This window comes from Glutamicibacter sp., from assembly GCF_032154645.1.
GTDB lineage: Bacteria > Actinomycetota > Actinomycetes > Actinomycetales > Micrococcaceae > Glutamicibacter.
Window position 1 is genome coordinate 1 of the sequence record NZ_JALDXV010000004.1, and the last position, 57,671, is coordinate 57,671.

General features: G+C 60.1%; 49 protein-coding genes, 3 pseudogenes and 1 riboswitch (1 of these 53 running past the window's edge). Of the genes and pseudogenes, 25 read left to right on the forward strand and 27 right to left on the reverse strand.

Going from position 1 to position 57,671, the window contains the following annotated elements; translation table 11 throughout:
• The 3 genes and pseudogenes from RUH64_RS05145 to RUH64_RS05155 all read right to left on the reverse strand — a co-directional run.
• Window positions 1–182 (reverse strand): annotated as a pseudogene (locus RUH64_RS05145) (exodeoxyribonuclease III); the annotation flags it as partial.
• A 205-nt stretch (window positions 183–387) separates the two neighbouring features.
• Complete coding sequence (locus RUH64_RS05150; RefSeq protein WP_313811833.1) at window positions 388–804, reverse strand: NUDIX domain-containing protein; 417 nt, start codon at window positions 802–804, stop codon at window positions 388–390.
• 68 nt (window positions 805–872) lie between these two features.
• Window positions 873–1,370, reverse strand: coding sequence for a hypothetical protein (locus RUH64_RS05155; protein WP_313811835.1), 498 nt, complete (start codon window positions 1,368–1,370; stop codon window positions 873–875).
• 131 nt (window positions 1,371–1,501) lie between these two features.
• On the opposite strand from RUH64_RS05155, the pseudogene RUH64_RS05160 reads away from it, so the two are divergent.
• Window positions 1,502–1,588 (forward strand): annotated as a pseudogene (locus RUH64_RS05160) (LuxR C-terminal-related transcriptional regulator); the annotation flags it as partial.
• Between the two features lie 15 nt (window positions 1,589–1,603).
• Here RUH64_RS05160 and RUH64_RS05165 read toward each other — a convergent pair.
• The 5 genes from RUH64_RS05165 to RUH64_RS05185 form a co-directional block, all read right to left on the reverse strand.
• Window positions 1,604–1,960 (reverse strand): VOC family protein, encoded by a 357-nt coding sequence (locus tag RUH64_RS05165; RefSeq protein WP_313811836.1) that lies wholly within the window; start codon window positions 1,958–1,960, stop codon window positions 1,604–1,606.
• A gap of 64 nt (window positions 1,961–2,024) precedes the next feature.
• Complete coding sequence (locus RUH64_RS05170; protein ID WP_313811838.1) at window positions 2,025–2,273, reverse strand: SHOCT domain-containing protein; 249 nt, start codon at window positions 2,271–2,273, stop codon at window positions 2,025–2,027.
• A 104-nt stretch (window positions 2,274–2,377) separates the two neighbouring features.
• On the reverse strand, window positions 2,378–3,055 hold the full coding sequence (locus tag RUH64_RS05175) for a response regulator transcription factor (protein ID WP_313811840.1): 678 nt from the start codon (window positions 3,053–3,055) through the stop codon (window positions 2,378–2,380).
• A complete protein-coding gene (locus RUH64_RS05180; RefSeq protein WP_313811842.1) occupies window positions 3,042–4,154 on the reverse strand; it encodes a histidine kinase in 1,113 nt (370 codons plus the stop codon). The genes RUH64_RS05175 and RUH64_RS05180 overlap by 14 nt, the downstream gene beginning before the upstream one ends.
• Window positions 4,155–4,255: 101 nt before the next feature.
• Complete coding sequence (locus RUH64_RS05185) at window positions 4,256–5,158, reverse strand: LysR substrate-binding domain-containing protein (RefSeq protein WP_313811843.1); 903 nt, start codon at window positions 5,156–5,158, stop codon at window positions 4,256–4,258.
• Between the two features lie 112 nt (window positions 5,159–5,270).
• Between RUH64_RS05185 and RUH64_RS05190 the strand changes: the two genes are divergently transcribed.
• From RUH64_RS05190 to RUH64_RS05205, 4 genes are read left to right on the forward strand one after another with little or no spacing between them, the layout of a single operon-like run.
• Entirely contained in the window at window positions 5,271–6,527 is a 1,257-nt protein-coding gene (locus RUH64_RS05190; protein WP_313811845.1) for a cytochrome P450, read from the forward strand.
• Between the two features lie 21 nt (window positions 6,528–6,548).
• Window positions 6,549–6,872, forward strand: coding sequence for a 2Fe-2S iron-sulfur cluster-binding protein (locus RUH64_RS05195; RefSeq protein ID WP_313811846.1), 324 nt, complete (start codon window positions 6,549–6,551; stop codon window positions 6,870–6,872).
• 2 nt (window positions 6,873–6,874) lie between these two features.
• Entirely contained in the window at window positions 6,875–8,098 is a 1,224-nt protein-coding gene (locus RUH64_RS05200) for an FAD-dependent oxidoreductase (protein ID WP_313811848.1), read from the forward strand.
• Between the two features lie 25 nt (window positions 8,099–8,123).
• Window positions 8,124–9,515, forward strand: a complete 1,392-nt coding sequence (locus RUH64_RS05205; protein ID WP_313811850.1) for an MFS transporter — start codon at window positions 8,124–8,126, stop codon at window positions 9,513–9,515.
• 65 nt (window positions 9,516–9,580) lie between these two features.
• Here RUH64_RS05205 and RUH64_RS05210 read toward each other — a convergent pair whose 3' ends face one another.
• Window positions 9,581–10,444, reverse strand: a complete 864-nt coding sequence (locus RUH64_RS05210; protein ID WP_313811852.1) for a bifunctional methylenetetrahydrofolate dehydrogenase/methenyltetrahydrofolate cyclohydrolase — start codon at window positions 10,442–10,444, stop codon at window positions 9,581–9,583.
• 166 nt (window positions 10,445–10,610) lie between these two features.
• Here RUH64_RS05210 and RUH64_RS05215 point away from each other — a divergent pair, with 166 nt between their 5' ends.
• Genes RUH64_RS05215 through RUH64_RS05225 form a run of 3 tightly spaced genes read left to right on the forward strand, consistent with a single transcriptional unit; the run spans window position 10,611 to window position 13,112 of the window.
• Window positions 10,611–11,651, forward strand: a complete 1,041-nt coding sequence (locus tag RUH64_RS05215; protein WP_313811854.1) for an FAD-dependent oxidoreductase — start codon at window positions 10,611–10,613, stop codon at window positions 11,649–11,651.
• A gap of 50 nt (window positions 11,652–11,701) precedes the next feature.
• Window positions 11,702–12,541 (forward strand): formyltetrahydrofolate deformylase, encoded by an 840-nt coding sequence (purU, locus tag RUH64_RS05220; RefSeq protein WP_313811856.1) that lies wholly within the window; start codon window positions 11,702–11,704, stop codon window positions 12,539–12,541.
• A gap of 52 nt (window positions 12,542–12,593) precedes the next feature.
• Window positions 12,594–13,112, forward strand: a complete 519-nt coding sequence (locus RUH64_RS05225) for a gamma carbonic anhydrase family protein (protein ID WP_313811857.1) — start codon at window positions 12,594–12,596, stop codon at window positions 13,110–13,112.
• Window positions 13,113–13,188: 76 nt separating this feature from the next.
• Here the strand turns inward: RUH64_RS05225 and RUH64_RS05230 are convergent, their stop codons facing one another.
• The 4 genes from RUH64_RS05230 to RUH64_RS05245 all read right to left on the reverse strand — a co-directional run bounded on the left by RUH64_RS05230 (window position 13,189) and on the right by RUH64_RS05245 (window position 18,717).
• Window positions 13,189–14,796 (reverse strand): HNH endonuclease signature motif containing protein, encoded by a 1,608-nt coding sequence (locus tag RUH64_RS05230; RefSeq protein ID WP_313811859.1) that lies wholly within the window; start codon window positions 14,794–14,796, stop codon window positions 13,189–13,191.
• A 69-nt stretch (window positions 14,797–14,865) separates the two neighbouring features.
• On the reverse strand, window positions 14,866–16,050 hold the full coding sequence (locus tag RUH64_RS05235) for a cystathionine gamma-synthase (protein ID WP_313811861.1): 1,185 nt from the start codon (window positions 16,048–16,050) through the stop codon (window positions 14,866–14,868).
• Complete coding sequence (locus RUH64_RS05240) at window positions 16,047–17,453, reverse strand: aminotransferase class I/II-fold pyridoxal phosphate-dependent enzyme (RefSeq protein ID WP_313811862.1); 1,407 nt, start codon at window positions 17,451–17,453, stop codon at window positions 16,047–16,049. Before RUH64_RS05240 ends, RUH64_RS05235 begins: the two co-directional genes overlap by 4 nt.
• Window positions 17,454–17,483: 30 nt before the next feature.
• A riboswitch (SAM riboswitch) is annotated at window positions 17,484–17,574 on the reverse strand.
• 201 nt (window positions 17,575–17,775) lie between these two features.
• Window positions 17,776–18,717, reverse strand: a complete 942-nt coding sequence (locus RUH64_RS05245) for a LysR family transcriptional regulator (RefSeq protein ID WP_313811863.1) — start codon at window positions 18,715–18,717, stop codon at window positions 17,776–17,778.
• Window positions 18,718–18,835: 118 nt separating this feature from the next.
• On the opposite strand from RUH64_RS05245, the gene RUH64_RS05250 reads away from it, so the two are divergent.
• Genes RUH64_RS05250 through RUH64_RS05260 form a run of 3 tightly spaced genes read left to right on the forward strand, consistent with a single transcriptional unit; the run spans window position 18,836 to window position 21,467 of the window.
• Complete coding sequence (locus RUH64_RS05250) at window positions 18,836–19,828, forward strand: putative oxygenase MesX (RefSeq protein WP_313811864.1); 993 nt, start codon at window positions 18,836–18,838, stop codon at window positions 19,826–19,828.
• A gap of 51 nt (window positions 19,829–19,879) precedes the next feature.
• Complete coding sequence (locus tag RUH64_RS05255; RefSeq protein ID WP_313811866.1) at window positions 19,880–20,920, forward strand: methionine synthase; 1,041 nt, start codon at window positions 19,880–19,882, stop codon at window positions 20,918–20,920.
• Entirely contained in the window at window positions 20,907–21,467 is a 561-nt protein-coding gene (locus tag RUH64_RS05260; RefSeq protein WP_313811867.1) for a flavin reductase family protein, read from the forward strand. Before RUH64_RS05255 ends, RUH64_RS05260 begins: the two co-directional genes overlap by 14 nt.
• Before the next feature lie 11 nt (window positions 21,468–21,478).
• Here RUH64_RS05260 and RUH64_RS05265 read toward each other — a convergent pair whose 3' ends face one another.
• From RUH64_RS05265 to RUH64_RS05295, 7 genes are all read right to left on the reverse strand, one after another.
• On the reverse strand, window positions 21,479–23,155 hold the full coding sequence (locus RUH64_RS05265) for a hypothetical protein (protein WP_313811869.1): 1,677 nt from the start codon (window positions 23,153–23,155) through the stop codon (window positions 21,479–21,481).
• Between the two features lie 154 nt (window positions 23,156–23,309).
• Window positions 23,310–25,238, reverse strand: coding sequence for an AAA family ATPase (locus RUH64_RS05270; protein WP_313811871.1), 1,929 nt, complete (start codon window positions 25,236–25,238; stop codon window positions 23,310–23,312).
• A gap of 348 nt (window positions 25,239–25,586) precedes the next feature.
• Window positions 25,587–27,974: an AAA family ATPase gene (locus RUH64_RS05275; protein ID WP_313811873.1), complete on the reverse strand. Its 2,388-nt coding sequence runs from the start codon at window positions 27,972–27,974 to the stop codon at window positions 25,587–25,589.
• Between the two features lie 11 nt (window positions 27,975–27,985).
• The gene (locus RUH64_RS05280; protein WP_313811874.1) at window positions 27,986–31,018 is read right to left on the reverse strand and encodes a type I restriction endonuclease subunit R; all 3,033 of its coding nucleotides are present in this window, start codon (window positions 31,016–31,018) and stop codon (window positions 27,986–27,988) included.
• On the reverse strand, window positions 31,015–31,857 hold the full coding sequence (locus RUH64_RS05285; RefSeq protein WP_313811876.1) for a GIY-YIG nuclease family protein: 843 nt from the start codon (window positions 31,855–31,857) through the stop codon (window positions 31,015–31,017). Before RUH64_RS05285 ends, RUH64_RS05280 begins: the two co-directional genes overlap by 4 nt.
• Window positions 31,854–33,095, reverse strand: a complete 1,242-nt coding sequence (locus RUH64_RS05290) for a restriction endonuclease subunit S (protein WP_313811877.1) — start codon at window positions 33,093–33,095, stop codon at window positions 31,854–31,856. The genes RUH64_RS05285 and RUH64_RS05290 overlap by 4 nt, the downstream gene beginning before the upstream one ends.
• Complete coding sequence (locus RUH64_RS05295) at window positions 33,092–34,648, reverse strand: type I restriction-modification system subunit M (protein WP_313811878.1); 1,557 nt, start codon at window positions 34,646–34,648, stop codon at window positions 33,092–33,094. Before RUH64_RS05295 ends, RUH64_RS05290 begins: the two co-directional genes overlap by 4 nt.
• A gap of 301 nt (window positions 34,649–34,949) precedes the next feature.
• Between RUH64_RS05295 and RUH64_RS05300 the strand changes: the two genes are divergently transcribed.
• The 7 genes and pseudogenes from RUH64_RS05300 (at window position 34,950) to RUH64_RS05330 (ending at window position 40,894) form a co-directional block, all read left to right on the forward strand.
• Window positions 34,950–35,345, forward strand: a complete 396-nt coding sequence (locus RUH64_RS05300) for a hypothetical protein (protein WP_313811880.1) — start codon at window positions 34,950–34,952, stop codon at window positions 35,343–35,345.
• A gap of 12 nt (window positions 35,346–35,357) precedes the next feature.
• A pseudogene (locus RUH64_RS05305) lies at window positions 35,358–35,525 on the forward strand (YdeI/OmpD-associated family protein); the annotation flags it as partial.
• A 114-nt stretch (window positions 35,526–35,639) separates the two neighbouring features.
• Entirely contained in the window at window positions 35,640–36,014 is a 375-nt protein-coding gene (locus RUH64_RS05310; RefSeq protein ID WP_313811881.1) for a hypothetical protein, read from the forward strand.
• Window positions 36,004–37,530, forward strand: a complete 1,527-nt coding sequence (locus tag RUH64_RS05315; RefSeq protein WP_313811882.1) for an ATP-binding protein — start codon at window positions 36,004–36,006, stop codon at window positions 37,528–37,530. The genes RUH64_RS05310 and RUH64_RS05315 overlap by 11 nt, the downstream gene beginning before the upstream one ends.
• A gap of 2 nt (window positions 37,531–37,532) precedes the next feature.
• The gene (locus tag RUH64_RS05320) at window positions 37,533–38,195 is read left to right on the forward strand and encodes a response regulator transcription factor (RefSeq protein ID WP_313811884.1); all 663 of its coding nucleotides are present in this window, start codon (window positions 37,533–37,535) and stop codon (window positions 38,193–38,195) included.
• Window positions 38,192–39,670 (forward strand): SLC13 family permease, encoded by a 1,479-nt coding sequence (locus tag RUH64_RS05325; protein ID WP_313811886.1) that lies wholly within the window; start codon window positions 38,192–38,194, stop codon window positions 39,668–39,670. The genes RUH64_RS05320 and RUH64_RS05325 overlap by 4 nt, the downstream gene beginning before the upstream one ends.
• A gap of 12 nt (window positions 39,671–39,682) precedes the next feature.
• Window positions 39,683–40,894: a glycerate kinase gene (locus RUH64_RS05330; RefSeq protein ID WP_313811887.1), complete on the forward strand. Its 1,212-nt coding sequence runs from the start codon at window positions 39,683–39,685 to the stop codon at window positions 40,892–40,894.
• Window positions 40,895–41,243: 349 nt separating this feature from the next.
• Here RUH64_RS05330 and RUH64_RS05335 read toward each other — a convergent pair whose 3' ends face one another.
• Both RUH64_RS05335 and RUH64_RS05340 read right to left on the reverse strand, forming a co-directional pair.
• Entirely contained in the window at window positions 41,244–41,471 is a 228-nt protein-coding gene (locus RUH64_RS05335; protein ID WP_313811888.1) for a type II toxin-antitoxin system prevent-host-death family antitoxin, read from the reverse strand.
• A 544-nt stretch (window positions 41,472–42,015) separates the two neighbouring features.
• Window positions 42,016–43,200, reverse strand: coding sequence for a Fic family protein (locus tag RUH64_RS05340; protein WP_313811890.1), 1,185 nt, complete (start codon window positions 43,198–43,200; stop codon window positions 42,016–42,018).
• A gap of 202 nt (window positions 43,201–43,402) precedes the next feature.
• On the opposite strand from RUH64_RS05340, the gene RUH64_RS05345 reads away from it, so the two are divergent.
• Complete coding sequence (locus tag RUH64_RS05345; protein ID WP_313811891.1) at window positions 43,403–44,323, forward strand: 2-hydroxyacid dehydrogenase; 921 nt, start codon at window positions 43,403–43,405, stop codon at window positions 44,321–44,323.
• 40 nt (window positions 44,324–44,363) lie between these two features.
• Window positions 44,364–45,896 carry a dGTP triphosphohydrolase gene (locus tag RUH64_RS05350; protein WP_313811893.1) on the forward strand — a complete coding sequence of 511 codons (1,533 nt, stop codon included), beginning with the start codon at window positions 44,364–44,366 and terminating at the stop codon, window positions 45,894–45,896.
• On the opposite strand, the gene RUH64_RS05355 is transcribed toward RUH64_RS05350, so the two are convergent.
• From RUH64_RS05355 to RUH64_RS05370, 4 genes are all read right to left on the reverse strand, one after another.
• Window positions 45,893–46,372, reverse strand: a complete 480-nt coding sequence (locus RUH64_RS05355) for a GtrA family protein (protein WP_313811894.1) — start codon at window positions 46,370–46,372, stop codon at window positions 45,893–45,895. The two genes, RUH64_RS05350 and RUH64_RS05355, sit on opposite strands and share 4 nt — an antisense overlap.
• A gap of 1,038 nt (window positions 46,373–47,410) precedes the next feature.
• Window positions 47,411–47,788, reverse strand: coding sequence for a hypothetical protein (locus tag RUH64_RS05360; RefSeq protein ID WP_313811895.1), 378 nt, complete (start codon window positions 47,786–47,788; stop codon window positions 47,411–47,413).
• A gap of 135 nt (window positions 47,789–47,923) precedes the next feature.
• The gene (locus tag RUH64_RS05365; protein WP_313811896.1) at window positions 47,924–50,146 is read right to left on the reverse strand and encodes an NADP-dependent isocitrate dehydrogenase; all 2,223 of its coding nucleotides are present in this window, start codon (window positions 50,144–50,146) and stop codon (window positions 47,924–47,926) included.
• Between the two features lie 213 nt (window positions 50,147–50,359).
• Window positions 50,360–50,983 carry a TetR family transcriptional regulator gene (locus RUH64_RS05370; RefSeq protein WP_313811898.1) on the reverse strand — a complete coding sequence of 208 codons (624 nt, stop codon included), beginning with the start codon at window positions 50,981–50,983 and terminating at the stop codon, window positions 50,360–50,362.
• 118 nt (window positions 50,984–51,101) lie between these two features.
• Between RUH64_RS05370 and RUH64_RS05375 the strand changes: the two genes are divergently transcribed.
• Both RUH64_RS05375 and RUH64_RS05380 read left to right on the forward strand, forming a co-directional pair.
• Entirely contained in the window at window positions 51,102–52,535 is a 1,434-nt protein-coding gene (locus tag RUH64_RS05375; protein ID WP_313811900.1) for an MDR family MFS transporter, read from the forward strand.
• Between the two features lie 111 nt (window positions 52,536–52,646).
• Window positions 52,647–52,799 (forward strand): hypothetical protein, encoded by a 153-nt coding sequence (locus RUH64_RS05380; protein ID WP_313811902.1) that lies wholly within the window; start codon window positions 52,647–52,649, stop codon window positions 52,797–52,799.
• Window positions 52,800–52,864: 65 nt separating this feature from the next.
• On the opposite strand, the gene RUH64_RS05385 is transcribed toward RUH64_RS05380, so the two are convergent.
• Window positions 52,865–54,961, reverse strand: a complete 2,097-nt coding sequence (locus RUH64_RS05385) for a catalase (protein WP_313811904.1) — start codon at window positions 54,959–54,961, stop codon at window positions 52,865–52,867.
• A 237-nt stretch (window positions 54,962–55,198) separates the two neighbouring features.
• Between RUH64_RS05385 and RUH64_RS05390 the strand changes: the two genes are divergently transcribed.
• The 3 genes in view from RUH64_RS05390 to RUH64_RS05400 are tightly spaced (each overlapping or abutting the next) and all read left to right on the forward strand, a layout consistent with a single transcriptional unit that may run on beyond the window.
• Entirely contained in the window at window positions 55,199–55,957 is a 759-nt protein-coding gene (locus tag RUH64_RS05390) for a 5-oxoprolinase subunit PxpA (RefSeq protein ID WP_313811906.1), read from the forward strand.
• Window positions 55,954–57,546, forward strand: a complete 1,593-nt coding sequence (locus tag RUH64_RS05395; RefSeq protein WP_313811908.1) for a carboxyltransferase domain-containing protein — start codon at window positions 55,954–55,956, stop codon at window positions 57,544–57,546. Before RUH64_RS05390 ends, RUH64_RS05395 begins: the two co-directional genes overlap by 4 nt.
• On the forward strand, window positions 57,543–57,671 hold the beginning of the coding sequence (locus RUH64_RS05400) for a biotin carboxylase N-terminal domain-containing protein (RefSeq protein ID WP_313811910.1). 1,611 nt of this gene lie beyond the right edge of the window; 129 of the gene's 1,740 nt are visible here — the first part of the coding sequence; its start codon is at window positions 57,543–57,545; its stop codon lies beyond the right edge, outside the window. The genes RUH64_RS05395 and RUH64_RS05400 overlap by 4 nt, the downstream gene beginning before the upstream one ends.

The window sequence follows — 57,671 nt, forward strand, 5'->3', positions numbered from 1 at the left end:
TCGCGCAGCACCTTGTCCGGTGCGCGCACCTCCTGCAGGCACAGGATGTCGACGTCGCGGGCCTCAACCCACTGCGCCATGTCCTTGCGGTAGGCGGCGCGAATGCCGTTGACGTTGACCGAGGCGACGCGCAGGGCGCCGGCGTTCTTGCTCAGAATTTCCACGCTGGTTGGTATCACCATTCCACCTTACAAAATTCGGGCGCTGATTACGCGCTCAAATGCTCGCGCCGGGCAGAAACACGGTACTTTACGACAAGACAACGGCGTTCCCGCCCGATGAGGGCCGCAGGCGGTGGAATCGGCACAATTCACGCGCCGCCCCTTGCGCGGTCAAACACCGTGCGCTAGTAGTAGGCGTCAAAAACGCCTACTACAGCTGCGCGGCTCAGAAGTCCCCCAGCGAAATCACGCCGGGCAGGTCCCCGTCCAGCCGCTGAAAAACATACAGCTCATGCGGAACCATGGGCGTGGGCAGTTCGTCCACCGGGAACCAGCGCAACGCCGCCGCCTTGTCAGGCTCCATCAGCCTCGGCTGACCGGACCATGAGGTGCACCGGAAGAAGAAGTCGACGCGGTCCGGCGCCCGGTGCAGCACCGTAAGCGAGGCGAGGTCCCCGGGCTGCAGTTCGACGCCGAGCTCTTCAAATGCTTCACGGCAGGCGGCCTGGTGCACCGACTCCCCCGCCTCGACGTGCCCCGCGGCCCCGGTGGCCCAGTACCCGTCGAGAAAACCGGTGCCCGCGCGCTGCTGCAGTAGGACTCGGTCCCCGCGCTGGAAAACCACATAGGCTACCGCGATCATGAGACTCCCTATAGATTTCGGGGCTTAAAGACTTCAGGGCGGCCGCAGCCGCCCTGAAATGTAAAAACCTAGTCGATGATTTCGCCGTCGATCGGCGTGGCCGGCTTGATCATGTCGCGGGCGTTGGCGGCCGTCATTTGGATGGTCTCCAGCGCGCGGTCGATCATCTCCTCGGAGTCGGGCCCCTTGGCCTCGCGCTGCTCGGAGATCACACGGGCCTGCACCTGAACGATCTTGAACGAGTGGTCAAGCTTCATATCGCGCTGGCTGGTCGCCTCGTCGACGACGACGGAGCCGGATTGAGCCCGCGGTGTGGCTGCGGCACTTGCCTCGCGTAGCGAATTGTTGATCTTTTCGGCGCCCCGCTTCAGGCCGAAGATCATGATCGCTGCCAGCAGCAACCAGCCTGCGGAGATGACGACGACGAACCAGCCGACGATCGCATTGGAGTTGGCGGCGAAGATCACTGCCACCAGAAGGATGATGACCATGACCGCCATGGCCAGGGTCGATGCGTTGAGGGTGACTTTCCTGCCCTGCGTCGCGTTGCTGCCTAGAGGTTCCATAGCGTTAATTCTCGCATCATCCCCGACGGCAAGCCAATCGCGGCGGTGTCCTTTCGCCCACAGCTGGAACACCGCAGGCAGCAGCTCCCCCAGATCCAGCCCATTAATGCAGGCGCGCGATTGGCGACGGGCTGAACAACCCTCAGCTGGCCGAGCGCCTGGGCATCGGAGAGAGCACCGTCAAAACCCATGTTTCGGCGGTGCTCTCCAAGCTCGGCGTTGCTACCCGGCGCCTACCAGCTGACCAAGCAGAACGGGTGCTGCTGCGGGTCAAGGTAGACGCGGAAGGTGGCGGTCCCCTCGCCGGTGGCGGTGGCGCCCAGGGCGAGCACCTGTTCCTCGCCCAGATCCAGGTCCTTGACCTTCACATCCAGGTGCATCTGCTGCGGGTGGATGTGCCCCGGCCATTCTGGGGCCACATAGGGGCTGACCGCTTGGAAGGCGACCGCCGGCCGGTCGGCGGCGTCGCCGATGCTCACCCAGTCGGGTTCATTGTCGATGCGGATCATTCCCAGCAGCTGCTCGTAGAACCCCGCCAGCGCATCCGGGTCCTCACAGTCGATCACTACTGCCTGCCATGTGCCAATCATGATGCCTCCTTGGGCCCATTATGCGGCAGGGCATCGTGCTTGGGTAGGGGCTTACAGCCAACGCCTATTTCATCTTGGTGCGCAGTACCTCAAGCCGCTGGCGGTACTCGCCCTCGTCGATCTCGCCGCGGGCATAGCGTTCACGCAGCACGCCTTCGGCGCCGAGGCTCTGGTTCGTCCACCTGCGGCGGCGGGCGAACCCTGCGATACAGAAAATGATCAGCAGCATCCAGAAAATGGGGATGATGATGAACCATCCGGGGCCGTGCCACCCGTAGTCCGGCAGTGCGTTCATCAGGTTCAGTGCGAACATGTCATTCCTCCTTGGTTCGTGTGGGCTTTAACCCTCCCGCGCCGCAGGCCCTGTGCGCATCGGCCCCGGGAAGACACTTTCGCATCCCCGTGTACTCCCTCCGGCTACCTGCCGGCCTCCCCCTGTGCTCCCGGGGTGATCAGCCCGGATTCGTAGGCGAGGACCACCAGCGAGGTGCGGTCGCGCACCGCCAGCTTCCCGATGATGCGCGAGACATGGGTCTTGGCTGTCAGCGGGGTGATGTACAGGGCCGCGGCGATCTCCGCGTTGGTTTTCCCGGCGCCGATCTGCGCCAGCACCTCCCGTTCGCGCACCGTCAGCTCCTTGAGCATTCGATCATCGGGTCGTTCGCGCTTCGGGGTGGCGGCGATTTGGGACAGCAGCTTGCGGGTCACCGACGGGGAGAGCAGCGAGTCTCCGCCGGCCACCACGCGCACCGCGTCGATCAACGCAGCAGGCTCGGTGTCCTTGACCAAGAATCCGCTGGCCCCGGCCCTGATCGAGTCGAGGATGTATTCGTCGAGTTCGAAGGTGGTCAGCATGATCACCCGGGTCTCCAGTTCCCCGGTGATCTGCGCCGCCGCGCTGATGCCGTCGCCGTCGGGCATGCGGATGTCCATCAGCACGATCTGCGGCTTGTCCCTGCGCGCCAACGCCACGGCTTCGGTGCCGCTGGCCGCCGTGCCGATGACCCGCATGTCCTCTTCCGCGGACAGCAGCGCGCTGAACCCTGCGCGGATCAGCGATTGGTCGTCGACGATCAGCACGTCAATGGGTTTCATTATTCCCCCTGTTCGGAATGCTGGCGGTGATGGTGGTGCCGGGCCCGGTTCCACCGCCCGGCGCGCCGGGGCCGATCTGCACGCTGCCGCCCAGCTGCTGCACCCGCTCGCGCATGCCGCGCAGGCCGTTGCCCTCATCCGCGGCGCCGAGGCCGACGCCGTCGTCGCACACCCGCACCAGCGCCTGCCGCTCGTCGAACTGCAGGCTGATCTCCACCCGCGTGGCCGAGGCATGCCGCACGATGTTCGTCAGCGCCTCCTGCACGATGCGGTAGACCGCGGTCTGCACCGGTTCGTCGACCCACCCGGGGATGGCCGGCGGCGTGTAGTGGACCGCCAGCTGCGCGGAGGCGACGCGGGCCACCAGGTCCGGCAGCTGTGCAAGGCGCTGGCCCGGCAGCCGCGGGGCGTCCTGGCGCAGCACCGACAGCACCTCGCGCACCTCCGCCAGGGACTGTGCGGAACTGGTCTTGATGTTGCCCAGCGCCTCGGTCAGCTTGTCCACGTCGGGGTCTTTGGCTGCAAGGTGCAGGGCCACCGAGGCCTGCACGTTGATCATCGACAGTGAGTGGGCGACGACGTCGTGGATATCCCGGGCCAGCACCAGCCGCTGTTCGTCGGCCTGATGCCGGCGGCGTGCTTCTGCGGCCCGCCGCCGCTCGGCGCCGCGCTCCCGACCTGCCCGGGCCAGCTCGCCCGCCAGCAGCACGACGACCAGCCAGGCCAACAGCAACGGACTGCTCCGTGGGTGCTGGGCTGAGAGCAGCCAGCCGACGGCGCCAAAGCCAGCAGCCGCACCCCAGGCCCACCAGCGCGCCCCTGCGGCCACCGCCAGCACGAGGGCCGCGGCGAAGCTGAGCAGGAAGGGTCCGAAGGGGAAGCCGAGGGCCAGGTAGCCCAGCGCCACCGCGGCGCCGAGCACCGCCATGACGCCCGGATAGCGGCGCAGCAGGAGCACCGCCGGGCCGGCCAGAAGCAGCAGCACCGCCGCTGGCGGCAGCGCTGCGCCCATGCGGGCGGCGGCGAAGTGCGTGCCCACCAGCTGAATCACGGCGATGGCCACGGGCAGGATCACCAGCGGGGCGCGTCGGGTGCTCATAGTGCGAGGATACTCCCGCCCCGTGGCTCAGGCATCCGGCGCACGGCGCATCGGCCCTACTCCCGGTGGAGTACGCTGGCGCCCCGGCGAGCGCGCGGTCTTCAGCGCCGGGGGTGCAGTTCCAGGGCTAGGTCGAACATCGCGGCCGCCGCCTTGGAAGGACGGACCGACTGCGCGCGGACCACGGTGATGCGCACCCGTCGGGTGACCGGGTGGATCGACCTGACCGCCAGTTCAAGTCCTTCGTAGGACACATCTGCCGCGGGACGCTGCACCAGCACCGCGTAGCCCAGCCCCCGGGCAACCATCGAGCGGGTCACCTCGAAGTCCGCGGTGCGGTAACGGATCCAGGGGCTCACCCCGGCGGCCTCGAAGAGCGCCTCGGTGTGCTCCCGGCTCGGGGGCACATCGAGCAGGATCATCGGCTCCTCGGCCAGCTGCGCCAGCGAGACCTTGGCCGATCGCGCCAGCGGGTGATCCGGTGGAAGCAGGACATTTGGTTCGGTCATATAGAGGGTGGTGCGTTCGACGTCTTCGGGCAGCCCGAAGTCATAGACGAAGGCCAGGTCGAGGGTTCCATTGGCGAGCCGCTGGAAGATCTCCTGCTGAGTTCCGGCAAAGAAGTCCACTTCCACCTGGCTGTATCGGGAACTGTAGGCCGCGAGGAGCTCTGGGAGCACCGTGGGCGCCAGCGACGAGTAGCAGCCCACGCGTACCCGTCCCGCCAGCAGGGTTCCTGCGGCATGTGCCATCTGCTGCAGATCTTGGGATGCCTGCAGGATTCCCTGAGCCTCCTGGAGCACGTATCTTCCCGAAGGGGTCAAACTCACGCCATGCGCCTTGCGGCGAATGGTCAGCTGGGTATTCAGGACGCGTTCCAGTTCGTTCAACGCACCGGTGATCGCGGAGGCCGACAGGTTCAGGGCCGCGGCGGCGGCCGCGATGGAGCCCTCCTGTCCCACGGTGGCGAGGCATTCAAGCTGCCTGAGGGTGAACTGCGGCATCAAACCTCGCTAAAACCATTGATATTCATCGAATATAACCATTTTACCTGCGGATATGCCGCACATCACACTGGGAAGCAGGTCAGAACAACGAGCCAGGAGGCACCCCACCATGAGCCAAACACCCACTACCTGCCCGTTCACCGGGGCGTTAGCGGTGCCATCCGCCGTAAGCTCACCGTCGACGCTACCGGTTCGTGAAGCGCCGACCGCCGACTGGGTGAAAATCAAGGACCTCTACGAGAATCCCTTCCCCATCTACCAGCGCATGCGCGAGGAATCCCCGGTGCATTGGGTGCCGGACGTCAATCGCTACATGGTGACCTCCTACAGCGCCTGCCACGAGATCGAGCAGGACGAGGCAAGATTCTCCGCCGATGAGCGCAATTCGTTGATGAAACGGTCCATGGGCCATTCCATGCTGCGCAAAGACAACCCGGAGCACCAGGTGGATAGGGATTCCTACGGAGCAACCCTGCGGCCGGCAACCATCAAGAAGCACTGGAACGAAATCTTCGCAGCCAATCACCGGAAGTATCTGGACCAGTTAATTGCGCGGGGACCCGGTGCGGATTTCGTCTGGGACTACGCGGCCCCCTATACCGCCGAGAACCTGCGCTTGATTTGTGGATTCCATAATTCAACCCAACAGGACCTGCAGCGCTGGAGCCAGACCCTGATTGACGGCACCGGCAACTACGCGGACGACCCGGAGGTCTGGGCCCGAGCCGAGGCCTCCTCCGCGGAAGTCGATGCCGCCATCGACGAGATGATCCCCTATCTAGCTGCCCACCCCGATTATTCGCTGCTCTCCAACCTGGCCTCGATGCCGATCCCCCTGGAGGCCATCCGCGCGAACCTGAAAATGACCATCGGCGGCGGACTGAACGAACCGCGCGACGTCCTGGCCACGACCGTGTGGGCGTTGCTGTCCAACCCAGCGCAGCGCGACGCGGTCCTGCGAGACCCCAGCCTGTTCGCCAGGGCTTTTGAGGAATCGGTGCGCTGGGTGGCACCCATCGGCATGTACCCGCGCGAGACCACACAGGAACTGGTGTTGGAAGGAGTGCGTTTGCCTGCGGGGGCGCGGCTCGGCGTGGTGCTCGGCGCGGCAAACCGCGACCCTCAAGTCTTCTCCGACCCGGAGGAGTTCAACATCTTCAGGGAAAAGAAGCCGCACCTGGCCTTCGGCGGCGGCGTGCACTTCTGCGCAGGCACCTGGATTGCCCGGGCCCAGGTCGCCCAGATTGCCCTGCCCGAGCTCTTCCGCTGCCTTCCACACCTCAAACTCGATCCGCAGTCCCCCAGCACCGACGCAGGCTGGGTGTTCCGCGGCATGACCAAAATGCCAGTCGTCTGGGACAACTAACCACTATTGAAGGAGCTTGTTATGCCTACCATCATTTTTGAACAGCCCGATGGGGCGGTGACCGAGGTCGAGGTCGACGAGGGCAGCAACGTCATGCGCGCCGCCGTCTCCCACGGCGTTGCCGGCATCATCGGAGAATGCGGCGGCCAGGCCATGTGCGCCACCTGCCACGTCTACGTTGATCCGCAGGCGGCGTCCGACCTGCCAAGCGTCGCCGAAGACGAAGACGAGATGCTCGACTGCGCCGCCGCCGAACGCACCGAATTCAGCCGGCTGGGCTGCCAGGTCAAGCTCGGCGGGGCCCTGCAGCGGCTGCGCGTGAACGTCCCCAGCGATCAGGTGTAGCCATGGATGATCGGGTTGTCATTCTCGGGGCCGGTCACGCCGGCGTGCAGCTGGCGGCGTCGCTACGCGAAGCGGGCCATCGCGGGCCGCTCACCCTGGTATCGCAGGAATCTGCGCTCCCCTACCAGCGCCCGCCGCTGTCCAAGGACTTGGCAGGCGCCGGCACAGAACCGCTGGCGCTGCGCCCCTCGGACTTTTATGCGGAACGCGACATCGTCCTGGCATCGGGGGGTCGAGCGGTATCCGTGGACCGCGACGCCCGTACCGTCGGGCTCAGCGACGGCACGGTCCTGGCCTATGACCGGCTGGTCTTCGCCACCGGCGCCCGCAACCGGCCGCTTCCCTGCGAGGGCGGCGAGCTCCCGGGGGTGCACCCGCTGCGGGCCCTTGAAGATGCGCTGTCGCTGCGGCGGGAACTCGATGCTGCACGCAGGGTGGTAGTCATCGGCGCCGGATTTATCGGTCTTGAATTCGCCGCGGCGGCCCGAGAGCGCGGGCTGGAGGTCACGGTGCTTGAATACGCCGAGCGTCCACTGGGCCGGGCCGCCTCCGCACCACTGTCCTCCTGGTTCCTGCAGGCGCACCGAGCCAACGGCATCGATCTACGCTGCAATGAGGGCGTACGGCGCATCCGCCGCAGCGAGGGTGGCCTTGAGGTCGACTCGGATGCAAGAAGCTACCGGGCGGACCTGGTGGTCTACGGGATCGGCGTGCAGCCCAATAGCGAGCTCGCCGAGGACGCCGGTCTGGCCTGCGAGAACGGGATCCTGGTCGATGAAAGGCTGCAGACCTGCGACCCGCGGATCTTCGCCATCGGCGACTGCGCCAACTTCCCGCTGGCGACGAGCCCGCAGCGGGTTCGGCTCGAATCGGTGCAGAACGCCAACGACCAGGCCCGAACCCTGGCGCACACCTTGACCGGGACGCCGCAGGCCTACGCCGAGCTGCCCTGGTTCTGGAGCATTCAGGGGGCACACCGTTTGCAGATTGCGGGGCTGTCGGCGCCGGAGGACGAGCCGGTGCTGCTCGGTGCCCCGGACAGCGGCAAATTCTCCGTTGCGCTGTTCCGCGAGGGCCTGCTGGTGGCCGTGGAATCGGTCAACAAGCCGGCCGACCACATCGCGGCCCGCAAGCTGTTGGCCTCCGGCGCACCCGTCACCGCCGCCATGGTGCAGGCTTCGGCCTCACTCAAAGACCTCCTGCGCAACGCCCCGATCCCCGTATGACTCCCACAGAACCCGAGGTAACACCGTGAGTACCGCAATTCCAGAAGGCCGCACCGCCAGCCAGCGGCGCATCGCCTTCGCCACCATCATCGGCACCACCATCGAATGGTACGACTTCTTCATCTACGCCACCGCGGCGGGGCTGGTCTTCGCCCACTTGTTCTTCGAGCCTGCAGGTTCACAGATCGGGCTGCTGCTCTCCTTCGCCAGCGTCGGCATCTCCTTCTTGTTCCGCCCGCTGGGCGCCTTCCTCGCCGGGCATTTCGGCGACAAGATCGGCCGCCGCGCCATGCTGGTGCTCACCTTGACGCTCATGGGTGCCTCCACCACCCTGATCGGCGTCCTGCCGACCTACGACACCGCTGGAATCATCGCACCGATCATGTTGCTGCTGCTGCGCATTACCCAGGGCATCTCCGCCGGCGGTGAATGGGGCGGTGCGGTGCTGATGGCCGTGGAGCATGCGCCGACGCAGCGCCGCGGGCGGGCCGGGGCCTACCCGCAGCTCGGCGTCCCGCTGGGAATGCTGCTTGCCTCGGCGATGATGGCGCTGATGACCGGCGTGATCTCCCCCGGCGAAGAATTCGTCGCCTGGGGCTGGCGTGTGCCGTTCCTGGTGAGCTTCGTGCTGATCGTTGTCGGCTATTTCATCCGACGTTCGGTCGACGAATCTCCGGTCTTCGAGGAGATCGCGCAGAAGAAGGCCCAAACCCGCGTCCCGATCCTGGTGCTATTCAAGAAGCACTGGCTGCTGGTGCTCATCGCCGCCCTGGTCTTCGCCGGCAATAATGCGGCCGGATATATGACCACCGGCGGGTTCCTGCAGGCCTACATGACCGATCCTCAGGGCCCTGTAGGGTTCGACAGGACCCAGGTGCTGCTGGCGGTGTCTTTCGGCGCCGTCATGTGGTTCATCTTCACGCTGCTTTCCGGCGTGGTCTCCGACCGCATCGGGCGCAAGCGCACCTATCAGATCGGGTTCATCAGCCAGCTGATCTGCGTCTTCCCGTTGTTCTGGCTGGTCAACACGGCGAGCCTGCCGCTGCTCTACCTCGCCTTCGCGCTGTTCTCCGTGGGGCTGGGGTTCTCCTACGGTCCGCAGGCAGCGCTGTACTCCGAGTTGTTCCCTGCCTCGGTGCGCTTCTCCGGGGTGTCGATCTCCTACGCCTTCGGCGCGATCCTGGGCGGCGCCTTCGCCCCGATGATCGCCACCGCGCTGGTTCAGGCCACCGGCGGCACCACCGCGGTGGCCTGGTATCTGGCCGTGCTGACCGCTGTATCCCTGGCGGCGGTGTCGCTGATCCGCGACCGCAGCGGCATCGACCTGTCCATCGGCAACCAGGCCGAACAGGAGGTCGGGGCGCTGGTCTTCGATCATCGCAGCGCCTCCCGGCAGGTGAAGCAGGAAGCGCTTTAACTTCGGCTTAACGCAGTCAACCGCCAGCGAAATGCTGGCCGTTGACTTGTTTATTTAGCGTTTTACTAGCGCAGGCCAGCTTTGCGCTCGGCGGTTTCCACGACGTTGTTCAGCAGCATCGCGCGGGTCATCGGGCCCACGCCGCCCGGGTTCGGCGAGACCCAGCTGGCGGTTTCATACAGCGCCGGGTCGATGTCTCCGGTGACCTTGCCGTCCACGCGGGAGACGCCCACGTCCAGCAGGATTGCGCCGGGCTTGGCGGTCTTGATCATGTGGGCGGAGCCGGCGGCGGCGATGACCACGTCGGCCTGCGCCAGCAGCTCGTCAAGGTTGGTGGTGCCGGTGTGAGCCAGGGTGACCGTGGCATTCACGTCGCGGCGGGTGAGCAGCAGTCCGACCGGGCGGCCGATGGTCACGCCGCGGCCGACCACCAGTACATGCTTGCCGGCCAGGTCGATGTCGTGGCGGGCCAGCAGCTCAACACAGCCCAGCGGGGTGCAGGGCAACGGCGAGGTCATCGGGCGGTTCACGTTGGCCACCAGGCGGCCCAGGTTCATCGGGTGCAGGCCGTCGGCGTCCTTGGCAGGATCCATGGCCTCCAGGACCACGTCCTGGTCGATGTGCTTGGGCAGCGGCAGTTGGATGATGTAGCCGGTGCAGTCGGGGTTCTCGTTGAGCTCACGCACCTTGGCGAGCAGTTCTTCTTGGGTGGTTTCCTCCGGCAGGTCCACGCGGATGGATTCGATGCCCACCTGGGCGCAGTCGCGGTGCTTGCCCGCCACATACCAGGCCGACCCGGGATCGTCGCCCACCAGAATGGTGCCCAGGCCGGTGCGGTGCCCGGCGGCCTTCAATGCGGCGACTCGTTCGGTTAGCTCCTGCTTGATGGCGGCCGCGGTGGCCTTGCCGTCGAGAATGCGTGCGCTCACGCGTATCCTTCCGTCGACGCCCGGTTATGGGCGGATGGTGTGCGGACCCAGGCGCGCGGCACGCACAATTAGCTCCCCGGTGGTTACCCACCCAACGCCAGTCACGCGGTTAATTCTACCGGTTTGCGGCGGGAATGACTTGGGTCGCGGCGGTGTTCTAGCTGACATGTATGAAAGCATCGTGATCGGGGCCGGCCAGGCAGGCCTGTCCGCCGCCTACCATCTACAGCGCCGGGGTGTGGATTTCATCGTGCTCGACGCGAACCCGGGCCCGGGCGGCGCCTGGCAGAACCGCTGGGACTCGCTCACCCTGGGAGCCGCGCACCATATCCACCCGTTGCCCGATTTCCCGCTGACCGAGCAGGACTCCACCCGCCCTGCCTCTGCGGTGGTGGCCGAATATTACGGCGAGTACGAGCGCCGCTTTCAGCTTCCCGTGCGCCACGGCATCAACGTCGAGCGCGTCACGCATGAGGACGGCGTCTTCACGGTGCATGCAGGCGGCGAGGAATTCACCTCCGCCACCCTGATCAACGCGACAGGCACCTGGACCAACCCCTTCTGGCCCTCCTACCCGGGGCGCTTCGACGGGCCACAGGTGCACACCAACGGTTTCAGGTCCGTGGAGCAATTTGCCGGGCAGCGGGTGTTGGTGGTCGGGGCGGGCGCCAGCGCCACCCAGTTCATCCTCGCCCTGCGTGCCGCGGGCGTTGACACCCTGTGGTCCACGCGCAACGCACCTGACTGGCGCGAGGTGCCCTCCGGCACCGAGTGGGGCCAGGAGGTCGAACGCCAGGTCAACGAGCGCACCCGGGCGGGGCTTCCTCCCAAGTCGGTGGTCGGCACCACCGGGCTACTGCTCACCCCCGCCATGCGGGCCGGAATCGCTTCCGGGGCGCTGGTATCCCGCGGCGCGATTTCCCGTCTGGAATCCGACGCGGTGGTGTTCACCGACGGCAGCCGCGAGCGGATCGACGCGATCCTCTGGGCCACCGGCTTCCGCCATGCCCACCGCCACCTGCGTTCGCTGAAGCTGCACACCCCCGCCGGCGGGATTATGGTGGCCGACGACGGCGTGAGCGCGCTGGAACTGCCGGGCATGTTCTTCGTCGGCTACGGCGCGTCCGCGTCGACCTTGGGAGCCACCCGCGCCGGACGCAGGGCCGCGGCGGCGGCCGCCAAGTTCCTGACCGCGGTACCCGTGTAGTACTTCACGCAATTGGGCGCAGGAGCGGCCGGGGCGCTAGGTTAAAGTCCATGAATTACATCGTCGCCCTGTCCTGTCTTGACCGCCCCGGCATCGTGCATACAATTTCCGGCGGGCTGCTGGGCGCCGGTTGCAACATCGTCGAGTCCCAGCAATTCCGTTCCCCGGAATCCGGCACCTTCTTCATGCGCATCGAGGTCTCCACCACCGCCTCGCTGGAGCAGGTGCGCGCCGCGCTGGCTCCGATCCGCGACGACTTCCACATGGACCTGCGGGTCTCCGACGCCGCCGCGCGCACCCGCACCATGATCATGTGCTCCACCGCCGGCCATGCGCTCAACGACCTGCTCTTCGCCCAGCGCTCCGGTACGCTGCCCATCGAGGTGCCGGTCATCGTCTCCAACCACCTCACGCTCAAGCCCATGGCCGAGTTCTACGGCGTGGATTTTGTGCACCTGCCGGTCACCGCGGCGAACAAGTCCCAGGCCGAGGCGGAGCTGCTGGGGTTGGCCCAGAAGTACGACATCGAACTGGTGGTGCTCGCCCGCTACATGCAGATCCTCTCCGACTCGCTGTGCGAGCGCATGGAGGGCCGCGTCATCAACATCCACCACTCCTTCCTGCCCTCCTTCAAGGGCGCCAAGCCCTATCACCAGGCCTATGCCCGCGGGGTCAAGCTGATCGGCGCCACCGCGCACTATGTCACCGCCGACCTGGACGAGGGCCCGATCATCGACCAGGAAGTGACCAGCGTGAACCACACACGCAGCGCCGACCAGCTGGTTCAGCTGGGCCGCAGTGTGGAGGGGCGGACGCTGACCCGCGCGGTGCAGTGGCATGCAGAACACCGGGTGATGCTCGACGGGCAGCGCACCGTCGTCTTCTCGTAGCATCCTGCGCAGATTGCTGTAGTAGGCGCCGACGCCTACTACAGTAGGTGGCATGAGCCACATCATCACGATTGACGGCGCGACCCCGAAGGTCGGCCAGGACGTATTTCTTGCACCCACCGCTACCCTGAGCGGCGACGTTGAGCTGGCGGACCGCTCCAGCGCCTTCTACGGAGTCTCCGTGCGCGGCGACTCCGCGCCGATCCGCGTGGGCGAGGGCACCAACCTGCAGGACAACGTCGTATTGCATGCAGATACCGGCTTCCCCTGCACCCTGGGTGCTGGCGTTTCGGTGGGCCATACCGCAGTGGTGCACGGCGCGACCATCGGCGACGGCAGTCTGATCGGGATGAGCGCCACGGTGATGAACGGCGCGGTGATCGGCGAACAGTCGCTGGTCGCCGCTGGCGCGTTGGTGCTGGAGGGTACGCAGGTGCCGCCGCGTTCACTGGTCGCCGGTGTTCCGGCCAAGGTGCGCCGCGAACTGACCGAAGAAGAGGTCGCCGGCCTGAAGAAGAATGCCGACACCTACCTGTCGCTGGCAGCTAAGCATCTGGTCGCCAATTCTTAACCGAGATCGCAATCGCGAAACACCAGCTTCTACGAGGGCCGGCTCTTGCCGACCCTCGTAGCTGTTTAACTGTTGTCTAAGGGTCGATGATCTCGACTTCCACGGTCCCGTCGCGCCATGCTCTGGTTGCCATCGCCGCCTGCTCCTGCGCTTCCCGTGCCTCGGACGGGGTCATGAAGTACGTGTTGACCTGCAGCTTCTGCGAGGGGTTCAGCTCGCGCGGAAGCAGCACCAGGGGCCGAGAATTCGGCACGATGACCGCGTGGAACAGCCCGCAGTGCCTGGCGATATGGTGCACCTCGCACCACAGGCCGGCGCGGTCGATATCCGTTTTTCCGCCGCGTTCCCACTTATCCAGGTGGTCCGCCTCGCAGCGGCTGGCCGGCATGGTGCATCCCGGGTAGCCGCAGCCGCGGAAGACCGCGCGCAGGGCACGGACCTGTGCCTTGGAAAACAGGCGTTGAGCGCGCCCGAGGTCCAGGATCTTGCTCTTCCCGCCAAGGACCAGCGGGTAGAGACTCGCGTTGCAGACCGCTGCTCTGGCTTCTCCTGCGGTGAGCGGAATCCCCTTGGTGGTGACCGCGAAGTCGCGGCCGGAAGCCAGCATTTTGTCGTAGTCGATCAGGATGCCGATCTGATCATTGGTGGATCTGCTCAATGATTCCGGCGGGCCGGAGGATCTGAGCAGCGCCAGCAGCCCGAGTAGATGCCGTAGTTCCGGGCGCAGTTCTTCCAGCGGAAGCTGCGCGTCAGGCGGCGGTTCCGGTGGGATGCCGGGAGGTCCCGGGTCCGCGGGAGGCGGAGCGGATCCACGGGCCCAGTCGGGCATGGTGTTCTCGTCGTCCCACTGTGGGGGCTGCTCGGCGAAGAGGCCTGCTGCCTGTTCACATAGTAGGTCGCGGTTGCCGGCCATGGTTTTGGGGTTGTCCATGGCCTCGCGCAGGGATTCCATGAGCGGGGCCTGCGAGGGAAGCATTTTGACCAGGTATTCGCATAGGCCGCGGCGCACCCCGCGCTTGTAGATGCCGATTTCGCTCAGCAGCGCATCGCTGGGACGCTCGGTGGCGACCGCCTGGTCGACCGCGTCGTTGATGTGCTTGCGGGCGGTGGCGGGTTCTGCCATGAAGCCGATGCATTCGCGCTGCAGGGCGGTGCAGGTGGCGTCGTCGATGTCCTTGCGCACGGACTGGATCTTGCGGGCCGCGGTGAGCACCAGGCGCGGGTCGTCGGCGGTGGTGAATTCCGTGGCCAGCTCGGTCAAGCGCGGTGCGGTGCGTTCGCCTGCCTCGTTCACCTGGGCGATGAGGTTGTCCACCTGGGCCAGCCGCCCGCGGGCGGTGGACAGCGGGATGTTCATCCAGTCGGCCAGCAGGTCAAGGGACTTTTTGTAGTGGGTGCGCCCGGTGCTGGTGTGGCCCGCGGTCGCGGCGAGGTCGGCATCGGTGGGTGTGAGGCCGGCTTCGGCAATAGCCTGCAGCGAGGCCTGGTCGAGTTTGTGCGCGCCGGTGCGGCGGATGGCGTCGGCCGCGTAGAGCTGGGCGCGGGTCAGCGCCATGGACAGTTCCTCCACCAGCCACGCGGCATAGGCGGCGTGGCCCGCGGCAAGCGGACCCTCGGCCAGGGCCGCGGCGGCGGTGGTGACCAGCTGCGCCGCGTGGGCCAGCTGGTGGATTGGTGTGTCCATAAACCCAGCATGCCCCGCACCCTAAAAGGTGCGGGGCAGCCGGCTGCGGACTGTGGATTACACGACCGATTACACGACGGAGAGTGCCGAGGATGCCCGGCGGGCGGCGGCCAGGCCGCGCTCCAGGTCGCCCAGCAGGTCCTCGACCTCTTCGATGCCCACCGAGAGGCGCACCAGGTTGCCGGGGATTTCCAGCGGGGTGCCGATCAGCGAGGCATGGGTCATTTCGCGCGGGTAGCAGACCAGCGATTCCACGCCGCCCAGGGACACCGAGAGCTGGAAGTAGTGCATGGATTCGGCGAAGGCGCGGGCGGCCGCCTCGTCGGCCAACTGCAGGGAGACGATGCCGCCGAAGTCGCGCTGCTGGCTGGCTGCCAGTTCGTGGCCCGGGTGCGAGGCCAGTCCGGGATAGTAGACGCGGGTGATGTCCTGGTGCTCGTCGAGCCAGTGGGCGATGGTGTTGGCGCTGGCGCAGTGCCGGGCCATGCGCAGCCCCAGGGTCTTCAGTCCGCGGGCCGCCAGGTAGGAGTCCTGCGGGCCGGAGACCGCTCCCCCGGCGAACTGCTGGAAGGCCACCGCCTGCGCCAGCGACTGGCCGCGGTGTTCGTGGTCGGCCACGATCACCGCGCCGCCGAGCACGTCGGAGTGCCCACCGATGTACTTGGTGGTGGAGTGCACCACCGCGTGGGCGCCGAAGTCCAGCGGGCGCTGCAGGTAGGGGGTGGCGAAGGTGTTGTCCACGACCAGCAGGGCGCCTGCCTCACGGGCGATGGCCGCCCAGCCTGCCAGATCGGCGATGCCCAGCAGCGGATTGGACGGGGTTTCGAGCCAGAGCAGTGCGGTGTTCGGGCGCAGCGCGGTGCGCACCGCGTCCAGGTTGGTGATGTCCACCGCGGAGGAGGTGATCCCCCACTTGCTGTGCAGCTGGGAGATCAGCCGGTTGGTGCCGCCGTAGCCGTCGGCGCCCAAAATGATGTGGTCGCCCGGGGCCAGCACGGCGCGCAGCAGTGCGTCCTCGGCGGCGATGCCGGAGGCGAAGGAGTAGCCGGCGGCCCCGCCTTCCAGGGCGGCGAGCTGTTCTTCAAAGCCGTTGCGGGTCGGGTTGGAGCCGCGGGAGTATTCGTGCCCGGAGCGCAGCACGTTGATGCCGTCCTGGATGAACGTGCTGGTCTGGTAGATCGGCGGGATCACCGCGCCGGTGTGCGGGTCTTTTTCCTGTCCTGCGTGGACTGCCAGGGTGTTGAAGCCGCTCATGCGAAGCTCACTTCCTTTTCGGTGGAGGCTGCTACTGCCAGGGCGCGGTCGAGGTCGCGGATCAGGTCGGCCGGGTCTTCCAGTCCGACGGAGATGCGCAGCACTCCCGCGTTCAGCCCGGCGTCGGCCAGCTGTTCGGGGGTCAGGCGACAGTGGGTCATCGTCGCCGGGTGGGCGATCATGGTGCGGGTGTCGCCGATATTCGCCGCCAGGGCGATGATCTTCAGGTTGTCGATGAAGGCCGGAACCAGCGCCGCGTCGTGCAGTTCGACCGCCAGAACGCTGCCGGTGCCGCGCGGGAAGAACTTGGCTGCGCGCTCGTGATGCTGGTGGCCGGCGCGCGAAGGGTGGTGCACCGCGGCGACCAGCGGGTGGGCTTCGAGGAAGTTGGCCAGCAGCAGCAGGGTGGACGCGGCGGCGGCGGTGCGCACCGAGAGGGTCTCGATGCCGGTGAGGATGCTGTGCGCGCTGGCCGCCGGGAGGGTCGGGCCCAAATCGTGCAAGAACTTGGAGCGCACCAGCATGGAGTAGGCGCCGGAGCCGTAGCGGGCCAGCAGCGAGGTGCCGGCGTAGCGGGCGCGGGCGCGGGCGATCTGCGGCCAGCGGGCCTCATCGGAGAAGTCGAAGGTGCCGGCGTCGATCACCACGCCGCCGAGCACCTGGCCGTGTCCGGCCAGCGCTTTGGTGGCCGAGTGCACGACGATGTCGGCGCCGAAGGTCAGCGGCTTGAAGTTCGCCGGGGTGGCCAGGGTGTTGTCCACGACCACCGGGATGTTGTGGCGGTGCGCCACCTCGGCCAGCGCCGGCAGGTCCGGCAGGGTGGAGAGCGGGTTGGTGACCGACTCCAGGAAGAACGCGCGGGTGTCTTCCTCGATGGCTGCTTCCCAGGCGGCCGGCAGGTCCGGGTCCACGAAGGTGATGCGGATGCCGAAGTCGTTGAAGGAGTCGGTGAGCAGGTCCACGGTGCCGCCGTAGAGCTGGTTGGAGGCGATGATGTGCTTGGGGCCCTGGGTCAGGGCCAGCAGGGAGAGCGCCACGGCGGCCTGGCCGGTGGCGGTGGCTACGGCGTTTGCCCCGCCTTCCAGGGCTGCGGCGCGCTGTTCGAGCACGGAGACCGTGGGGTTGCCGGTGCGGGAGTAGGTGAAGCCGGACTGGCGCAGCGCGAACTTTTCTACCGCCTCGGCGTGGGAGGAGAATTCGAAGGCCGCGGAGGAATACAGCGGGACGGTCAGCGGGCGGTAGTCACCGCTGGGGGTGTATCCGGCGTGGATTCCCGTCGTCGACGGCTGGGTGTTGGGCTGCACCATGGCTGGCTCCTTCTCGTAGTCTTTCGCACGAGAGAGTGCACCGAACACGGTGCCGCGCACCGAAGACCGTTCGCCGGCCTTCAAGGTACGAGGCACAGCGCAGAGTCTAAAGACGCGCTCGGAGCTGCTCCATCGTTCCTGGCATTAGCACCTTTCGGTTTCCCGATGGTTGCTGCGACGTCGACGAGCCAGATCTCTCGGTCGCTCTTGATGGTTTTTGGTAATTCCATGGTTCGCCATGACCGCCCGGCGGTGCAAGCGCAGAGCCCGGCGGCGCTTCACACGGGGCCGCAGCCCGTAATATTTCCCGTTTTCGTCATATTCGGCGCCGGCGCGGGGCGCTTTATGACGCGCGCTGCGCGCGATAATCCGCGGATTTGAAGGGATATGACGCAGGAATATGACGCGCCAGCGTGCGTCAGCCCAGCAGCGGCACCCCGAAACCGGTGACCACCGAGCGCACCTCATCCAAATAACGCCGCGCCTGTTCGGTCAGCGGGATGGCGGTGTGGTCGATCCAGCCGATCTCGATGCGCTCGTCCACATCCAGCGGGATCGCGACGATCGAGGGGTCGAGCTCGTCGCTGATGATGCCGGTGGAGATGGTGTAGCCGCCCAGGCCGATCATCAGGTTGAAGATGGTGGCGCGGTCCGAAACCCGGATCTCGCGTTTGCTGGAGAGGGTGGAGAGGATTTCCTCGGCGAAGTAGAAGGAGCTGTGCGTACCCTGGTCGAAGGTCAGCCGCGGCAGGTCTTCAAGATCCGCAAGCGTGGCCCGCTCCCGGGAGGCCAGCGGGTTGCTGCGCGAAATGAAGATGTGCGGGTCGGCCAGGAACAGCGGATGGAAGACCAGCCGGGATTCGCGCAGCAGCTTGTCGATAACCTTTTTGTTGAAGTCGTTGCGGTAGAGGATGCCGATTTCGCTGCGCAGGGTGCGCACGTCCTCGATGATCTCCTCGGTGCGGGTCTCGCGCAGGGAGAACTCGTATTCTTCGGCGCCGCTGGCCTGCACCATCCTCACGAAGGCATCCACCGAGAAGGAGTAGTGCTGGGTGGAGATGCCCAGCAGGCGACGCGAGGGCGGCCGGTCGAGGTAGCGCTGTTCGAGCAGTTCGATCTGCTCCACCACCTGCTTGGCATAGCCGAGGAACTCGGCGCCCTCGGTGCTCAGCGCCACTCCCCTGGCCGAGCGCACCAGCAGGGTGAGTCCGACGCGGGCTTCGAGCTCCTTCATCGCCGCGGACATGCTCGGCTGGGCCACGTAGAGCAGGTCGGCGGCCGCGGAGATCGAGCCCTCGGTAGCCACGGTGATGAAGTAGCGCAGCTGCTGCAGCGTCAAACCATTCGCTTTCTGAACCATAGGCTGAGTCTATATCAATCCATAGTTAGCCCGAGTTACCTGATATCCGTGAATTGGCCGCATGATGGTGGCAACGACTTTTCCCGGCCTGCCCAGGCCCCTGTTCAGATAGGCCGCCATGGCAGACACCTTTGACTTCAGCATTGCAGGAACCGAATTCAACGAGGACTACACGCCCTCGAAGAGCTCGCGCATTACGACCAACTTCGCCAATCTGGCGCGCGGCGAGAACCGCCGGGAGAACCTGCGCAATGCGCTGACGATGATCAACCGCCGCTTCAACTCGCTGGCTCACTGGGACAACCCGCGCGGCGACCGCTACTCGCTGGAGCTTGAGATCGTCTCCGCCAATGTGCACTTCGACAGCGCCGAGGGCCCGGCGGAATTCCCGCTGCTGGAGGTGCTGGACACGACCGTTCTCGATCACCACAACGGCACCCGCAGCCACGGCATCGTGGGCAACAACTTCTCCTCCTACGTGCGCGACTACGACTTCAGCGTGGTGCTTCCGGCCGCGGCAGACGCCACCGGCAAGCCCTCGCTACCCGAGGATTTCGGAGACCTGCACGGGCGCCTGTTCCAGCATTTCCTGGACTCCGAGGCCTACCGCCAGCGCTTCGAACAGCTGCCGGTGGTCTGCATCAGCGTCTCCACCTCGAAGACCTACCACCGCACCGGCAACAGCCACCCGGTCCTCGGCCTGGAATACGAGCAGGACGACTACTCGCTGACCGACGCCTACTTCGGCAAGATGGGGTTGCGTGTGCGCTACTTCATGCCCGCCGGGTCGGTGGCCCCGCTGGCCTTCTACTTCCGCGGCGATTTGCTGAACGACTACAGCGACCTGCAGCTGGCCAGCATCATCGCCACCATGGAGACCTTCCAGAAGATCTACCGCCCAGAGGTCTACAACGCGAACTCCCCAGCTCCGGCCGTCTACCAGCCGAGCCTGAGCGCCCATGACTTCTCCCGCACGCTGATCGACTACGACCGCGAAGAGCGCACCCGCCTCGGCGCCAGCCAGGGCCGCTACACCGAAGAGCACTTCATCACCCCGAACCGCGAGCTGCTTGACGCCTGGGCCGCCGGCTACCCAACCCCCGTCGCCTAAAGACACAGTCGACTAAGACTTCAGTCGCAAAAACACCTAAAGGATCCACCCATGAGCAACAACCTTCTTCCGACTTCCATCGTCGGCTCCCTTCCCAAGCCATCATGGCTTTCCGAGCCAGAGAAACTCTGGTCCCCGTGGAAGCTGGAAGGCGCCGAACTGATCGAAGGCAAGCAGGACGCCATGCGCGCCGCGGTGCTGGAGCAGACCCGCCGCGGCATCGACATCATTTCCGACGGCGAGCAGACCCGCCAGCACTTCGTCACCACCTTCATCGAGCACCTGTCGGGCGTCGACTTTGAGAACCGCCAGACCGTGCTGATCCGCGACCGCTACGAGGCCAGCGTGCCCAGCGTGGTCGGCGCCGTTCAGCGCAAGGCCCCGGTATTCGTTGAGGATGCGAAGTTCCTGCGCACGCTGACCGACCGCCAGATCAAGTGGACCCTGCCCGGCCCGATGACCATGGTGGACACCCTGCACGACGCGCACTACGGCAGCCGCGAAAAGCTGGCCTGGGAATTCGCCACCATCCTGAACCAGGAAGCCAAGGAGTTGGAGGCGGCCGGCGTGGACGTCATCCAGTTCGACGAGCCGGCGTTCAACGTGTTCTTCGACGAGGTGGCCGACTGGGGCGTGGCGGCACTGGAACGCGCCTGCGAAGGGTTGAAGGCAGAAACCGTGGCACACATCTGCTTCGGCTACGGCATCAAGGCCAACAACGATTGGAAGGCCACCCTGGGCGCCCAGTGGCGGCACTACGAGAAGTCCTTCCCGCTGCTGCAGCGCTCGAGCATCGACACCATCTCGCTCGAATCCCACCACTCCAACGTGCCGATCGAGGTAGTTGAAATGGTGCGCGGCAAGCGGGTCATGCTCGGCGCCATCGACGTAGCCAATGAGACCGTGGAGACCCCGGAAGAGGTGGCAGAAACCCTGCGCAAGGCGCTGGAATTCGTGGACGCGGACAAGCTCATCCCGAGCACCAACTGCGGCATGGCCCCGTTCCCCCGCGACGTTGCGCTGGCCAAGCTGAGCGCGCTGAGCGCCGGCGCCACTGTGCTGCGCGAGGAGCTCGTCGGTGCCAGCGTCTAAGGCAGCGATCGACGTGGAGCAGTCCCTGCCCTCGGAGGATTTCAAGGCGGTTTTCCGCGGTCACCCCAGCGGCGTCGCGGTCATCACGGCGGATGCAGGTCAGGGCCCGGTAGCCCTGACCGCATCCTCGGTCGCCTCGGTGAGCGCCGAACCCCCGCTGCTGATTTTTTCAGTCTCGGCGCTGTCCTCGGCCTCGCCGGTCCTGTCCCGCGCCGAGACGGTGGTCGTGCATTTTCTCGATGTGCAGGACATCGACGTGGCGAAGCTTGGCGCGAAAAGCGGCATCGACCGCTTTGCCCAGGCCCAGACATGGACTCGTCTGAGCACCGGCGAAACGGTGTATGACGGCGTACGCGCGTGGGTGCGCTGCGAGATCGTCGAGCGGATTCAGGCCGGAGAATCCAAGGTGCTCATCGCCCGTGCCCTGCAGTCGCACATCGAACGCGACGTGCAGCCCGGCCAGCCAAGCGACGCCCTGGTCTATCACAACCGCATGTGGCACCATCTGGACGAGCGCTCTGCCATTGATCATGGAATAGCCATGTAGCATTAACCGTCCTAAGAGATCGATATTCCATCCTCGATTTTCCACGTTCCAAACAGATAAGTCAGATCGAGATGTGGAAAATCCAAAGAAACTGGCCTCTGAAGGTCTGAAACGCCGGCTATGTTTTTCTTCTCAGGTACCCAGCCAATGAATGGTTCTGCGACGGGAATACTCATTGTAATAGAATTCTGAGGCGGGTCGGTGTGTGGTATCGATTCCACAGTGGTGGGCTTCATCAATGGGTGCGTTACCAAAAATTGGGGAGTGGGGTAGGAAGTGCCACCAATTGTTCGGGTTCCTTCAGGTGCAATGACGGCCTGAGGGGTTTCGCCCGCACGTATTGTTATTTTTAGCGCACCGCATCTGAGCGGGACGACGTTCCCTTCCCACAACAGCCTAGTCTGCCGGAGTTCCACTACTTCTCGGATTGCGACGGGATCAATAGGTACTGACAGGTGTTCCGACGTAATATTTTCAATTGTGATGAGATCTTGAAAGATCCCAATATTGAAATCCAGTTCTTGGATATTTTGGTCAGACGTATTGCCCATTTCAAGAGCGATAAAATCCCTTTCAAGAACCCTGAATCGCAATAAGCTACCTTGATTACAAGCTCGCTCAAACAGATACTTATCCAAGAACATCCTATTCGTGGTCAGTGTTAAAACCTTAATTTCCAATTGCAGATCGGATGCGACATTGTCTTGGATTCGACAAGTGAACCGGTACTCTACGCAGCCCGCCACAAGCACATGCCATTCCATTCGTTCACCTTGCGATTCGCGGTGAGTAACCGCCGCTTCATATTCTGCTACTAGTGATCCGTCTGAGGATTCGATTTGGAGCTGAACTTGATTCCGGTCATCCGTACGCAGCATTTCAGTGACAGTGAGCTGCTTGAAGCCGACAGGGAACTGCTGATCTAGCACATTCATCTTCGGCATTTCGGTTCCGACTGGGGCGAAATAGGCTGTTCCAGTTTCAACAATTTCATTAGTTCCTACAACAACGGCTGTAGAGGTAGTTTCTTCGGACAACTCGAAGGCGCCGAGATCAGCCAGTTCGGAGACGAACTCCATCGTCCTAGCGCACAAAATTGCAACAGACGAAAAGTAGGAGACTGCTCCTAAGAAACGTTCTTTGATGGGTAAGTGAGTTCCAGACTTCTTTTGCCCTCTGACATCAACGTGTACAAGGTCGCCGTATAGCCAAGCTAAGGCTAACTGACTGTCGGAGACTTCAGGAGTAGAATCGCTACCGTCTTTTTTTGCCATCTGGGTTGAATATCGCAGAGCTATCGGTTTTGCTTCGTCAAATTGGCCCCAGTCGTTACGTAAGCAAGCATATTTTCCAAGAAGCGCATCCGAATAGGTTGATGCTTGTTCACACCTTTTTATGACGGTTTCGATTGCTTCTAGCACTTTGGCGTAATGGATCGATTCGGTTTTCAGCAACAAGGGTCTGAGCCTTGAAGCTAAGGACTCGAAAATCTCTTCGTCTGGAAGCTGTCGTCGAATTTCGATTGATCCATCATTCCCGAGCGTCCCGGACAACTTCGGATTTGCGAGCGCTTCGAGTTCGCTGTGATCTACCGCCAATGAATGTGCAGCAATGCGTCGTGCTCTAAGGAAAAACCGCCCTAAAGTGTTTTCGGCTTGTTGAAACTGTTGCTTATCCCCGGTCTCCATGGGGTAGTAATCCTCTCGTCTGTGGAAGGATAGATTAGTTATCGCGTAAGGATGCTTGTGTCCTGATCTCTAGATTGAAGAATAAGATTTGGCCCCGGAGCAATCTCGGAGTTCAGCGCTCGCGCCGCGCAGGTAATACCTTTAAAGCGGCCAATTAGGGGTGCGTCACGTTGATAACTTTGGCAAGGCTCTCGAAGTTGCTGAGCGTCGTCTGCGAGAGTTTCTCAACCTTCGAGGGGTCGCGCAACAGCACCTCGGCAGGTCGCCAGTGGTCAAATTTCCCGTCCAGCTTTTCCAGACGCAGGATGAGCCGATCTGGATGATCCGGAAGGTCCCCGACCTTGTGCTTCTTTCCAAATGCCTCGTTATAAAGCGCGAGATAGTCACCAACGGTGAATAGGTCCTCGATGTCACTATGCTTCTGCTCGAGCACAGCCCCGACGAACACAACCCGCTTGCCGGCGATCTTATTGGCCTTGATCGCGGCCTCCACCTTCCCGCCGCCCTCGGTCCCGGAATCGAGCAGTACTGTGACCGACACCTTCTGCCCTAGGAGAGCGACGAAGGCAGGCACGTTTGATGCCCCTCCGGCGGGGAGGATCCGCCAGCGCTCGTCCAGCCCTTCGCGTCTTATGTCGCGGAGGTGGCGGCCGATCACGTCGAGGTAGGCCAAATCCGACGGGCCTTCGACAAGCAGGTTCCGTTCCCCGATGAACAAGTTCTGCGATAGGTCGTAACCGAGCGCGGCCTGGAGCGGGAACGCGCTGTCCTCACCGACTTCTAAGGCGTCCGAGGATGTGACCGATCCGATGTCATCACCCCGGTCTTCTACAACCCGAACACGCTCGATCTGCTCCACCATGAACGGCGAGTGCGTCGTGTAGACAACCTGACCGACCGGGGCGAGGCGCTTGTTGATAAAGCGCAGGAAGTCGCGCTGCGCTTTCGCATGGAGTGTCAGGGCCGGCTCGTCGAGCAGGATCACTACGTCGTCGAGGTCCTCGAACTCGCTGAAGGCAGCAAGGAAGGAGAAGAACCACTGGTAGCCGGACGACCGGAGCGAGAAGTTGTTGGTGAAGTCGTGCTTGCGATCCTCGACGCGGAAGTTCAAGTAGCGGACGACACTGCTCTGGCCATTGGGGGCCTGGACAGTCTCCGGCTCGATCTCGACCTTGATCCGCAACTCGGGGTTGGTGCTCCAGTACTCGGACATCTCCCGGGAGAGGTCGCTGGACACCGCTTCGAGCTCCGCGGTGCGCGACTCGAACTCCGCGTCGGTCACCGAATCGATATCGGTGTCGGCCAATCGGAGGAGCGCGCGAGCAGTTTGCTTCGACGAGGCACCAGGCTGCTCGTCCTCTTGGGTGCGTAGCGTCGAGACCTCGACCCGACCATCGAGATTCTGGTAGGACGCGAAGCGAAAGAATTTCGGCATCCTTTTCAGGACGATGCCCCTCGCGATCGCGCCCAAGTCCTCCTTGTCGCCGATCAGGGAAGTGATCCTCGCCAGAGCCTCGGTATCCGCAGCAGCAGCCGCCGCGCATTCAGGATTCTCGTCCACCTCTTCGTCCGGGTCGGCCGCAGCCCGTGGAGTCGTCCGCTCCGCAGCGAGCGCCTCCTTGATCGAGGCGACCGTGGTGTGCCCCTCCAGGAGCTCGTCCGCTTCCGGGTGACCATCGAGCGCGTTCTGGAGGAAACGTAATTCGTCGACGGGCACGCGGAGCCAGCGCTTGCCGTTGTAGCGGCGACCGATGGTGACGTTCGTGTCCGTCACGACGTCGTTGCCCAGCGCGTCGCGCAGGGCCTCAAGGTCATCCTCGTCGAGCTCGAACGTCGCCTCGATCGGAGTCACGACAGAGAGGTCCTCCTTCCGTCCGTCGCGCTTCCAGCGCCATCGCGGGTAGTCATCCCTCTCAACGAACTTATCGTCGTAGACCGGGTTAAGGCGATAGAGGGCGTCCAACATCGTCGACTTGCCAGATTCGTTCATCCCGACCAGCGTCGTGACATCCGACTCTACCGACACCTCCGTCGAGTCCAACACATTCTTGTACCGACGGACCCGGAACGATGTCAATTTCATGGCGAACCCTCCTGCGAAAATTGGATTATCCGATAAGTGTACTTTCGACGACCGACAGCATTGGCCATGATGTCGATTTACAAGATCAGCCAGTTTAGAGGCGTTGCGGAGTTCGCGTGTGTTGATTAACGGGGAAGAAATGACTTTGATGCTCTTGTTTCAGCAGATCTTGAGCCAGTAGTCAAGACCTTGCTGGAGGGTAACTAAGCCCTGGCACGAAACAGGTCTGACGGACAGTCAGAAGAAACAAGCCATTCTTCTCCGCCAGTCAGGACTCACTCTGAACGAAGTAGCGCAACAGATCGGCTCAAGCTATGGCGCTACTCAGCGGTATCTCGCGCTCAGTTCCTAATTAGAATCCGCTGATTCAAGCGTATCTCCGACCGATAACAAAACTTTTGGATCAATATTTGCCACCTCACAAAGCCCTGCAAAATGAGCTGGATCAAGGGTATTCATAAACTCAAACGCTGCCGAGATAGCGCTAAAGACTTCATCAGGACTAACAACGATATCCGTAGCAGGGGTTTCGCTATGGGAATGTGCGTGCGCATATCTCGTCAGCCTGAGGCGTAGAGCATTCGCATCACCAGGATATTTGGCTTCCTCTAGCAATATTGCAGACTTTCGCATTGATGCACCAAAGTCTCCAACCCATTCCGGGTGCTTGAAGGCAAGAAAGGTTTCAAGCATCCTACGCACGACATTCGGAAACAGTAACTGAGCACTTAGTCGTTTCTCCATGCTATCGTCTGCTTGCAGATCGAGCTGTGCATCGGCTACGGCCATGAAAGCCTGATGATAAGTTGAGCGGACCATCTTACGAACCCGATCCGATGGAGGCCACGCTGCCAAGTGGGGCCTACGTCGGGTATCCCGTCCCTTAGTCTCAATCTTTGGTTTAATTTCGTAGAAGGAAGCGGAATACAATTCCTTCGCCTTGATCCCTCCAATTTTTCCGCTACGGTGAAGCGCTTCTATCTGAATATCCCACTGACGGAAAAGTTCAAAATTATGCGTAAGTAAGAACAATTGGGAAATATGATCTTTAACAATAGTTTCGTTCCAAATATAAGTCGAAACACCCATGAAAATATCACTGTCAAGGCTCGACACTGGATCGTCAACTACAACGATCGGCTTACCGTTTGCGAGATCGAAACGTGCAATCATCTCGAAGAAATGAACGAGTGTAATTGCCGTACGCTCGCCTAAGCTCAGTCCAATTGCCGGCTTACCATTACGGGTCACATGATAACGGTCTTCGACGGTTTGGAATTCAAGCTCGCGCCGCCCAAGCAACCTCGCAACCTCCTCAGTCAGTACTTTGGCACTCGGCTGAGGATCACCTTCGACATTTTCGAGAGTAGTGATTCGAGCCTTCAATTTGTTAATCTTAGCCTGAAGCTGATCTGCCTTGGTTGCCTCAGATTTGGCTATTTCACTGTATTTTCCGACTGATTCCTCAGCTGCCTTAAGGTAGTGGGATTCGATAGACCTTGCAGCATCTTGCACTTGTTGACTATGCTGCTCCACCCGATCGTTATGTTCTCTGCGCAGCCTCAGCATATCCATCGCTTTCACTACAGGTGCATCAGTGAGCGATGAATCCATAGATTGCAGGACGTTTCCAGACTTTTCTATAAGGCGATTTTTAAGATCTACTGCCCAAGTATGAAGGTTTTCAAGTTCCTTTTTCAATAAAAATTCCGCTGAATCATACTGCGAACGTAAATCTTCGAAAAATAGACCTTTCGCAGGTATGTGAGTTAGAGAATTTTGAATCGATTTTAATAACTCTTCCAGCTCTCGTATCAGACCTGCAAGATCTCTCTCTAGCGCCTTTACAGCATCCGAGAAATGACCATTGATTTGATTACGGCGCTCCACAGTAAAATCGGACCCGCAAAAAATACATTCATCGATGTTCTCGTGCAATCCCCGGCCTTCGTTGACCCAATTTGTTGCTTGGGGATGTGCAGCCAGAGAATCCAGCAAAATATTAGTTGGTGTCGCTCCAAGTGCAGAGACTGCTCGATCTTCGAGGCTCTGCGCCGTGGCTACCACAATTTGCTTGAGATCAATCAGCTCAGCTTTATCCGAATTTACAATTCCGATTTTGACCTGTAGCTCTTCATCGCCAAGCTTTGTCCAGCCAGAGTGCGAACCTTCATAAGCGGTCCGCACGACTCTCGAACTATAGCTCCCGCGGGATCGCCAACGCCCCTCGGCCCTGCTGGCTGCGTCTACTACCTGCTGGGAAATCGTTCCAAAGGTTGCATCCAATTCGGAACGTGCGTTTTTTGCAGATTCTCTATGAGATTTTTCTAGTTCTAGTGCGTCGTCTCGTTCTTTCCGCAGAGTTTCAAGTTCTACTTCTGCTTCATTTGTCCGTTCGCCAATAGTGAGAACGGCGGGCATATCAGCGCTACCTGAAGTGAAGTTGTGGCTACGGGCCACGAACTCTTCGCTGAATATGAAGGTACGGTCAAATATGGGGTTGTCAGCCCCGTCTGTGATCGTGACTGGCTCACTGTCAAGCACTACAGACACACGACTAGGTCCATTACTGTCTTGTGATCCACGCAATCCGTAAAACGCGCCAGACAACGATGTCTTTCCTGTGCCGTTTGAACCGAAAATTACGTTAATTTTTTGAAATGGAGGTAGTCCGCCGTCCCAACGATAATCTTCAAAGAATCCGCATTCGCGTATCCATTCAAATTTTTTATACATTTGACTGTCTCCTATTTCTGACTCAGCCCAAAAAATCGCTCAAAGAACACGGTTAGTCTCTCGATCACACGACGTTTCTTCTCACCATGATTCTTCTCCTTCGAGAACCGCGACACGGGTGGCAGAATCTTGGTTACCTCGGTGCCTGTGGTGCGCAGCAATCCATCGGTAAACGCCAGATCAACGAATCCGATTGTCTGCTCACGCTTCAAGTTTTCCGAAGCAATGATTTCTTCAAGCTCGCTCTCGCGCTGCTTCAGCACATATGCCTGCCATTCCTCCTGAACCGAGCCATCCGCAGACACAGAGTCAACGAAGTTTTCGATCAGATCCTTTTTGTTGCGAAGGGAAGGGCTGGAGTCAATTGCACGAGAAATACCAGCTCGCAGCTCCTTGTCATCGCCGTCGCCACGTTCTTCTCGGTACTTCTGCACGAGCAGCAGAATGTAGTCAACGTTGATCTCAACCTGTTTGATTAGCTCAATCTCGAACACAAGATCAGCCGTGATTTGTTCCTTCTCACCGGAATCATGCTTTTTCCGCTCATTCCATAGATCCAAATAGACCGACTGATAATCCTGGGCTTGGCGTACTGAAAGGACTTCGTTTCCAGCAAACTCATCAAACGAGGTCAAGATATTCTTCAAACGAAGAATCTCGCCATAGAGTTTGATGAACTCATTCTGCCCAGCTTCGCTATCGATCATCTGACCAGGAACGAACTTCTCCAACAGATCAGAGACCTTTTGCGCATACTCCTCGTAGTACTCTCGATACGGTTTGAGTAACACAATTCCGGCAGCATCCTTATTGCCGAAGAGGGCAATTGCATCGTTCGTTGCTTCTTCCAGATCACGGAAGTTCACAATGTTGCCGTACGTTTTCACCGAGTTCAAGATACGGTTCGTTCGCGAATACGCCTGAATCAGCCCATGGGAGCGCAGATTCTTATCCACCCAAAGGGTGTTCATCGTGGTCGCATCAAAACCAGTCAAGAACATATTCACCACAATGGCCATATCCAAGTCACGATTCTTCAACCGCAGAGACAAGTCCTTGTAGTAGTTCTGGAAGCTATCCGAACTCGTGTCATAGCTCGTACCGAACATCTGGTTATAGTCAGCAATCGCCGATTCCAGGAAAGAACGAGCATCACCGGAAAGGCTCTCGGTTTCAAAGCCTTCTTCTTCCAGAACGCCATCTTCAGAATCTGGGTTCGCGGCGTATGAGAAGATCGTAGCGATCTTCAGACGGCGATCAGGTGTGAGATCAGCTTGCTGACGTTTGAACTCGTTGTAGTACGTCCTAGCAGCTGTAATCGATGCCGTAGCAAACAGGGAATTGAACCCACGAACACGCTTCTCCCCTAGGGAATACCCCACGGATCGTTTCGTCTTCTGATCAAAATGCTCCAGGATATACGAGGCTACCTGCGACACACGTACAGGCGATAAAAGTGCGTTCTCGGTGTCGATCGATGACACCTGCTTATCCTGGACCGAACCGACCTTCATCGTATTCACGTAATCAATACGGAAGGGCAGAACATTCTTGTCGGTGATCGCATCCTTGATCGTATAGGTATGCAGCTTCTCACCGAATGCCTGAGCTGTCGTCTTCAGGTGCGGATTGCCGCCACTGCCTGAGTTCTCCGCAAAAATCGGGGTACCCGTAAACCCAAACAGGTTATAGCGTTTGAACGCTTTCGTAATGGCCGTGTGCATGTCACCGAACTGGGACCGGTGGCATTCGTCAAAGATCAGCACAATATGGCCTGAATAGATCTCGTGACCATTGTTCTTCGCGATAAAGGTAGAAAGCTTCTGGATCGTCGTGATGATGATCTTCTTCGACGGATCCTCCAGCTGACGCTTTAGTACCGCAGTAGACGTGTTGGAGTTCGCCGAGCCCTTCTCAAACCGGTCGTACTCTTTCATTGTCTGATAGTCGAGGTCTTTGCGGTCAACGACGAACAGTACTTTGTCCACGCTCTGTAGGCGTGAGGCGAGCTGTGCTGCCTTGAAACTGGTCAAGGTCTTGCCTGAGCCGGTCGTGTGCCAGACGTAGCCGCCAGCTTCTTGCGAACCAAGGGTCTTGTAGTTGGTAGAGATGTCGATCTTCTGCAAGATCTTCTCGGTCGCCACAATCTGATAAGGACGCATCACCAACAGTAAGCGATCACTAGTGAGCACACAGTAGCGGGTGAGGATATTCAGTAGAGAATGCTTGGCAAAGAACGTCTTGCCAAATGCCGTCAGATCAAGAATTGGCTTGTTCTGAGCATCAGCCCACCATGAGGTGAACTCAAAACTATTAGAAGTCTTCGACTTCTTTTTCGCGCCCGTTGCATCGGCGACGTGCTGACGGCGTGTAGTGTTCGAATAGTACTTCGTCTGTGTGCCGTTACTGATGACGAACAATTGCACATACTCAAACAAGCCCGAGCCAGCCCAGAAGCTATCCCGCTGGTACCGATCAATCTGATTGAACGCCTCACGAATCGGAACGCCACGGCGTTTCAATTCGATATGCACCATCGGCAAACCATTGACCAGTACGGTCACGTCATACCTGTTAGCGAAGCTTGCGCCTCCCTCGCCACGATCCACTGCGTACTGGTTGATCACCTGTAAACGGTTATTGTGGATATTTTGCTTATCCAGCAGTGTAATGTTCTTCGTCGTACCATCATCACGGGTTAGTAACTGTACGTGGTCTTCTTGGATGCGTTCCGTCTTTTCGACGATCCCATCGCCAGCACTGGCGATCCGTTCTTTGAAGAACCGTTGCCATTCTTCGTCTGAAAATGTGAAGTGGTTTAGCGTTTCGAGCTGAGTACGGAGATTGGTAACGAGGTCTTCTTCACGCGTCAGCTGCACGTATTCGTAGGCTTGGCCTTCGAGCAGGCGAATGAACTCTCGTTCCAGCTGTGCTTCAGACTGATACGAAGTGTCTTTTGACGGATCGGCATCATAGACCGAGACAACGGTGCTCTCGTTGCTTACCGCGATAGTGTCGTATTTTCGTGCCTGTGCTTCGATCATTTTTCTGCCTCCTCCGTTTGTTGTTTCAGCCATTGTTGTCGCAAAGTATCAAGCGGTGGACCGGCTGGGTTGCCCAGCTTCCAGGTCACCCACCCATTAGAAGATTGAAGCTCTAGAGCTTTTGCAGCTGCGGTGCTCGGGGATTTATACGAAACACCGCGGACAATAATCTCGCCATCAGCGGTTACGCTGCCTTCAGCTTCTTTGCCTGCTTGGCTCAAGTACAAGGTATGCCCGGCCTGTAATAAGCCACTGGAAACCAAATCAGCGACGGTAACAACTCGCGTGGGTTTAGTGCTCCGTTTTGAATCTGGCGTCGGCTGTTCGTCCTCGACTTCGGTTTGCGGATTATTCCTACTTACGTCCAGACCAGCTAAGCGCAGCGCACCGAGGATACTCTTTACGAAAGCATCCAAGGAGATCATCATGTGCTTCGGCAGAGTCTCGTCACCACTCGACTGGCCTTCAACAACGGTGATCTGATGCAACGCGTTAAGCTCAGCAGCGATGCGACCTTCTAGGTATCCGATTTCAGCAGTATTGAACCCGGCAGTCGTATCGCGCTTCACAGCCAGAGCACGACGCCAAGGAAGCTTTTCCTTGTTGTTGTGCTGCTGTAAACGGCCACGTAGTTTGCGTGCTTGCCCTACATACACTCGATTCGTTCCATCGGCCGTCATCAGGACATACACGCCAGGCGCGTCCCAATCGCTCGCGGGCAGAGACACCCAGTGCTGACGGTCAAAATACGCCACACGCAGTGCATGCTCAACAAAGTCAGCAATGATCGGAGCTTCAGTATCCGACGGAATCTGCACATTCACCGGAGTCGTACTCAAGATGCAGTCTCCAGCTCTTTAAAGGTGAGTAGCTTGTCGCGGTAGTACTCGTATTGCTGGCGACGCGCAGCCAACTCCGCAGGGAGACCAACGGACAGGTCGTTGACGAGAGCATCGAACTTATCCAAAATATCGATTATTCGATTCTGGGCCTCCAACGAAGGCAACGGAACGAATTCGTCTTTTAGCCACTTGGAAGAGATGTTTTTGACGGTTCCGTTACCCGTGGATGAGATAGCTTGCTGCTCAAATTCGTCTGTATTTAGATAATGAAACAGGTATCTCGTTAGAATTTTAGAGCTTGATGGCCTGATACAGGCAACCCGTTGGTTTAGGGCGGCAGGTACGTCCATATCAGTCAACATAGCGACCCGTCCTACACTTCCAGATAAGGACATCACCAAATCCCCAGGCAACAACATGTACCTTTTTATTTCAGATTCTTTCGCAATTGAATAGTACTTTAGATCTTTTCCAGACATCGCACCTTTTTGAACGTCAGATATTCTGACAACTCGAATGCCGGATTCAACATAACTGCTACTCTTGAAAGAATACCCTTGAAGTATGTCTGCGACTTCTCCAAGCCTCACACACTGAGCGTCGGGCGTCGTTCTAAATACATCTGACTTATAATGCTCATACTGCTGCTTCCGAGCTTCCAGCTCCGCTTCCAGCTCCGCTTCCAGCTCCGCTTCCATTTTACTAAAAGTATCAAGAATATCTGCGATATGACGCTGAATTTCAAGTGGTGGAACAGGGATAATTAGCTTGGCCAACGATGAACCAGAAATTCGCCGCACCTTTGTTCCTGAGATGTGACGCTGCTTCTGATCTTGAAACTGTCGACTCTGGAAGAAGTATGAAACGTAACGAGGTTCCAATTCATGGCGGTAGATATATGCGTCACCACTCAATACCACTTCAGTGTCGCCAAGCCAAGCTGTAGCTTTGGCTACAGCTTCATCGTCTTCACTAGTAGTGGCGATCAACAAATCACCATGGCGCGCATGGCGGAGCTTTGATGCAGTATCAGTCGTGGTAAATGAGAAAGTCTCTCTGGTCGAAATCCCATAGAGAGTATGGATCTGTCCATAATGCACTGCCGGGAATCCTTCGTCATAAAGATCCTTCTTCTGCAGTCCATTTCCACGAATAAATTCGCCGACGTCTCCCAATGTCTTATGGTCGACTCCTGCCGGGCATTGTTCGGCGATCAGTTCATCAATCTGGCTCACTTCGCACCCTCCAGATCAGCCACGATCGCGTCAATTGAGGTGCGCAGTTCGGACTGACGGGCAACGATCTGCTCGATCCGTGCATTCAACTCGGTAATGTCGATGACTTCACGAGTGTTCTCAGCCTCGACGTACGACGACACGGCAATGTTGTAGTCATTCGCGGCAAATGCACTGTTCTCAACCAGGGTTGTGAAATGCTCCGACGATTCACGTTTCATGAACGCATCGAGCAAGGTCTGCTGGTTGGTTTCACTGAGCTTGTTCTTATTGCCGCTGCGCACGAACTGCGCCGAGCCATCAATAAATAGCACGTCGTTGGTCTTTTTCGACTTCTTCAGCACGATGATGCAGGTTGCAATTGTGGTGCCAAAGAACAAATCGGCAGGCAGCTGAATCACCGCATCGACATAGTTGTTATCGATCAGGTACTTACGAATCTTACGTTCGGCACCGCCACGGTACAGCACGCCAGGGAACTCAACGATCGCTGCCGTACCGTTGGTCGCCAGCCAGTGGAGCATATGCATCGTGAAAGCAAGGTCTGCCTTCGACTTCGGTGCCAGCACGCCAGCTGGCGCGTAGCGTGGATCGTTGATCAAGATTGGGTTCGCATCGCCCTCCCACTTGATCGAATACGGAGGGTTGGAAACGATCGCTTCAAACGGCTCATCATCCCAATGATGAGGTTCCAACAGGGTGTCACCGAGTGCAAGGTCAAAGTTCTCGTAATTAACGTCGTGCAGGAACATGTTAATGCGAGCCAGATTGTAAGTGGTGAGGTTGATTTCCTGGCCGTAGAACCCACCCACGTTCTCCTTGCCAAGCACCTTGGCAAACTTGAGCAGCAGGGAACCCGATCCAGCAGCAGGGTCATAGACCTTGTTGACGCGTGTCTTACCAACTGTGGTGATTTTTGCCAGAAGCTCGGAAACTTCTTGCGGCGTGTAGTATTCGCCACCAGATTTGCCGGCGCTGGATGCGTACATCTGCATTAGGTACTCGTACGCGTCACCGAATAGGTCAATAGAATTATCCGAGAACTTGCCTCCCAGAGGAAGGTCACCGATCGCGTCAAGCAACTTGACCATTTTGGCGTTGCGTTTGGCCACGGTGTTACCGAGCTTGGTGCTATTGACGTTCAGATCGTCAAAGAGGCCCTTAAGATCATCTTCGCTATCGGTACCACTTGCTGAGCCTTCGATGTCTCGGAAGATGCTTTCAAGTGTTTCATTGAGATTCTCGTCTTGTGGTGCACGCTTGCGAACATTCTCGAATAGCTCAGAAGGGCGAATGAAGAAGCCCTTTTCACTAACAATGTCCTCACGCGCGAACTCGGCTTCGGCATCGCTCATCTTGGCGAAATCAAAGTCTGCCGAGCCAGCGTCCCGTTCGCCATCGTTGATGTAGTTGGTGAGGTTTTCAGAAATGAAACGATAGAACAAAATGCCTAGGACATAGGACTTGAAGTCCCAGCCGTCCACCGAACCGCGAAGTTCATTGGCCACTTGCCAGATTGTTTTGTGCAGTTCCGCTCGCTGCTGTTCCTTCACCGTGTTGACCTTCTACTTTCTCCCGCGCCGGTTCAGGGCACCGACTAGCATTTGATTACTTGCAACGTTACCCCAGCAAACCTTCAGGATAATGTGTCGACGGTTATCTGCTCCTCGAAGCACGTTGCTTCGAAGAAAAACTTATTATTAATACCTTAATTTCAAATATTGCAAATATTTGTGATTCAAAATTTCCTTTGCCCTACACCTATTAGGTTCGGCCTACGGCTGTTAGTTGATTCGCTCCCTTCGATTCCGCAGTTGCTTTCCAGCCAAGACGCCAAGCAGCACAATAGTTTGCATGGACTATGACAACCCGCTGATCCTCAGAGACGTCTACGCGTGGCGCGCTTGGCTGGATGAAAATGAAGAAACTAGCGATGGAGTGTGGCTGCTCGTAGCCAAAAAGGGCACCAAGGAGCCAACCTCGCTGCTGGTAGCCGACGCACTACAGGAGGCGTTGTGCAGCGGCTGGATCGACGGCCAGAGGCGCAGCAAGGATGAGACGACCTTCTTGCAGCGCTACACACCGAGGCGGAAAACCTCGGTCTGGTCCGAAAAGAATACGCAGTTTGTGCAGGAGCTGATCGTTCAGGGGCGGATGCGACCGCGAGGACAACTGGAGATCGACAAAGCCAAAGAAGACGGTCGATGGGATCGCGCCTATCAGGGGCAGGCCACGGCCCAGGTTCCCTAAGACCTTCAGGCTGCGCTGGACGCAGCACCAGCTGCCAAGGCTGCATTCGACGCGTTGAGATCCCAGCCGCGCTATCACATCCTGCACCAGCTCATGATCGCCAGAACCGAAAAGACCAGAGCCTCGCGGCTAGAGAAATTCATCGCACAACTGTCCGAAACGGCAGACAAACTCCCGTAAATAAAAATTCTCAAGTTATTTCAAAATAGCCAAACCATATATGACTAGGCTCTATGAAGAAGCCTTTAAGTAGTCTTCACACCGGTTTCACAAACATAGACCAAGATAAAACATGTGAGGAAGAAACGAACTACCGCCCTAGTCATTGGGCTGCTGCTGATCCCGCTGGGTCTGATAATCGGCAGCCAGTTGCTCTTGGTCAGCGACCAGGTGCCGGATGTCCCCCGGCAGCCGGTTGTCGTCAGCAATACGCCGAGTTCCACGGCTCCCGCAGCCACTACGGAAGCGGACCGGGGAACGTCCGAAGACCAGTCGACTAAGGACGAGTCGAAGAAGGACGGCGAAGCCAAGGCACCGGCCAAGCAGTCCGAGAAGCCAAAACCTGCATCTACGCCAGCCCCCAAGCAGCAGGTGCAGAAGGCTCCTGCCCCGCGCACCACCGAAGACGACGATGATGACGACGATGGTGCGGAATCCGATGACGACTAATCAAACGCATCAGGCAAAGATCCGCCAATCCAAGATTTCTGCCAGGCTTCGGATTACCGGCTGGATCCTGTTGACCACAACCATCGCTCTGGTGGCAGTCTCCGCCACGGCACGCAGCATCTCGCAGTTGGAAATCACGCAGAGCGCCAATGAGGCGGTGGCGCAGGAAAGCGCCGAGTTCGTTCGCTTCGCCGAAACCGGCAGCAACCCTAATACCGGCGGCTCGTTTTCATCTGTTGAGCAGATGCTTCGGCTGTATATCCATCGCCAGTCGCTGACCACCGGCGAGAGCCTGTTGGCGGTGGTCGACGGGTCGGTGGCAGCCGCCGAAGGTGCCTCCACCGCTTGGGTGCGTTCGGGAACCGACGTTTCGGTGCTCCCTGAAGAGCTGCGCAATGTCATCGCCAGCGCTGCAACCTCGGGGGTCAGCGATACCAGTTCCGGGGCGCTGCACTGGGCCCGGATCCCAGTGCAGTTCGGTGAAGACCGCGGCGTGCTGATCATTACCCAGTCCACCGATCAGGCGGTGGCATCGCTGCAGCGCTCGACCCTGGCCATGGGCTGGGTGGGGCTGGCCGGGCTGCTGCTGACCTGTGGCATTGCCTGGCTGGCCGCCGGACAGATTCTCAAACCGATCCGCCAGGTGCAGCAGGTGGCGCAGGAGATCTCCACCAAGAACCTCACCGAGCGCGTCCCGGTCAACGGCAATGACGACATTGCGGCGGTGGCCACCACCTTCAACCACATGCTGGACAGGCTGCAGGCGATCTACGATACGCAGCAGCGTTTCGTGGACGATGCCGGGCATGAGCTGCGCACCCCGATCACCATTGTGCGCGGGCACCTGGAACTGCTCAGCAACGACCCGACCGAACGGGCCGCGACGCTGCGGCTGGTCGACTCGGAGCTGGCGCGCATGGGCAGGATCGTCTCCGACCTGCTGGTGCTGGCCCGCTCCGAACAGCCTAACTTCGTCAACCCCGCCGAGGTGGAACTGGTGGAGCTGATGCTGGACATCGAGGCGAAGGTGCAGGTGCTCGGCGACCGGCGTTGGCAGCTGGTGCAGATCGCCGAGGGCACAACCCAGCTGGACGCCCAGCGCATCACCCAGGCCTTCCTGCAGCTGGCCACCAACGCGGTGCAGTACACCGCCCCCGGGGACCGCATCCGCATGGGGTCGAACTTCGAGGTCAATGAGGAGGGTGAACACGTGCTGCGCTTCTGGATCCACGACTCGGGGCCCGGCATCGCCGCCTCGGATGTCTCCACGATCTTTGAACGCTTTGAACGCGGCGAGGGCCACCGTTCGGGCTCCAACCCGCACGAGCGGGCCGGGGCCGGGCTGGGGCTTGCCATTGTGCGCACCATCGCGCACGCCCACGGCGGATCGGCCTGGGTCTCCAGCGTCAAGGGCGACGGCGCCCGCTTCGGCGTCGACATCCCAGCCCCCAAGACCAACCATGAACCAGCCGCGATCACCGCAGAACTGCCGGTGCTGGCAGCCGAAAGGAACTGAGTATGCACATCCTGATTTGCGAAGACGACGCGCATATCGCCTCCTTTGTCAGCCGCGGACTGCAGTCGGCCGGCTACCAGACGAGCATCGTGGGCGATGGCGCCTCCTGCCTGCTGATCGCCCGGCAGGGCGAGATCGACATGATCATCCTGGACATCGGGCTGCCGGCGATGAACGGTTTCACCGTGCTGGAAACCCTGCGCGGCGAGGGTGTGCGCACCCCGGTGATCGTGCTGACCGCCAGGGATTCGGTGTTCGACACCGTGGCGGGTCTGGAGGGCGGGGCCAATGACTACATGACCAAACCCTTCCAGTTCGCCGAGCTTTTGGCCCGGGTGAAGCTGCGCATTGGGGATGGTCAGCAAAGCGAACCGGCGGCGGGCCAGCTGCTGACCCGCAAGGATCTGAACGTGGATGTGCGTTCGCGTCGGGTGACCACGGCCACCAAGGAAGTGGATCTGACAACCCGCGAGTTCGCGCTGCTCGAGGTGTTCATCGAACATGCGGGGCAGGTGCTCTCCCGCGATCAGCTGATCGCCCATATTTGGGGCCTTGACTTCGACCCGGCTTCCAATGTGGTGGATGTCTACGTGCGCAGCCTGCGGAACAAGGTCGGCGCCGAACGCATTGAAACCATCCGCGGGGCGGGATACCGATTGAAATGACCGACGTGTATTACCGCACCACCCCGGCGAGCGCGCCGCCGGCGCCGAAACCCGATAAGCCGCGGCTGGGATTCCTGGTTCCCGCGGCCTTGGTCTGCGCCAGCGGGCTGCTGGCGCTGGCTCCCGCCGGTCCCGGTGTCCCCGGGGCGCTGACCCTGGGTGTGTTCGCCGTGGCGATCTGGGCGTGGACCGCTACGAAGCTGCCTGACACCTACGTGGCGCTGTGCGCCAGCCTCGCACTGGTGGCGGTGGGGGCGCTGAGCACGCAAGAGCTCTTTACCGCCCTGGCCGATAACACCATCTGGCTGCTGCTCGGTGCGTTCCTGCTGGCCGGCGGGATCAGCGCCAGCGGGTTGGCCGACTACCTCGGATTCAGGGTGATCGCCCGGGCCCGCAGCGTGCGCCAGCTGTTTTACCTTCTCACCCTGGCCCTGTGTGCCACCGCCTTCGCCATCCCCGCCACCAGCGGGAGGGCGGCCCTGGCGCTGCCGATCTTCACGGTGCTGGCGGGCATCTTCGCCGCACAGCGCGCCGTGGTGGTGGGGCTGAGCCTGTTGATTCCGGCGGTAGTGCTGCTCTCCGCGGTGGCCACGCTCATCGGGGCCGGAGCGCACCTGATCACCAACCAGCTGCTACAGGCCGCAGGCTATGAACCAATCAGCTTCCTGTACTGGCTGGCGCTGGGCACCCCGCTGGCACTGGTCTCCTGTCTGCTTGCCTGTGAGCTGATCCTGCGCCTGCAGGTGCCCGCCGAACAACGCGGGCCGCTGGAACCAGCGGTGTTGCAGCAGCTGTCCGCGCAGCGAGGCACCGTCATGAGCGCAGCGATGATCCGTGCGCTGGCGGTGTTGCTGGTAGTCGTCGCCGGCTGGGTCAGTGCGCCGGCCACCGGCATCGACCCGGCACTGATCGCGCTGATCGGCGCGGCGGTGATGAACTTCCCCGGATTCACCGGGGCGGGGCTTAGCTCCAGCATCAAGAAAACCCCGTTGAACATCCTGTTGTTCCTCGCCTTCACGCTGGCGCTGGGCACGGCGTTGAACAACACCGGGGCGGCAAGCTGGCTTGCCTCCGTGATTTTTGCACCGTTGGGATTCCTCGGCGCCGGCAGTGCACCTGCAACGGTTGTTGCGTTGACGGTGATCTCGCTGACCGCGCACCTGGTCATCCAGTCCCGGTCGGCCCGCTCCGCGGTGCTGATTCCGTTGATCATCCCGCTGGCTATGAGCCAGGGGTTGAACCCCGTAGCGGCGGCCTTCCTGTCCACCGCGGCGGCAGGCTTCTGCCACACGCTGACCAGCAGCGCCAAACCCGTGGCCCTGTTCAGCTCACTTCCCGATACTCCTACTTTCTCCCCGATTCAGCTGCGAAGCTTCGCACTGCGCTTCGCCCCGATCTTTTTCGCCCTGCTGATGTTGTTCAGCTGGCTGATCTGGCCGGCCCTCGGGCTGAATATTCTCTCCCCCACCACCTAAGGAGCAAGACCCATGGCTATGATCGTTCCGCAACGTATTTTGATCGCCCCCAGCGGCTTCAAGGAATCCCTTGATGCCGGCACCGTGGCCTCGGCCATCGCAGCAGGGGTGCGCCGCATCCTGCCCGGAGCCCACTTGACCTTGATGCCGATTCCCGACGGCGGCGAGGGCACCGTGGCAGCCATTGCCGCCAGCACCGGCGGAACCGTGCACACCGAGCGGGTCACCGGACCGGTGGGCCAGCAGGTCACCGCAGGCTGGGTAATGATCAGGCAGGGCGGCCAGCGCACCGCGGTGCTTGAAATGGCTTCTGCCGCAGGTTTGTCGCTGGTCCCCCGCGAGCTGCGCAACCCGATAAACACCACGACCTACGGGGTGGGTGAGCTCATCGCCGCGGCGCTGGATGCCGGCGCGGAACGCATTGTGCTCGGCTGCGGAGACTCTGGCACCAGTGACGGTGGCGCCGGGGCGTTGATGGCGCTCGGCGTGCGGATCCTGGACAAGCAGGGAGAAGAGATCGGGTTCGGCGGCCGCGCCCTGCGCCGGGCTGCCTCACTTGATACCAGCGGCATGCACCCGGGCGTCTCTCAGGTGCCGATCACCCTTGCCTGCAATGTCCACAATGTGCTGTGCGGGGAACGGGGTGTGGCGCGGGTCTTCGGACCGCAGAAGGGTGCCACCCCGAAGCAGGTGGCCAAGCTTGAGGCCGGTCTGGAGAACTGGGCGCGGCTGTTGGAACGCGAAGCGCCCTTCGCAGAAGGCAGGGACCTGATGTACGGGGCAGGCACCGGCGCCTCGGGCGGGCTGGGCGTGGGCATGGCAGCCGTGCTCGGCGCAGAACTCGGCGGCCGCTTCGATGTGCTGCTTGATTCGGGCATGGCAGGCATCGATCTTGATGCAGCGCTGCGTCAGGCGGATCTGGTCATCACCGCGGAAGGCGCCATCGACTTCCAGACCCCGCACGGCAAGGTACCGGCGGAAGTTGCGGCGCGGGCCCAACGCGCAGGTGTTCCGGTGCTGGCTCTTGCCGGTTCACTGGGCCAGGGTGCGCCGAGCGTCCATGAAATCGGCATCGACGCGCTGGCCTCCATCATGACGCTGCCGATGCCGCTGTCTCAGGCGGTGGAGCGCGGCGAACAGCTGCTCATCGACGCCGCGGAGCGAACGATGCGGTTGGTCCTATTGGGTTCGGCCATGGCCGCCCGCGGAGAACAAATGGCGTAGTCCGGTAAGAGCATTGGCCCTGTGGTCACGATCGATTCGTGGCCGCAGGGCTAATGCTGTTTGCCGGCCACGTTGATTTCTTCCCGCCTGCTTCAGCGGGATTGTGTAGGCGTGACGGTCCACCGGCTCAGGGTCCCGCATTACTCTTAGGACTATCTTGCCCGAGCAGTGTTTAGGCTAGGCTCGACGCAGGGACTACTACGCCGTAGGCGGTTTTATGGTCCTCGACCTACGTGATGCGGCGGATTTGCTGTGAGCCGTTGGTACCGAACAACCCCGATATTAGGGTCTTCCCGCTCATTGGCAGTCCAAGTCATTGGTCTGCCGTTCACGGTTCGATAAGCCCGTACTATATAGTCTGGTCATCTCGTACCGATTCGAGTGCAGCGAGCAGGCGTACTGCGTTCTTAGGTGAGCGCAAAAGGTAGCTTGTCTCAATGAGGGAATCGTATTCTTCTTTTGACATGAGCACTGCAGACCCGCGCTTTGACATAATCTCGACTTCGGTGTGGTCCAGATTGACACGTTCGATGAGACCGAAGAGATCGCGGCGTGCTTCGGTGGCTGTGATTGCCATTTCGCCTCCTAGTGATACTAATGATGGTACGGCTCTCCTTTCAAAGCCCATCATCATAAGGACTCACCTATGACAAACTCATGCCCCTGATCAGTCTGGCACTGGCTTTAAAAGCACCTGGTATCGGAGCAGCCCTACCCAGGGGCGAATCGCTGGTTGTCGATGGCAATGACGTGTGGAGTCGCAAACAGCGACCAGCGATACAAACACATTACTCCGGTAAAAAGAAGCGGCACTGCGTCAACGTCCAAGTCATCACCACACTATCTGGACGAGCTGTCTATATCGGTGAGCTAGTACCTGGTCAAAGGAACGTCAGGGATAATCCCTTTACCAGAAAGGGAATCGTCCCGGGACCGGGGCGATGATTGACCATGATCTGAAGTTCTACAAAGGACTCTCGCGGCACCGTGCTGCGGTGGAACGAGGCAGCGCTCACTTGAAGAACTGGAAGATCCTCTCAGAGAATTAATGGACACAATACACAGGGTTATTTACATATCGGCATCCGCGGTCCGCCTCGCGGGTCGAACCTAACTACTTGTCAGCCCTTCAGGTTCGTTTGTCGTAATCGGTCGTTGAGGCGGTCAATTTCATCGAGCACGTCTCCGGCTGCCCAAGCCCGGTTACGCTTACTGGAAGAGACAACTTCGAGCACCTCGTTATCCACCAACAAATCCAGCGCATAGTAGATGGAGCTTTCTTTGACGCCTGCGAAGTGAGCTGCCTGAGAAGAGTCGATCACCGGGTGGTTCAACAACTGATCTATGATTTTCAGCGCTGCGCTGTTCTGGTTCGCACCCACAACCTGTTTCCACTGCTCTGGCAATTCGTTAAGCGCCCTGATGGAATCTTGGGAGGCATCGGCCGCGCGCTCGGCACAAACACACAAGTAGTGAACGAAATCAGTAACCGCTCCGTTTCGGTAATTATTCACCAAGGAAAAGTAGGTTTCTACATCGGACACCATCGCCGAAGCGATGGGCACCACCGTGGTTGTGGTCAGATTTCTGCGACGAAGCACTGCACCGATCAACGCTCGCCCGATTCTCCCGTTACCATCGGTGAACGGGTGGATAGATTCAAATTGAGCGTGGACGATGGCCGCTTGAGCCATCACAGGGATGTCATCCCTGTTGGCGAAAATTAGCAGATCCTCGATCAGCGCAGGTACCAGTTCGTGAGGCGGCGGCACGTGGACAGCGCCGCGCGGCGAGTAGTCCGATCCTCCAATCCAGTTTTGTACCTCGCGCAGCCGTCCCGCGTACTGTGCGTCTATGGGGTCGGCTTTGAGCAGGATGTGATGTGCTTCGAGTAGAGCCTCCAAAGTGATGGCCCCGTCCTTTGCGGAGTCAATCATCTTCTGGATGGCCATCGTCGCCGCCACAATTTGTTCTGCATCCTTGCTCGCCTTCAGCCCGACCGTAGCTTTGGCATAATCGTTCCGACTCGCGTTCACCCGTTCGATCTTCGAGGAAGATACCGCCTCGCTGCGCAGCAAGAATCCACTAATTGCGGCAAGTTGATGGCCTGACTCGTTATTGAGTGCTGAGATTTTCGTCGTGGCCTTTTCCGATGCGAGAAAGACTGCAAGAGGTGGTTCGTAGTTCAGATTGGCGATCATGGGCGGAATAGAGACTGTCACCTCGGTGACCATGCGATCTTCCCGTGGCACCCGGCCTTGAGGCGACCAGGGTCGAACTTCACTGGTGTGTGCGGGCCATTCCATGTGAACCTCCTGGCATCAATAATTCAAACATGCACGAGCTTACTATGAATTCATGCCATGAATTTCGAGTAAGATGTCAGTTATTCGCAAAAATGAACCCGCTTGTGGGCCTTAACCAAAAAATGTAACTGGCTGCAGTGATTACCGCTGTTCCTCCGCCAGCACTCAGAATGGAACAGAGCGAAAGGACCCGACCGCACAGATGGCATTACGTGTACTACTCCCCTGGCAGGACCTCGTCGACCGGCTGCAGGTTCCGGGCATCGAGCCGATCTTGTGGCACATCAACGATGATCCAAATGATGCGCCGCCCGCCGACATGCTGGTGACCGAACGACCCAGCAACCCGCTGATGCGTTCGAGGGTCTCCCGCATCAAAGGGATAAAGCACGTCCACCTGCTGTCCATCGGCTACGAATGGGTGCTGGAACATCTGCCAAAGGGTGTCACTCTGACAAATTCGCGTGGTGCTGTTGAAGACGCGACCGCTGAGCATTGTCTTGCGTTGACTCTGGCCTCGCTGCGCCAGCTGCCACAGGCCGGTCAGCAACAACGCGAGAGGAGGTGGACTCGAACCTGGACCGGTTCGCTGCACGGGTCAAAGGTAGTACTTCTCGGTGCCGGTGGAGTGGGCAGTGAAATCCGCACTCGGCTATTGCCTTTCAGACCTGCAGAACTGGCAGTCTTTGCTCGAACCGAACGAGTGCATGAGCAGGGCTTCACCATTTATTCCCTAGATCGGCTCTGGGCTTTTCTCCCCACTGCCGATGTAGTGATTGCTGCCTTGCCGCATACCCAAGAAACCGAGTCGATCATCGACGCCCAATTCCTTTCGTCAATGCAGGAGGGAGCACTGCTGGTCAACGTGGGCCGAGGGCCTATCGTTGACACCGAAGCATTGTTGCCGGAGCTTCAGTCCGGCCGGCTGCATGCGGCTTTGGATGTCACAGATCCGGAACCGCTGCCGGAAAACCACGCACTGTGGGACGCTCCGAACTGCATCGTCACCCCGCATATGGCTGGAGACACCGGACAGTTCATCGCGCTGGTCTCGCAGTTGGCTGTGGACCAGGTCTTGAACATTGCCGAAGGCTACGAACCGGTGAATCAAATCAACAATTGACGCGGCATTGAGCCGCCCATCCCCTAGGCTGGTTTCTACCATGGATTCAAGGGTTAAAACACACGTGGGCGGCGGGCGTGAGCGCGCCATCCCCGAAGCTCAACGCGAGGGCGAAGATGAGTTCCGCGTCGATATCGAACGCATCCGCTTCTCGCCGTATTTTTCGCGCCTATCATCGGTCACCCAGGTTATTCCGCAGGCAGGTTCCGGAACCCTGGTGCACAACCGGCTGACCCATTCGCTCAAGGTTTCCGCGGTTGCTCGATCCATTGCGATCAGGCTGCGCAATGCCGATGAAAAAACCAGGGCGCTCGTTGAGCACCTGGGCGGCTGTGATCCGGTCGTAGTCCAGGCGGCAGCGGCCGCCCACGATCTGGGACACCCGCCCTTCGGCCACCTCGGTGAGCAGGAGCTGGATCGTGTGGCCCGCGGATTCCTACGCTTACCCGACGGGTTTGAAGGCAACGCGCAGACCTTCCGTATTCTCACCGCGCTGGACAGCTGCGATGCAACCGCCAGAGGCATGAACCTGACCCGCGCCGTACGTGCTGCGGTACTGAAATACCCGTGGACCCGCAATGAGTGGCGTGCCCTAGCTCCGCTGTCCCCCGAGCTGCTGCCTCGCGGCGTCGGCACCGACCCTGCCGCAGGCGCCCTGAAGTACTCAGCTTATGACATCGAAGCGCACGAGATGCAGGATGTACTCTCGGTCTTCCCCACCATCTCGAAGCATCAGCAAACCATCGAGAGCTCGGTGATGGATATTGCCGATGACATCGCCTATGCGGTGCACGACCTCGACGATTTCTACCGCGCAGGGGTACTGCAATACACCAGTGTCTCGGCGGAGCTGCGAGCATGGCTGGACAATACTGCTGAATTATCCGCCCTAAAACAGGTGGAGTTGGATGCCCGCCGTCCGGGACATGCGCTTGAAATGACCTGGCGTCGCGCGCTGGCCAAGGACCCGTGGGTGGCAAATCCTGAAGCTTTCCGCGCCTCAGTTAAACGCGTGGGACATGACCTAGTCGATGGTTTGTTGGCTGTGCCCTATAACGGTGGATTGGGCGCGGACCGGGCCGTGACCACTTTTACCCGGCGGTGGATCGACCGGCTACAGGAATCGGTCATTGTTGAGGAAACTCCGACAATCCGCAGCGGCCATGTGCGGCTGGGAGATGCCGCCTGGCACGACGTGATCGTATTGAAATTCGTTCATGCGCGTTTTGTTTTGGAACGGCCGGATTTGGCGGTGTACCAGCGAGGTCAGACGCGGATCGTCAGGTCGTTGGCTGAGGGATTCCACGACTGGCTCAATGACGCCCAGGACGCGGGCCGTGCGCCCCGTCGGCTGTTGGACTCGGTGGAGGCGACTACCGAGGAATACCGCCAGCTCAAGGAGAGGTCTCCAGAGCATTTCCGGCAGGCGAGCCCGCATGAAGTGCAGCGGCTGGGACAGGCGCGGGCGATTGTCGACTACATCGCTTCGTTCACCGACGCCCAGGCGGTATCGCTGAATGCCTTGCTCACCGGTACGGCAGACAACCTGTGGGAAGCGGGCCGGGGGCTTTAGGCCGCCAGCTCGACTTCCTTGTCCGCCTTCTGCTCATCTGGGAACACAAACTTGTGCAGGGCCCACCAACGGAACACCATGGCAAGCGCCGTGCCGATGACCGGGCCAGAGATAAAGTCAGCGGTTTCCTGAACGAGGAAGGAAACTTCCGGCGTATGCAGCCCGAAGACCCAGCGTGAAATATACAGCGGGGCTGAATTGATGATGATACCGATGGCGGAAACTACGCAGAAGCCGATGAACTGGGTGCGCTTTCGGTAGGCGTCGTTGCGGTCCTGAAAGGTGTATTGGCGTGAAAGGACATAGGAAACCACCGTCGCCACCGTATTGGCGATCAGGAAAGCAGTGGTTGGGTGTGCGCCCAATACGGTGAACTTCAGGCCGTAGTTCACTGCCAAGGTGACGATGAAGCAAAAGCCACCGACACCAAGAAAGCGCAGAGCCCTGACGACTACCGGATTTTCACGCAGAGACATACTTCTCCTGAACTGGACAACAGCGAAAAACATCGCCTAGTGAACTAATTTTAGTTCTTGCCCTTGAACACAGCCAAAGAGACGCCTGTAAATCAGCTGTCCGGATCCTTATTACTGGCGCGTAAATACCAATGCTCATACGGCACGATGCAACCAATGTGAGCTTGGGCGCACACGAGTTCTTCAAGCCACTTTCGCCGAGTCTGAAGGTGTTCCGCTTGCAACATGTCGCCAGATCTCAGCCAAGTTCAAAATCCCACACTCACACAGTGAGACTGGCAGAGGCCGGAAAGCAGCATGAATCTGCTTTAAGTCACCGAAAGTATCAACAGTTGATACTTTCAGTGACATGCTTATGGGGTTGGTCCGAAGTAAGCTGCTCGATTGAACGTTTCTCGTTCTTCTTTCAAGCTGGGAGTTGGTAATTTCCATGGCAGTGTCCTCGTGGCATCATCCTGCCCCTGTAGAGGGAGATGACGTTTGGTCGCGACTCATGCAGTATGTCGAGACCGGTCAGTTTCTGCTCCACGGTTCCCAGTCACGCTCTCTGGAGCTCTTGGAGCCCCGAGCTCCGCTTGATTTCAGCATCGACGACTTTTCAAAGACGACGGCTGTTTTTGCCACCAATGACCCCACGTGGGCTATTGCCTATGCGATTCGCTCGCCACATTGTCCAGGCTTTCTCAATGCATGTTTCTCCTTTGGAACTGCAGAGCAAAGCATCCACGATGCGACGCATCTTCATCTCATATGCCGCTAATGCAAAAGGCACGTCATCGTTCACTGACGGAACGGTTCACGTTGTTCCAAGATCTGAGTTTACGAGAATGCCATCTTATAAAGACTCGAAGCTGGGTTGGATTACCGAATGCCAGTGGGTTAGCCAATCCCCCGTACCTGTCATTTATTCTGTTGATGTTTCTCGGACCAACCTACCGCTTGTTCCGCGGTCGCACGACGCATCGAGAATTCGGGAATTATCACGAGCGGATCCGGCTGGATTCCCTTGGCTGGAGCACGAGCCAAACCAGTAGACGCCTATCCTTCGCGAGACACGACGACTATTTGAAACTCATCTTCGTAGATCACTCTGCCGGGATCTGTTGAAGCGACACGTTCGCAGTCAACGCCGTATCGATCCAGCAACTCCCGGTAGGGCGGAATCCTCTCCAGCAGATGCACCGCAGCTGATTTGAACCACGCCACCGCACCGGGGTTAACGTCATCATCGTAGACTTCCGGGCTTGAAACAGTCGGATCGGGGTACGCCTGGTTGAACCAGTCATTCATGGACCGCCAGAGGTGGTGATCTTCTTCGCTGAGCACACCGCGGCGTCCCAGAGAGTTGATCAGCCCGAAGATCCCCACGTGAATGCCCCGTTGGTTCTTGTTCGGCGATTGAAACCGGATGTACATGGAGTCACTCCCTGGCAAGCATCGGACTGAGTTTGCTTATCGATCTTACGTTGCCTTCTCGCTCCTAGGCCTTAATGCACATCAGGCGCCGTTCCCAGAAAAGGGAACGGCGCCTGATGCGTACTTAGCGAGGGACTACTTGGTCAGCAGTTCCAGAGCCTGGTTCAAGGTGACCGATGGACGCATGACCGAGGTGGTCTTTGCCTCGTCCGGGCGGTAGTAGCCAGCGATGTCTACTGCCTTGCCCTGAACCTCAGCCAGTTCGGCGACGATTGCTTCTTCGTTGGAGTCCAGTGCCTTGGCAACCTCGGCGAACGCGGATGCCAGTTCGGCGTCCTTGTCCTGCTTGGACAGCTCTTCAGCCCAGAACTTGGCCAGGTAGAAGTGGCTGCCGCGGTTGTCCAGCTCGCCGACCTTGCGCTTAGGCGACTTGTCTTCCAGCAGGAAGGTTCCGGTGGCGGCGTCCAGGGTGTCTGCCAATACCTGGGCACGGGCGTTGTCGGTGGTCACTGCCAGGTGCTCGAAGGAAGCGCCCAGTGCCATGAACTCGCCCAGCGAATCCCAGCGCAGGTGGTTTTCGGAAACCAGCTGCTGCACGTGCTTTGGAGCGGAGCCGCCGGCGCCGGTCTCGAACAGGCCGCCGCCTGCCAGCAGTGGAACGATGGACAGCATCTTTGCCGAGGTGCCCAGTTCCAGGATTGGGAACAGGTCGGTCAGGTAGTCACGCAGCACGTTGCCGGTGACGGAGATGGTGTCTTCGCCCTCGCGGATGCGTTCGATCGAGTACTTGGTTGCCTCGACAGGGTTCAGGATCTCGATGGTCAGGCCATCGGTGTCGTGTTCCTTGAGGTACTCGGTGACCTTGGCGATCAGCACTGCGTCATGGGCGCGCTTCTCGTCCAGCCAGAACACGATCGGGGTCTGGGAGGCGCGGGCGCGGTTCACTGCCAGCTTGACCCAGTCGCGGATGGCGACGTCCTTGGTCTGGCATGCACGCCAGATATCGCCTGCGAAGACCTGGTGTTCGATCAGCACGGTGTCGTTTTCGTCGACGATCTGAACGTGGCCGTTGCCTGCCAGTTCGAAGGTCTTGTCGTGTGAGCCGTACTCTTCAGCCTTCTGAGCCATCAGGCCGACGTTTGGCACGGTGCCCATAGTGGTTGGGTCGTAGGCGCCGTTGGCACGGCAATCCTCGATCACTGCCTGGTAGACACCAGCGTAGGAGGAGTCCGGCAGGACGGCCAGGGTGTCTGCGGTGTTGCCCTGGGCATCCCACATCTTGCCGCCCAGACGGATCATTGCAGGCATGGAAGCATCGACGATGACATCCGATGGAACGTGCAGGTTGGTGATGCCCTTGTCGGAATCGACCATTGCAACTGCCGGGCCTTCTTCAAGGCCCTTGGCGATCAGCTTCTCAACGCCGGCGCGGACCTCATCGGACAGTTCGTCCAAGCCGCCGAGGATTGCCGCCAGGCCGTTGTTCGGGTTCAAGCCGGCTGCTGCCAGTTCGTCGCCGTAGGTGTCGAACAGCTCGGAGAAGTAGGCCTTGACCACGTGGCCGAAGATGATTGGGTCCGAGACCTTCATCATGGTGGCCTTCAGGTGTGCGGAGAAGAGGATGCCCTCTTCCTTGGCACGGGCTACGGAGGCCTTCAGGAAGTCCTGCAGCGCAGCAACGTGTAGCACGGTGCCGTCAATGACCTCGTCCTTGAGCACCTTGAAAGGCTTCTTCAGGACCTTGACCTCGCCGTCTTCACCCACAAAACGGATGGAGATCGACTTGTCAGCGTCGATGACTACCGACTTTTCGTTGGATGCGAAGTCGTCAACGCCCATGGTGGCAACGTTGGTCTTCGAGTCTGCCGACCAAGCCCCCATGGAGTGCGGGTACTTGCGGGCGTAGTTCTTCACCGACAATGGGGCGCGGCGGTCCGAGTTACCTTCGCGCAGCACTGGGTTCACTGCAGAACCCTTGATCTTGTCGTAGCGTGCACGGACGTCGGTCTCTTCATCCGAGGATGGGTTGTCCGGATAGTCAGGCAGTGCGTAGCCGGCTGCCTGCAGCTCGGCGATTGCTGCCTTGAGCTGTGGAACCGATGCCGAGATGTTCGGCAGCTTGATGATGTTTGCTTCTGGAGTCTTAGCCAGGTCGCCCAGTTCTGCCAGGGCGTCGCCGATGCGCTGTGCTTCGGTGATGTAATCCGGGAAGGTGGCGATGATACGGCCGGCCAGCGAGATATCGCGGGTCTCCAGCTCCACACCGGCGGTCGAGGCAAAAGCCTGAACGATTGGCAGGAACGAGTGGGTCGCCAGCATTGGCGCTTCGTCGGTGTGGGTGTAAATAATCTTGGCCATAGGTGTGGCGTCTCCCTGAACGTCGTGTGGAAGCGGGTTAACCGCCCTGAACTCAACGTTCCAAATCTACCCGATTTTGCGCTCAGACACACTGTTTAGGTAGCGAAAAATCGACAAGCAACCTCGATTTAACGCCGAAATGCCGGGCTGAATAGCCCGCGAGCAGTTCGTCACATCTAAGTTAATGATCGATAACTCAATGTACAAAAATCGCTATTCGGACAATCCCTGACACAGCTGGCCCAACGTGGAGATTGATTGATCGTAGAGTGCTACGGGATCCGCATCGTGCCCCAGCTGATCTTCGACGGCAAATCGCTGCCATGCAGCGCGCCACGTAGTGGCCACCAGTTCCCCGATCAGCAGCGATTGCATCGCATCCAGGCCATGACCCTCCAGATGTTCCTGCACCACCTCAACGAGCCGCTGCTCTTCCTGCTTGGCAAAGGCAGCCAGTTTTGGCTCTTTTAAGATGAGCTGAGAAATTCTGCGGAAGTCGGTATTCTGCACCGAACTGACGAACGCTTCACGACAGACAGGCAACAGCAGTTTGAAGATTTGGGCTCCGTCAGCATTGCTGGGCAGTGAGCAGCGAGTGATCGCCGCATAGAGGTCGTCATGCTTGGGAAGGATCGCGGCTTCCTTGGATTCGCAGTAGCGAAAAAACGTCCTGTCTGCGACGCCCGCCTCGGCTGCGATACGGCCGATGGTGATGTTTTCAAGTCCATATCGCTCTACCAGGTCAAGGGCTGAGCGCTGTATATCCTTGAGGGTTGCCGCCTTGTGCTCCTGCCGTATTCCCATCGCGCCCTCCGTCGGTAGTGTGGACGATTTCATTCTCCTACACCTCGAACCATATCTTATTTTCTGTCACAATCTGACACTTTTTGAACAAAATAGTGGCAGACTATGACTGATTTCAAAACGGTGCGCTCGACGGAAGCAGAAGTATTTAATGAAGCAAGAATTACACCCACCAATGCCGCAGCTCAGCGCCAAACAGTTGTTCGGTGTGATCGCAGCCCTCGCGCTGGCGGCATTTACGATGATCCTGAACGAAACGGTGCTCACCGTGGCCCTACCGGACATCATGGAGGATCTGGGGATTTCGGCGGCTACCGGACAGTGGCTGACTACTGGATTCCTTTTGACCCTTTCGGTAGTCATCCCCACCACCGGATTCCTGCTGCAACGCTTTAAGCATCGCTCGCTGTTCTTCTTTGCAATTCTCAGCTTCATGCTCGGCACACTCATTGCCACCGTGGCGCCGAGCTTTACCTTCATCCTGCTGGCCCGCATCATCCAGGCGGTCGGCACCGCAATCGTTCTTCCGCTGCTGATGACCACGACCTTGACCTTGGTCCCGGTCGGCAAGCGCGGAACCGTGATGGGTCTGAATTCGATCGTCATTGGAGTGGGCCCCGCAATCGGACCCACCGTGTCGGGCGCCGTCGTACACGCCATGGGCTGGCACTACGTTTTCGCCCTCATGCTGCCCATTGCGCTGATCGTGCTAATTCTTGGTGGTATCTTCTTCAAGGTTCCCTCTGCGGTTCGGGTCTCAAAGGTCGATTACTTGTCAGTGCTCCTCTCGGCCCTGGCCTTCGGCCTATTGGTCTACGGCATTTCAAGCGTTGACAAGCTGGAACAGCAGCCTGCGTTGACCATCGGAAGCTTTGTTATCGGAGCAGTTTCCCTTGCGGCATTTATCCGCCGCCAGATTGTCCTGACTCGCACCGGTGGCGAGCTACTGAACTTCACTCCCTTCACCTCACGCACCTTTACCTATGCAATTTTGATGATCATGATCGCCTTCGGCACGATGCTTGGCACATTGATGATCCTGCCGATCATCCTGCAGATCGGCCGGGGTATCGACGCGCTGGCCATCGGCCTGATGCTGCTGCCCGGCGGACTGGTGCAGGTGGTTGTCTCTCCGATCTTCGGCCGCATCTACGACAAGTTCGGCCCACGTCCCGTGCTGATTCCCGGCGCCCTGCTGATCACACTGGGCCAGTGGCTGTACGCTTCGGTGAATGCGCAGACCGAGCTGAGCACCTTCATGGTGATCCATATGATCTTCTCGGCCGGCATGGCAATACTCATGACGGGTCTAATGACCGCAGCGATGGCATCTTTCGGACCACGCCTCTATGGCCATGGATCGGCCATCTTCAACACCAGCCAGCAGCTGGCGGGAGCCATAGGTACGACAGTTTTCGTCACCATTCTTTCGGCGGTTTCCAACAGTCGAATCTCGGACGGTGTGGATCTTGCCGAAAGCTACTTTGCCGGTGCCCACTGGGCATTTATCGTCGGAGCGGTCATGGCTTCACTGACGGTCGTACTCGCACTGCTGATCAAGAAACCGACATCCGTAAAGCACTGACCTTCCAGCCTTTACCAAGGTTCAGAGGTGACATCATCGTGGCTCGTTAGTGTGTGAATTACTGGCCCATGGCGGCCATACATCAAGCACCTACGGAAGGACGAATCAGTCATGGACAAGAACCGTCACGACGAAACTGTTGCCCCTGCAGAAACGCCAGATCCGAACCACGAGAACAAGACCGTTCCAGAAGATGCTCCGAGCGGAGTGATCCCCTTTGCTCACGATGACGATGAAGAGCAGTCAGATGAGCAGGGCAAATAGCACCACCTGAAGTCTAGGGGCCGACGCATCCGCGTCGGCCCCTAGACTTTGCAGCCTGTAATTATCTATGAAGTGAAGCGGTCCCAAACTCTGTGCTTTGCCAAAACATCGATCAAATGATCGGGCGCGTTCTCCAGATTCAATGAGTAGATTCCCGGTTCGTCGCCACGTAGTCCAGCGGCCTTCAAGGCGTGCAAAGCAGCATCGTCAACGCTGTAGATCGCTTTGCAGTGCCGATAGGCTTCTTGGACCAGTAGTACTACCCGTGGATCAACATTGGATTCTCCATTTGGATCAGCGCCTGCTTTGGCATCGAGGCCGACGTGAGCGTCATCTGCGGGAGGCAATGCCCCCGCGAGGATGAGCGCATCAAATTCGACGGAGCGCGCAGTGGCGTACGTCCGATCGACCTGTTCTCCTGAAGATGTTTGACCAGCATGCGGGGCGACGATCAGTGGGTTCAGCAGCCGTTCGTTAAGCAAGCTGAGCAATTCAGCCGCAACAGGGTGCCCATCGGATCCTAGAACAATGCCCACCGTTCGCCCGTCTACCGGCCACGAAGTCCCCACCTGCGATACCGAGGGACTCAGGTCCAGGTCCACCGTATCCGTCCTGCGTTCCGGCGCCGGCATCCCCAATGCACTGGCCACGGCTTGCGCCAAAGAACCATCGATTTTCGCCAAGCACTGGACCTGACGCTCTCGGACTTCGGGCACCGTGCATTTTCCAAGTTCGAAGCTGTAGGCCTGTTTGACGTGGTCCTGCTCTACGGGAGCCAGGCTCCGGTAGAACATTCGAGCCTGAGAGAAATGATCCGAGAAACTGACCGGCTCGCCGCGAACTTTTTCACCTGCCACCGCCTGGGGATACTCCAGGGGCGGTACTTGTCCATCGGCGAGTTGAGACATGAAAGGGCAGCCGCCATCCAGAGAATTTGGCTTGTAGGGTGCGATCCCTTCATGGATCTTGTGCTGGTGGAATCCGTCGCGGAGCATATCGTTGACCGGATTCTTCGGCTGATTGATTGGAATCTGTGAAAAGTTAGGACCGCCCAACCGGGTAATCTGCGTATCCAGATAGGAAAAAAGACGGGCTTGCAGCAGTGGGTCATCCGTGACATCGATTCCCGGAACGAGGTGTCCTGGATGGAAGGCTATCTGCTCGGTCTCCGCAAAGTAGTTTGATGGATTGCGGTCCAGTACCATCTTGCCCAGCAACTGGACCGGCACAAGTTCCTCCGGGACGAACTTGGTTGGGTCCAGAAGATCGATGCCGTGAAATTCGGCGGTTCCGTCGTCTTCGAAGATCTGCACCCCCAATTCCCATTCAGGGTAGAACCCCGCGTCGATCGCCTCGGCCAGGTCTCGTCGATGGAAGTCTGGATCCGCCCCGGCGGTGAGTTGAGATTCCTCCCAGGTCAGGGAGTGCACGCCCAGTTTGGGTTTCCAATGGAACTTCACCAATGACGACTGCCCCGAGACACCAATCATCCTGAACGTATGGACTCCGAATCCTTCCATCATTCGGTAGGAGCGAGGGATGCCACGATCGCTCATGTTCCATAAGGTATGCGCCTGCGCAGGAGTATGCAGCGAGACGAAATCCCAGAAGGTATCGTGAGCGGATTGTGCCTGTGGAATTTCTCGATCCGGATGCGGTTTGACCGCATGAACAACATCCGGAAACTTCATTCCGTCTTGGATGAAGAACACTGGGATATTGTTGCCGACAAGGTCAAAGACGCCTTCATCGGTATAGAACTTTGTGGCGAATCCGCGGGTGTCCCGTGCCGTATCCATCGATCCGCGGGAGCCGACAACGGTGGAGAACCGAACAAATACTTCGGTTCGGCGTCCCGGCTGCAGAAAGTCAGCGATGCACAGATCGCCCACCGCACCATAACTGGTAAAGATGCCGTGGGCGCCTGCCCCACGGGCATGAACTACCCGCTCAGGAATTCGTTCGTGGTCGAAATGCATGATTTTTTCACGTAGGTGGTGGTCTTGCAGCAGAGTAGGACCGCGCTGCGATGCCTTCAGCGAATGATCGGTATCTGCGATGGGCGACCCTTGGCTCGTCGTCAGGTTTTTGGAGGTCTGATTGGGGATCTGCGTCCGTGGCATCGGATCGTTGGAATTTGGCTGCGTTGATGGGTTGTTCATTGCCTGCTCCTCTATCCTCGGATTTCCGTCGTGAAGTCTTTCGGTCGAAGCCGCCCCGAAGTGCGGGTTGTGCGACATCAGGTATTTGCCACGCTAGGAGAGCTCATGACAACTGGCCACCAACCGCATTGATTCCCATGCTGCGTTCAGATTCAAGAAACAACCTTAAGATTGTTGAACAATCTGCGAAATTAGTGCATCCTGTTACCAAGGCAATTTCACGAGACGGGGATCACAATGGCGTTCATCGACCTGAATTCAGATGTAGGCGAATCATTCGGCAACTGGAAAATGGGCGACGACGCCGCCATTTTCACCTCGGTGTCCTCGGCCAACGTGGCCTGCGGCTTCCACGCGGGAGATCCCAGCACCATCCGCCAAACCTGCCGAGACGCGGTCGCCGCATCGGTGACCATCGGTGCGCACGTGGGCTACCGGGACCTGGCGGGATTCGGCCGCCGCTTCGTGGATTGCTCGGCCACGGAGCTGGCCGACGACGTCCTCTACCAGTTAGGCGCCCTGCAGGCCCTAGCCCGCTCGGCCGGCGGCGAGATCAAGTACGTCAAGCCCCATGGCGCCCTGTACAACACCATCGTGCACCACGAGGTACACGCCCAGGCGGTCATCGATGCCATCAAGGCCTTCGGCGAAGACCTCCCGGTGCTCCTGCTGCCGGGCTCGGTAGCCCTGGCCAAGGCCGAACGGGCAGGACTGCGCGGCGTGGCAGAAGCCTTCGCAGACCGCAACTACACCCCGGACGGCACCCTGGTTTCCCGCCGCGAAGCCAATGCGGTGCTGCATGACCCGGCCGCCGTCACCGAAAACATGATCCGACTGGCCACCGAGGGAACACTGATCGCGGTAGACGGCAGCACCATCACCATGCCGGCGGAATCAATCTGCCTCCATGGAGATACCGCGGGAGCCGTGGCGATGGCCGCCGCCGTACGCCAGGGACTTGAGCAGGCCGGCGTGCAGATCCGGAGCTTCGCGTGAGCATCACCGCCATCCACCGGGCTGGCAGCCACGACCTGCTGGTAGATCTCGCAACATTGGACGATGTGCTGGCGCTGAACTCGGCGCTCGACACCGCGCCGCTGGCTGGGCAGAAAGACATTCTTGCCGCGGCGCTGACGGTCCTGATCAAATTCGACTCCGCCGCCCACGCCGTGCGGGCCGCCTCCCTGCTGCCCTCCTTGGAGCTGGGCGCCGCAGCGCGCAACACCGGCAAACTCGTCGAAGTGCCGGTGCACTACGACGGGGAAGATCTGACTGCGGTGGCCGAGCTGACCGGCATGAGCGTCGAAGCGGTCGTCAACGCCCACACCTCCCAGCGTTGGACCGCTGCCTTCGGCGGATTCGCTCCGGGCTTCGCCTACCTGCGCGGAGAAAACCAACTGCTGAATGTCCCGCGGCGCTCCACCCCGCGCACCAAGGTCCCGGCCCTGTCGGTGGCGCTGGCCGGCGAATACTCGGCGGTGTACCCGCGCCAGTCCCCCGGCGGCTGGCAGCTGATCGGGCACACCGACGTGCCCATGTGGGACCTGAGCCGTAGCACCCCGGCGCTGATCCGCCCGCAGGACACGGTGCAGTTCACCGTAGCCACGCAGGCCATCAGCGTGGCCAGCCCCCGAGCTGAAGATGAATCGCCTCGGGCGGCCAGCACCGCCCCGGGGCTGCAGATCATCAATCCCGGACTGCAGACGCTGATCCAGGATGCGGGGCGCCCCGGATACGGCAACCTGGGCGTGGGCGTCGCGGGCACGGCAGATCAGGCCTCCTACCACCAGGCCAACGCACTGGTCGGCAACCCACCGGGCGCCGCCGCGCTTGAAGTCCTCACCGGCCTGCTCAGCCTTCAGGCCATCGGCGACCAGGTGGTGGCGGTGGCCGGCGCCGAGGTGGAACTGTGGATCACCCCGGCGGAGAACGACGAGGTCCGAGCCCCGCGGCAGGCAGCCGCCAACGCCCCCTTTGCACTGCTTGACGGCGAGCGCCTGGACATGACCGGCACCGGCAGGGGGCTGCGCAGCTACCTGGCCGTGCGCGGTGAACTCGATGTCCCGGAAACCCTGGGGTCCCGCTCCACCGATACGCTCTCCGGCCTAGGCCCCGCAGCCTTGGCCGCCGGGCAGCGCCTGGGCGTCACGCAGCCACACCATGGGCACATCGTTGGCAACCCGCAGCCAAGCACCCTGCCTGAGCCCGACGGCGACGGCGTCTACACCCTGCGCGTGATCCCCGGACCAAGAGAGAACTGGTTCGGCGAGCGCGGCATCCAGGCACTGAGCTCCCAGCTGTGGCAGGTGACCAACGAATCGAACCGCGTGGGCATCCGCCTTGCCACCGACGGTTCACCGCTGCAGCGCAGCATCCACGAGGAACTGCCCAGCGAGGGCGTTCCCCTGGGCGCCCTGCAGGTCCCGCCCTCGGGCCTGCCGGTTCTCTTCCTGGCCGACCACCCGGTCACCGGCGGCTACCCGGTCATCGCCACGGTGATCGAGGAAGATCTGAGTTTCGCCGCCCAGCTGCCCGCGGGCAGCACCATCCGCTTTAGCACTGTCGAATCACGAGGAACCAAATGAAAAAGGTACTGATTGCCAACCGCGGCGAGATCGCCGTCCGCGTGGCCCGCGCCGCCGCCGACGCCAACATTGCTTCGGTAGCCATCTACTCGGACCCCGACGCCGACGCACTGCATGTGCGCCGC

Coding starts and splice junctions, on each gene's coding strand:
- RUH64_RS05165 (WP_313811836.1), bottom strand. CDS start 1,960: ATGATTGGCACATGGCAGGCAGTAGTGATCGACTGTGAGGACCCGGAT.
- RUH64_RS05340 (WP_313811890.1), bottom strand. CDS start 43,200: ATGGAATGGCCCGCACACACCAGTGAAGTTCGACCCTGGTCGCCTCAA.
- RUH64_RS05195 (WP_313811846.1), top strand. CDS start 6,549: ATGCCTACCATCATTTTTGAACAGCCCGATGGGGCGGTGACCGAGGTC.
- RUH64_RS05185 (WP_313811843.1), bottom strand. CDS start 5,158: ATGCCGCAGTTCACCCTCAGGCAGCTTGAATGCCTCGCCACCGTGGGA.
- RUH64_RS05175 (WP_313811840.1), bottom strand. CDS start 3,055: ATGAAACCCATTGACGTGCTGATCGTCGACGACCAATCGCTGATCCGC.
- RUH64_RS05150 (WP_313811833.1), bottom strand. CDS start 804: ATGATCGCGGTAGCCTATGTGGTTTTCCAGCGCGGGGACCGAGTCCTA.
- RUH64_RS05255 (WP_313811866.1), top strand. CDS start 19,880: ATGAGCAACAACCTTCTTCCGACTTCCATCGTCGGCTCCCTTCCCAAG.
- RUH64_RS05265 (WP_313811869.1), bottom strand. CDS start 23,155: ATGGAGACCGGGGATAAGCAACAGTTTCAACAAGCCGAAAACACTTTA.
- RUH64_RS05275 (WP_313811873.1), bottom strand. CDS start 27,974: ATGTATAAAAAATTTGAATGGATACGCGAATGCGGATTCTTTGAAGAT.
- RUH64_RS05250 (WP_313811864.1), top strand. CDS start 18,836: ATGGCAGACACCTTTGACTTCAGCATTGCAGGAACCGAATTCAACGAG.
- RUH64_RS05180 (WP_313811842.1), bottom strand. CDS start 4,154: ATGAGCACCCGACGCGCCCCGCTGGTGATCCTGCCCGTGGCCATCGCC.
- RUH64_RS05155 (WP_313811835.1), bottom strand. CDS start 1,370: ATGGAACCTCTAGGCAGCAACGCGACGCAGGGCAGGAAAGTCACCCTC.
- RUH64_RS05375 (WP_313811900.1), top strand. CDS start 51,102: ATGAAGCAAGAATTACACCCACCAATGCCGCAGCTCAGCGCCAAACAG.
- RUH64_RS05370 (WP_313811898.1), bottom strand. CDS start 50,983: ATGAAATCGTCCACACTACCGACGGAGGGCGCGATGGGAATACGGCAG.
- RUH64_RS05365 (WP_313811896.1), bottom strand. CDS start 50,146: ATGGCCAAGATTATTTACACCCACACCGACGAAGCGCCAATGCTGGCG.
- RUH64_RS05300 (WP_313811880.1), top strand. CDS start 34,950: ATGGACTATGACAACCCGCTGATCCTCAGAGACGTCTACGCGTGGCGC.
- RUH64_RS05190 (WP_313811845.1), top strand. CDS start 5,271: ATGAGCCAAACACCCACTACCTGCCCGTTCACCGGGGCGTTAGCGGTG.
- RUH64_RS05360 (WP_313811895.1), bottom strand. CDS start 47,788: ATGTACATCCGGTTTCAATCGCCGAACAAGAACCAACGGGGCATTCAC.
- RUH64_RS05200 (WP_313811848.1), top strand. CDS start 6,875: ATGGATGATCGGGTTGTCATTCTCGGGGCCGGTCACGCCGGCGTGCAG.
- RUH64_RS05385 (WP_313811904.1), bottom strand. CDS start 54,961: ATGAACAACCCATCAACGCAGCCAAATTCCAACGATCCGATGCCACGG.
- RUH64_RS05330 (WP_313811887.1), top strand. CDS start 39,683: ATGGCTATGATCGTTCCGCAACGTATTTTGATCGCCCCCAGCGGCTTC.
- RUH64_RS05320 (WP_313811884.1), top strand. CDS start 37,533: ATGCACATCCTGATTTGCGAAGACGACGCGCATATCGCCTCCTTTGTC.
- RUH64_RS05280 (WP_313811874.1), bottom strand. CDS start 31,018: ATGATCGAAGCACAGGCACGAAAATACGACACTATCGCGGTAAGCAAC.
- RUH64_RS05335 (WP_313811888.1), bottom strand. CDS start 41,471: ATGGCAATCACAGCCACCGAAGCACGCCGCGATCTCTTCGGTCTCATC.
- RUH64_RS05355 (WP_313811894.1), bottom strand. CDS start 46,372: ATGTCTCTGCGTGAAAATCCGGTAGTCGTCAGGGCTCTGCGCTTTCTT.
- RUH64_RS05235 (WP_313811861.1), bottom strand. CDS start 16,050: ATGAGCGGCTTCAACACCCTGGCAGTCCACGCAGGACAGGAAAAAGAC.
- RUH64_RS05350 (WP_313811893.1), top strand. CDS start 44,364: ATGGATTCAAGGGTTAAAACACACGTGGGCGGCGGGCGTGAGCGCGCC.
- purU (WP_313811856.1), top strand. CDS start 11,702: ATGAATTACATCGTCGCCCTGTCCTGTCTTGACCGCCCCGGCATCGTG.
- RUH64_RS05325 (WP_313811886.1), top strand. CDS start 38,192: ATGACCGACGTGTATTACCGCACCACCCCGGCGAGCGCGCCGCCGGCG.
- RUH64_RS05315 (WP_313811882.1), top strand. CDS start 36,004: ATGACGACTAATCAAACGCATCAGGCAAAGATCCGCCAATCCAAGATT.
- RUH64_RS05380 (WP_313811902.1), top strand. CDS start 52,647: ATGGACAAGAACCGTCACGACGAAACTGTTGCCCCTGCAGAAACGCCA.
- RUH64_RS05390 (WP_313811906.1), top strand. CDS start 55,199: ATGGCGTTCATCGACCTGAATTCAGATGTAGGCGAATCATTCGGCAAC.
- RUH64_RS05230 (WP_313811859.1), bottom strand. CDS start 14,796: ATGGACACACCAATCCACCAGCTGGCCCACGCGGCGCAGCTGGTCACC.
- RUH64_RS05345 (WP_313811891.1), top strand. CDS start 43,403: ATGGCATTACGTGTACTACTCCCCTGGCAGGACCTCGTCGACCGGCTG.
- RUH64_RS05215 (WP_313811854.1), top strand. CDS start 10,611: ATGTATGAAAGCATCGTGATCGGGGCCGGCCAGGCAGGCCTGTCCGCC.
- RUH64_RS05170 (WP_313811838.1), bottom strand. CDS start 2,273: ATGTTCGCACTGAACCTGATGAACGCACTGCCGGACTACGGGTGGCAC.
- RUH64_RS05245 (WP_313811863.1), bottom strand. CDS start 18,717: ATGGTTCAGAAAGCGAATGGTTTGACGCTGCAGCAGCTGCGCTACTTC.
- RUH64_RS05270 (WP_313811871.1), bottom strand. CDS start 25,238: ATGAAATTGACATCGTTCCGGGTCCGTCGGTACAAGAATGTGTTGGAC.
- RUH64_RS05225 (WP_313811857.1), top strand. CDS start 12,594: ATGAGCCACATCATCACGATTGACGGCGCGACCCCGAAGGTCGGCCAG.